Annotated in this window: 55 protein-coding genes (2 of these 55 only partly in view); 44 read left to right on the top strand and 11 right to left on the bottom strand. The window is 40.8% G+C overall.

Going from position 1 to position 57671, the window contains the following annotated elements; all coding sequences use genetic code 11:
- A protein-coding gene (locus Bovatus_RS05660; RefSeq protein ID WP_004300005.1) for a SanA/YdcF family protein crosses the window boundary here: on the bottom strand, positions 1 to 76 show its 5' portion. It extends 560 nt beyond the left edge of the window; the window shows 76 of its 636 coding nt (coding positions 1-76); its start codon is at positions 74 to 76; the stop codon falls past the left edge of the window.
- Between the two features lie 943 nt (positions 77 to 1019).
- Here Bovatus_RS05660 and Bovatus_RS05650 point away from each other — a divergent pair.
- Complete coding sequence (locus tag Bovatus_RS05650; RefSeq protein ID WP_004299998.1) at positions 1020 to 1724, top strand: SGNH/GDSL hydrolase family protein; 705 nt, start codon at positions 1020 to 1022, stop codon at positions 1722 to 1724.
- A 399-nt stretch (positions 1725 to 2123) separates the two neighbouring features.
- Here the strand turns inward: Bovatus_RS05650 and uvrB are convergent, their stop codons facing one another.
- Complete coding sequence (gene uvrB, locus Bovatus_RS05645) at positions 2124 to 4154, bottom strand: excinuclease ABC subunit UvrB (protein ID WP_004299995.1); 2031 nt, start codon at positions 4152 to 4154, stop codon at positions 2124 to 2126.
- Positions 4155 to 4289: 135 nt separating this feature from the next.
- On the opposite strand from uvrB, the gene Bovatus_RS05640 reads away from it, so the two are divergent.
- The 5 genes from Bovatus_RS05640 (at position 4290) to Bovatus_RS05620 (ending at position 8069) form a co-directional block, all read left to right on the top strand.
- Positions 4290 to 5588 carry a phenylacetate--CoA ligase family protein gene (locus Bovatus_RS05640; RefSeq protein ID WP_004299993.1) on the top strand — a complete coding sequence of 433 codons (1299 nt, stop codon included), beginning with the start codon at positions 4290 to 4292 and terminating at the stop codon, positions 5586 to 5588.
- Positions 5589 to 5607: 19 nt separating this feature from the next.
- Complete coding sequence (locus Bovatus_RS05635) at positions 5608 to 6033, top strand: amino acid-binding protein (protein ID WP_004299992.1); 426 nt, start codon at positions 5608 to 5610, stop codon at positions 6031 to 6033.
- Between the two features lie 330 nt (positions 6034 to 6363).
- Positions 6364 to 7167 (top strand): outer membrane protein assembly factor BamD, encoded by an 804-nt coding sequence (locus tag Bovatus_RS05630; RefSeq protein WP_004299990.1) that lies wholly within the window; start codon positions 6364 to 6366, stop codon positions 7165 to 7167.
- Between the two features lie 14 nt (positions 7168 to 7181).
- The gene (locus Bovatus_RS05625) at positions 7182 to 7517 is read left to right on the top strand and encodes a DNA-directed RNA polymerase subunit omega (RefSeq protein ID WP_004299989.1); all 336 of its coding nucleotides are present in this window, start codon (positions 7182 to 7184) and stop codon (positions 7515 to 7517) included.
- Between the two features lie 108 nt (positions 7518 to 7625).
- Positions 7626 to 8069, top strand: a complete 444-nt coding sequence (locus Bovatus_RS05620; protein WP_004299988.1) for a DUF4293 domain-containing protein — start codon at positions 7626 to 7628, stop codon at positions 8067 to 8069.
- 132 nt (positions 8070 to 8201) lie between these two features.
- Here the strand turns inward: Bovatus_RS05620 and Bovatus_RS05615 are convergent, their stop codons facing one another.
- The gene (locus tag Bovatus_RS05615; RefSeq protein ID WP_004299987.1) at positions 8202 to 8936 is read right to left on the bottom strand and encodes a porin family protein; all 735 of its coding nucleotides are present in this window, start codon (positions 8934 to 8936) and stop codon (positions 8202 to 8204) included.
- Between the two features lie 7 nt (positions 8937 to 8943).
- Complete coding sequence (locus tag Bovatus_RS05610; RefSeq protein WP_004325724.1) at positions 8944 to 10710, bottom strand: LysM peptidoglycan-binding domain-containing protein; 1767 nt, start codon at positions 10708 to 10710, stop codon at positions 8944 to 8946.
- Positions 10711 to 10868: 158 nt separating this feature from the next.
- Here Bovatus_RS05610 and uvrA point away from each other — a divergent pair, with 158 nt between their 5' ends.
- The 3 genes from uvrA to Bovatus_RS05595 all read left to right on the top strand — a co-directional run bounded on the left by uvrA (position 10869) and on the right by Bovatus_RS05595 (position 15891).
- Positions 10869 to 13694, top strand: coding sequence for an excinuclease ABC subunit UvrA (uvrA, locus tag Bovatus_RS05605; protein ID WP_004303626.1), 2826 nt, complete (start codon positions 10869 to 10871; stop codon positions 13692 to 13694).
- Between the two features lie 104 nt (positions 13695 to 13798).
- A complete protein-coding gene (gene ybaK, locus Bovatus_RS05600) occupies positions 13799 to 14278 on the top strand; it encodes a Cys-tRNA(Pro) deacylase (RefSeq protein WP_004309260.1) in 480 nt (159 codons plus the stop codon).
- Positions 14279 to 14376: 98 nt separating this feature from the next.
- Positions 14377 to 15891 (top strand): peptide MFS transporter, encoded by a 1515-nt coding sequence (locus tag Bovatus_RS05595; RefSeq protein WP_004299982.1) that lies wholly within the window; start codon positions 14377 to 14379, stop codon positions 15889 to 15891.
- A gap of 73 nt (positions 15892 to 15964) precedes the next feature.
- Here Bovatus_RS05595 and Bovatus_RS05590 read toward each other — a convergent pair whose 3' ends face one another.
- Positions 15965 to 16462, bottom strand: coding sequence for a GNAT family N-acetyltransferase (locus Bovatus_RS05590; protein ID WP_004299981.1), 498 nt, complete (start codon positions 16460 to 16462; stop codon positions 15965 to 15967).
- A 164-nt stretch (positions 16463 to 16626) separates the two neighbouring features.
- On the opposite strand from Bovatus_RS05590, the gene Bovatus_RS05585 reads away from it, so the two are divergent.
- The 4 genes from Bovatus_RS05585 (at position 16627) to Bovatus_RS05570 (ending at position 19891) form a co-directional block, all read left to right on the top strand.
- On the top strand, positions 16627 to 16953 hold the full coding sequence (locus Bovatus_RS05585; RefSeq protein ID WP_004299980.1) for a PadR family transcriptional regulator: 327 nt from the start codon (positions 16627 to 16629) through the stop codon (positions 16951 to 16953).
- Between the two features lie 21 nt (positions 16954 to 16974).
- Entirely contained in the window at positions 16975 to 18072 is a 1098-nt protein-coding gene (locus Bovatus_RS05580; protein ID WP_004299979.1) for a PspC domain-containing protein, read from the top strand.
- Between the two features lie 154 nt (positions 18073 to 18226).
- A complete protein-coding gene (locus tag Bovatus_RS05575) occupies positions 18227 to 19225 on the top strand; it encodes an MBL fold metallo-hydrolase (protein WP_052587989.1) in 999 nt (332 codons plus the stop codon).
- A 159-nt stretch (positions 19226 to 19384) separates the two neighbouring features.
- Positions 19385 to 19891, top strand: a complete 507-nt coding sequence (locus Bovatus_RS05570) for a flavin reductase family protein (RefSeq protein ID WP_004299977.1) — start codon at positions 19385 to 19387, stop codon at positions 19889 to 19891.
- Positions 19892 to 20024: 133 nt separating this feature from the next.
- Here the strand turns inward: Bovatus_RS05570 and Bovatus_RS05565 are convergent, their stop codons facing one another.
- The 4 genes from Bovatus_RS05565 to Bovatus_RS05550 all read right to left on the bottom strand — a co-directional run bounded on the left by Bovatus_RS05565 (position 20025) and on the right by Bovatus_RS05550 (position 27129).
- Positions 20025 to 22127: a S9 family peptidase gene (locus Bovatus_RS05565; protein ID WP_004299976.1), complete on the bottom strand. Its 2103-nt coding sequence runs from the start codon at positions 22125 to 22127 to the stop codon at positions 20025 to 20027.
- A 48-nt stretch (positions 22128 to 22175) separates the two neighbouring features.
- Positions 22176 to 23507 carry a multidrug efflux MATE transporter BexA gene (gene bexA, locus Bovatus_RS05560; protein ID WP_004299975.1) on the bottom strand — a complete coding sequence of 444 codons (1332 nt, stop codon included), beginning with the start codon at positions 23505 to 23507 and terminating at the stop codon, positions 22176 to 22178.
- An 84-nt stretch (positions 23508 to 23591) separates the two neighbouring features.
- Positions 23592 to 25445 carry a membrane protein insertase YidC gene (gene yidC / locus Bovatus_RS05555; protein WP_004299974.1) on the bottom strand — a complete coding sequence of 618 codons (1854 nt, stop codon included), beginning with the start codon at positions 25443 to 25445 and terminating at the stop codon, positions 23592 to 23594.
- Positions 25446 to 25503: 58 nt separating this feature from the next.
- Positions 25504 to 27129 (bottom strand): CTP synthase, encoded by a 1626-nt coding sequence (locus Bovatus_RS05550; protein ID WP_004299973.1) that lies wholly within the window; start codon positions 27127 to 27129, stop codon positions 25504 to 25506.
- Between the two features lie 189 nt (positions 27130 to 27318).
- Here Bovatus_RS05550 and Bovatus_RS05545 point away from each other — a divergent pair, with 189 nt between their 5' ends.
- The 6 genes from Bovatus_RS05545 to Bovatus_RS05520 all read left to right on the top strand — a co-directional run bounded on the left by Bovatus_RS05545 (position 27319) and on the right by Bovatus_RS05520 (position 36120).
- Positions 27319 to 28827, top strand: a complete 1509-nt coding sequence (locus Bovatus_RS05545; RefSeq protein ID WP_004299972.1) for a DUF3078 domain-containing protein — start codon at positions 27319 to 27321, stop codon at positions 28825 to 28827.
- A 259-nt stretch (positions 28828 to 29086) separates the two neighbouring features.
- Complete coding sequence (locus tag Bovatus_RS05540) at positions 29087 to 29677, top strand: UpxY family transcription antiterminator (RefSeq protein ID WP_004299971.1); 591 nt, start codon at positions 29087 to 29089, stop codon at positions 29675 to 29677.
- 326 nt (positions 29678 to 30003) lie between these two features.
- Positions 30004 to 31932 carry a polysaccharide biosynthesis protein gene (locus Bovatus_RS05535; RefSeq protein WP_004299969.1) on the top strand — a complete coding sequence of 643 codons (1929 nt, stop codon included), beginning with the start codon at positions 30004 to 30006 and terminating at the stop codon, positions 31930 to 31932.
- Between the two features lie 16 nt (positions 31933 to 31948).
- Positions 31949 to 32782, top strand: coding sequence for a polysaccharide biosynthesis/export family protein (locus tag Bovatus_RS05530; RefSeq protein ID WP_052587988.1), 834 nt, complete (start codon positions 31949 to 31951; stop codon positions 32780 to 32782).
- 9 nt (positions 32783 to 32791) lie between these two features.
- Positions 32792 to 35200 carry a GumC family protein gene (locus Bovatus_RS05525; protein ID WP_004299967.1) on the top strand — a complete coding sequence of 803 codons (2409 nt, stop codon included), beginning with the start codon at positions 32792 to 32794 and terminating at the stop codon, positions 35198 to 35200.
- A gap of 164 nt (positions 35201 to 35364) precedes the next feature.
- Positions 35365 to 36120 (top strand): Rossmann-fold NAD(P)-binding domain-containing protein, encoded by a 756-nt coding sequence (locus tag Bovatus_RS05520; protein ID WP_004299966.1) that lies wholly within the window; start codon positions 35365 to 35367, stop codon positions 36118 to 36120.
- A gap of 251 nt (positions 36121 to 36371) precedes the next feature.
- Here the strand turns inward: Bovatus_RS05520 and Bovatus_RS25465 are convergent, their stop codons facing one another.
- Both Bovatus_RS25465 and Bovatus_RS24595 read right to left on the bottom strand, forming a co-directional pair.
- Positions 36372 to 36548: a hypothetical protein gene (locus Bovatus_RS25465; RefSeq protein ID WP_004299965.1), complete on the bottom strand. Its 177-nt coding sequence runs from the start codon at positions 36546 to 36548 to the stop codon at positions 36372 to 36374.
- A gap of 49 nt (positions 36549 to 36597) precedes the next feature.
- Entirely contained in the window at positions 36598 to 36840 is a 243-nt protein-coding gene (locus Bovatus_RS24595) for a DUF4372 domain-containing protein (protein WP_230202240.1), read from the bottom strand.
- A 256-nt stretch (positions 36841 to 37096) separates the two neighbouring features.
- Between Bovatus_RS24595 and Bovatus_RS05510 the strand changes: the two genes are divergently transcribed.
- The 25 genes from Bovatus_RS05510 to Bovatus_RS05400 form a co-directional block, all read left to right on the top strand.
- Complete coding sequence (locus Bovatus_RS05510) at positions 37097 to 37813, top strand: acyltransferase (RefSeq protein ID WP_004299964.1); 717 nt, start codon at positions 37097 to 37099, stop codon at positions 37811 to 37813.
- Positions 37814 to 37829: 16 nt separating this feature from the next.
- Positions 37830 to 38969 (top strand): glycosyltransferase, encoded by a 1140-nt coding sequence (locus Bovatus_RS05505; RefSeq protein WP_004299963.1) that lies wholly within the window; start codon positions 37830 to 37832, stop codon positions 38967 to 38969.
- Between the two features lie 18 nt (positions 38970 to 38987).
- Positions 38988 to 39836 (top strand): aldolase/citrate lyase family protein, encoded by an 849-nt coding sequence (locus Bovatus_RS05500; protein ID WP_004299962.1) that lies wholly within the window; start codon positions 38988 to 38990, stop codon positions 39834 to 39836.
- Entirely contained in the window at positions 39823 to 41037 is a 1215-nt protein-coding gene (locus Bovatus_RS05495) for a type III PLP-dependent enzyme domain-containing protein (protein WP_052587986.1), read from the top strand. Before Bovatus_RS05500 ends, Bovatus_RS05495 begins: the two co-directional genes overlap by 14 nt.
- A 21-nt stretch (positions 41038 to 41058) precedes the next feature.
- Positions 41059 to 41988: a branched-chain amino acid transaminase gene (locus tag Bovatus_RS05490; protein WP_004299960.1), complete on the top strand. Its 930-nt coding sequence runs from the start codon at positions 41059 to 41061 to the stop codon at positions 41986 to 41988.
- Positions 41989 to 41992: 4 nt separating this feature from the next.
- Positions 41993 to 43447, top strand: a complete 1455-nt coding sequence (locus Bovatus_RS05485; protein WP_004299959.1) for an MOP flippase family protein — start codon at positions 41993 to 41995, stop codon at positions 43445 to 43447.
- Positions 43448 to 43456: 9 nt separating this feature from the next.
- Positions 43457 to 43981 (top strand): acyltransferase, encoded by a 525-nt coding sequence (locus Bovatus_RS05480; RefSeq protein ID WP_004299958.1) that lies wholly within the window; start codon positions 43457 to 43459, stop codon positions 43979 to 43981.
- Positions 43982 to 43984: 3 nt separating this feature from the next.
- Positions 43985 to 45094: an EpsG family protein gene (locus Bovatus_RS05475; protein WP_004299957.1), complete on the top strand. Its 1110-nt coding sequence runs from the start codon at positions 43985 to 43987 to the stop codon at positions 45092 to 45094.
- Positions 45095 to 45108: 14 nt separating this feature from the next.
- Positions 45109 to 46083 (top strand): glycosyltransferase family 2 protein, encoded by a 975-nt coding sequence (locus Bovatus_RS05470; protein ID WP_004299956.1) that lies wholly within the window; start codon positions 45109 to 45111, stop codon positions 46081 to 46083.
- Positions 46084 to 46085: 2 nt separating this feature from the next.
- Positions 46086 to 46868: a family 6 glucosyltransferase gene (locus tag Bovatus_RS05465; protein ID WP_004299955.1), complete on the top strand. Its 783-nt coding sequence runs from the start codon at positions 46086 to 46088 to the stop codon at positions 46866 to 46868.
- A gap of 128 nt (positions 46869 to 46996) precedes the next feature.
- Positions 46997 to 47260 (top strand): hypothetical protein, encoded by a 264-nt coding sequence (locus Bovatus_RS05460; protein WP_004299953.1) that lies wholly within the window; start codon positions 46997 to 46999, stop codon positions 47258 to 47260.
- 48 nt (positions 47261 to 47308) lie between these two features.
- Entirely contained in the window at positions 47309 to 47677 is a 369-nt protein-coding gene (locus Bovatus_RS05455; protein WP_170834904.1) for a hypothetical protein, read from the top strand.
- Position 47678: 1 nt separating this feature from the next.
- Positions 47679 to 48023 carry an IS66 family insertion sequence element accessory protein TnpB gene (gene tnpB / locus Bovatus_RS05450; protein WP_004297053.1) on the top strand — a complete coding sequence of 115 codons (345 nt, stop codon included), beginning with the start codon at positions 47679 to 47681 and terminating at the stop codon, positions 48021 to 48023.
- 88 nt (positions 48024 to 48111) lie between these two features.
- A complete protein-coding gene (gene tnpC, locus Bovatus_RS05445; protein ID WP_004300191.1) occupies positions 48112 to 49890 on the top strand; it encodes an IS66 family transposase in 1779 nt (592 codons plus the stop codon).
- A 125-nt stretch (positions 49891 to 50015) separates the two neighbouring features.
- Entirely contained in the window at positions 50016 to 50726 is a 711-nt protein-coding gene (locus tag Bovatus_RS05440; RefSeq protein ID WP_004295546.1) for a hypothetical protein, read from the top strand.
- A gap of 43 nt (positions 50727 to 50769) precedes the next feature.
- Positions 50770 to 51648, top strand: coding sequence for an alpha-1,2-fucosyltransferase (locus Bovatus_RS05435; RefSeq protein WP_004295547.1), 879 nt, complete (start codon positions 50770 to 50772; stop codon positions 51646 to 51648).
- Positions 51649 to 52728, top strand: a complete 1080-nt coding sequence (locus Bovatus_RS05430; protein ID WP_004295548.1) for a polysaccharide pyruvyl transferase family protein — start codon at positions 51649 to 51651, stop codon at positions 52726 to 52728.
- A complete protein-coding gene (locus tag Bovatus_RS05425) occupies positions 52725 to 53936 on the top strand; it encodes a Coenzyme F420 hydrogenase/dehydrogenase, beta subunit C-terminal domain (RefSeq protein ID WP_004295549.1) in 1212 nt (403 codons plus the stop codon). Before Bovatus_RS05430 ends, Bovatus_RS05425 begins: the two co-directional genes overlap by 4 nt.
- 101 nt (positions 53937 to 54037) lie before the next feature.
- The gene (locus tag Bovatus_RS25140; RefSeq protein WP_144426525.1) at positions 54038 to 54253 is read left to right on the top strand and encodes a hypothetical protein; all 216 of its coding nucleotides are present in this window, start codon (positions 54038 to 54040) and stop codon (positions 54251 to 54253) included.
- A 119-nt stretch (positions 54254 to 54372) separates the two neighbouring features.
- Entirely contained in the window at positions 54373 to 54528 is a 156-nt protein-coding gene (locus Bovatus_RS25460; RefSeq protein WP_004295551.1) for a hypothetical protein, read from the top strand.
- A 116-nt stretch (positions 54529 to 54644) separates the two neighbouring features.
- Entirely contained in the window at positions 54645 to 55466 is an 822-nt protein-coding gene (locus tag Bovatus_RS05420) for a glycosyltransferase (RefSeq protein WP_004295552.1), read from the top strand.
- Positions 55467 to 55471: 5 nt separating this feature from the next.
- The gene (locus tag Bovatus_RS25755; RefSeq protein ID WP_158570808.1) at positions 55472 to 55705 is read left to right on the top strand and encodes an acyltransferase family protein; all 234 of its coding nucleotides are present in this window, start codon (positions 55472 to 55474) and stop codon (positions 55703 to 55705) included.
- A complete protein-coding gene (locus Bovatus_RS05410; RefSeq protein WP_074726663.1) occupies positions 55666 to 56466 on the top strand; it encodes an acyltransferase family protein in 801 nt (266 codons plus the stop codon). Before Bovatus_RS25755 ends, Bovatus_RS05410 begins: the two co-directional genes overlap by 40 nt.
- 63 nt (positions 56467 to 56529) lie before the next feature.
- Entirely contained in the window at positions 56530 to 57642 is a 1113-nt protein-coding gene (locus tag Bovatus_RS05405; RefSeq protein ID WP_004295558.1) for an MraY family glycosyltransferase, read from the top strand.
- A gap of 4 nt (positions 57643 to 57646) precedes the next feature.
- Positions 57647 to 57671, top strand: the beginning of a protein-coding gene (locus Bovatus_RS05400; RefSeq protein ID WP_004295560.1) for a WbuC family cupin fold metalloprotein. 560 nt of this gene lie beyond the right edge of the window; only the first 25 of its 585 coding nucleotides appear in the window; the start codon lies at positions 57647 to 57649; its stop codon lies beyond the right edge, outside the window.

Genomic DNA, 57671 nt, shown 5'->3' with positions numbered 1-57671 from the left:
TCCTGTTACATACAACTATGCTGATTACACACAGGATAGCAATTATTAGAGTGGTATAAAGCAGTTTGCGTTTCATGTTTCGGATAATAATTGTGACTTCACAAAAATACCATTCTTTTTTAGGAAATCAAGCATATAGACATAAAAAAAGGAGCAACGCCTTGCTCCAACCTTTGTTAACCTTAAATCTAATACTATGAAAAACACAGTGCAAAGATACGGACTATCGTGAAATTAGCAAATAATCCAAGAAAAAACGTATGTTATATAACATTGATTAAGAAAAAGTACCTTCGCCTTAACGGTTATTCGATGTTTTGGGCGATAGACAAATGTGGATGCTCCATTCTTCTTTCTTCATCAACTTTTTTAATAATTACTATGAACTGATTTAACAGCTGAATTTATTCGAAAAAAGCAAAGCTACAAATAAATTTTAGCACATGCGATTTGCGTTATAAAGATTCAAAAAATAGAAAAATCGAACTATATATTTTAATATATAGTTTATTATTTATATATTTATAATAATACCGGTAAGTGTTCAAGGGGGACTTTTTTAGGTAGGTGTAACCGGCTGCCATATAGCGAGTTATCTGCCTTTGGAGAGCGTTCCACTATGCGTTCGGCAAAAAGGCGCTTTTTTATCCCCCAAATGGAGGCTCTAAACTCATGCGGCAGAGCCTCCGTTTGATACATTCAGAGGCTTTGTTTCAAGTAAATGGAGCCTCTAACTTTTGCTTCCCCAAAGAAAGGTTATTAATATGCGAACGTATATGACTATTTAGAACCGAAACCAACTGAAAAGAACCGATGAGTTTAGAAGCTCCCCGCGTATGGCGTATTTTTGCAGGAAAACTGAAAACAATAACAAATATGCAGAAAAAATCTCTCCCGTCTGACATTTATCAGCACATTATGGCATGGAAATGCACAAAAAATGGCCATACAAAGTATAGTGCATCGCTTTTCTTTTTATCTTTGCATGAAATATAATATTACTAATACTTAATATAAACATGAATAAAAGAAGATGGGGCCAATGGATATTATTGGCTGTTGTTTGCTTGAGTTTCTCGATAGGAGAAAGCTATGCGCAGAAAAATGATTTTGCTAATCTACGTCGTTATTCAAAAGAAAATGCTGCACTTCCACAAGCGACAAAGAAAGACAAACGGGTTATTTTTATGGGAAATTCCATTACGGAAGGATGGGTAAGGACTCATCCGGATTTTTTCAAATCAAATGGTTACATTGGCCGTGGAATCAGTGGGCAGACTTCCTATCAATTCTTGTTACGGTTCCGGGAAGATGTGATTAATCTTTCTCCTGCTTTAGTGGTGATTAATGCTGGAACAAATGATGTCGCTGAAAATACACAAGCGTATAATGAAGATTATACATTCGGAAACATTGTTTCTATGGCGGAACTGGCAAAAGCAAATAAAATAAAAGTAATTTTGACTTCCGTATTGCCTGCTGCTGCATTTAAGTGGAGAATGGAAATAAAAGATGTTCCGCAGAAAATTAAATCTTTAAATGACCGGATAGAGGCTTATGCAAGAGCAAATAAAATTCCGTTTGTTAATTATTACAAGGCAATGGTGGTTGACGAAAATCAGGCCTTGAATCCTCAATATACTAAAGATGGAGTTCACCCAACGAGCGAAGGGTATGATATTATGGAACCGTTGATTAAAAATGCCATAGAGAAGGCTCTTTGATTTATCATCGCTTGAAGTAGGAATAATCCAACTATAAGAAATGGGAGGATTGCATGAATAGATTCAGTCGTAATGAACGATCAGTCTATATCTGCAATCCTCCTTAATTTATGCTTTAGAGAGTGGTACATTATGTCTTTTCAATTTTATATTTTTCATTGAAGGTGACGTATAGACATAAAAAAAGGAGCAACGCCTTGCTCCAACCTTTGTTAACCTTAAATCTAATACTATGAAAAACACAGTGCAAAGATACGGGATTCCGGTAACTTTGCAAATTATCAGCCCTTAATTGGTGTTTTTATAACACTAATTAATAGACTAAATGCGAAGTTACAGGTTTGTTAAGAGTTTCAGCCCTTAACAATCAGGCTATAATAGGTGAACAATGGGGAAATTTTATCCCCATTTCTCTTTCATCAAGTCCTCCAGTTTCAATAATTCGTCACGATATTGTGCGGCTTCGATAAATTCAAGTTTCTTGGCTGCTTCCTGCATCAGTTTGCGGGTACGCTCGATACTCTTTTCCATCTGCGCTTTACTCATATACTGCACTATCGGATCTGCTGCGATATTCGGAGTAGAAGGTTCTACATAAGCATGTCTTTCTTTCAACAGCTCATCTGCCTCTTTTGCATTACCGAATACAGACAAGTTTCTGGCCTTTTTAATCTGTTGCGGGGTAATTCCGTTTGCCTCATTGTATGCCAACTGCTTTTCGCGGCGACGGTTCGTTTCATCAATCGTCAGTTTCATACTATCCGTCATCTTATCAGCATACATGATTACCTTACCGTTCACATTACGCGCGGCACGTCCCGCAGTTTGTGTCAACGAACGGTGGGAGCGGAGGAATCCTTCTTTGTCTGCATCGAGAATAGCGACGAGAGACACTTCCGGAAGGTCGAGACCCTCACGAAGCAGGTTGACCCCGATAAGTACGTCATAAACTCCTTGACGGAGATCATCCATAATCTTCACACGTTCCAGTGTGTCGACATCACTATGGATATAGGTACATCTCACATTATTATTAAGAAGATATTCTGCCAGTTCTTCTGCCATTCGTTTGGTTAGTGTAGTGACGAGTACGCGTTCTTCCTTTTCAATACGGAGCTGGATTTCTTCCATTAAATCGTCAATCTGATTGAGACTCGGACGTACTTCGATGATAGGATCAAGCAGACCGGTAGGACGAATCACCTGTTCCACGACAATTCCTTCCGACTGAATCAATTCATAATCCGCCGGTGTAGCACTGACGTAGATTACTTGTTTTGCCATCTCCTGAAACTCTTCAAATTTCAATGGACGGTTGTCCATAGCGGCAGGCAATCGAAAACCATATTCCACAAGATTGATTTTTCGCGCACGGTCTCCTCCATACATTGCACGGATTTGGGGTACGCTTACGTGGCTTTCGTCGATAACGATCAGGAAATCATCCGGAAAGAAATCGAGCAAACAATAGGGGCGGGTACCGGCAGCACGGCCGTCAAAATAACGGGAATAATTCTCAATTCCGGAACAATGTCCCAATTCCCGGATCATTTCCATATCGTAAGTTACTCGCTCATACAATCGTTTGGCCTCGTATTCTTTGCCGATAGATTCGAAGAAAGCTACTTGCTTGGTTAGATCATCCTCTATTTCATGAATAGCACGGAGAGTAGCCTCTTTGGTAGTCATGAACAGGTTGGCCGGATAAATCTTATAGGCGTCAAATGGTGCGATAGTGACTCCTGTGATAGGATCTACCTCTTCGATGCCGTCAATCTCATCCCCCCAAAAGGTGACACGGAGCAGGTTGTCGGTATAAGCCAGATAAATATCCACTGTGTCGCCCTTGACCCGGAAATTTCCACGGTTCAAGTCGATATCATTGCGGACATACAAACTGTCTACCAAACGACGTAGAAACACATTGCGGTCTATCATCCGTCCCCGTTCTATTTCGATGACATTTTTGTAGAAGTCCGAAGGATTTCCCATACCGTAGATACAAGATACGGAAGAAACCACTACCACGTCTTTTCTTCCGGAGAGTAGGGCGGAAGTGGCAGAGAGCCGGAGCTTGTCGATTTCGTCATTGATGGCGAGATCCTTCTCTATATATGTATCACTGTTCGGCAGATAAGCTTCCGGCTGGTAATAATCATAGTAAGAAACGTAATATTCTACCGCATTATTGGGGAAAAATCCTTTAAACTCACTATAGAGCTGGGCAGCCAGTGTTTTGTTATGGCTCAAAATCAACGTGGGTTTATTGATATTGGCGATCACATTGGCAATGGTAAATGTTTTTCCCGACCCGGTCACTCCCAATAAAGTCTGTGCGGGAACTCCCTGAAGTACCCCTTCAGTAAGTTGTGCTATAGCTTCCGGCTGATCTCCGGTAGGTTTATAAGCTGATGTTAGTTCATAATTCATAGTTAAATCCTAAAAAGTGGAGCAATATTCGGTAAAATAATCGAGATAACAAATCATTTTTCCAAATAAATCCTTTACTTTGCAACATATTAATATCAAAAAACAGATTCATACAACTAGTAATACCAGAAACACATGATTTGGAATGAGAGCATTGAGTGTATGGACCGCGAAAGTCTTCGCAAGATTCAAAGCATACGACTCAAGAAAATTGTAGATTACGTTTATCACAACACGCCTTTCTATCGAAAGAAGATGCAGGAAATGGGGATTACTCCCGATGACATCAATAGTATTGATGATATTGTAAAACTGCCGTTTACCACGAAACATGATTTAAGAGATAATTATCCGTTCGGACTTTGTGCCGTGCCGATGAGTCAAATTGTACGTATTCATGCTTCTTCCGGAACAACCGGAAAACCGACGGTTGTCGGATATACCCGTAAGGACTTGTCTACATGGGCGGAATGTATATCGCGTGCTTTTACCGCTTATGGAGCGGGGCGTTCTGATATTTTTCAGGTATCTTATGGATACGGACTGTTCACGGGCGGATTGGGAGCACATGCAGGAGCCGAAAATATCGGTGCTTCTGTTATTCCGATGTCCAGTGGTAACACGGAAAAACAGATAACCTTGATGCATGATTTCGGATCGACAGTGCTTTGTTGTACTCCTTCCTATGCGCTTTATCTGGCAGATGCAATCAAAGATTCCGGTTTGCCGCGTGAAGAATTCCAACTGAAAGTCGGTGCTTTCGGTGCAGAACCCTGGACGGAAAATATGCGTCATGAGATAGAAGAAAAGTTGGGAATCAAAGCATACGATATTTATGGCTTGAGTGAGATTGCCGGACCGGGTGTCGGGTACGAGTGCGAATGTCAGCACGGGACTCACTTGAATGAAGACCATTACTTTCCGGAAATCATCGATCCGAATACGTTGCAACCGGTTGAGCCCGGTCAAACGGGCGAACTGGTATTTACCCATCTGACCAAAGAGGGTATGCCGTTGCTCCGTTACCGTACGCGTGATTTGACGGCCTTGCATCATGATAAATGTTCCTGTGGCCGTACATTGGTACGTATGGATCGTATTTTGGGACGTAGTGATGATATGTTGATTATCCGCGGTGTGAATGTATTCCCGACGCAGATTGAATCAGTCATTCTTGAAATGGAAGAGTTTGAACCGCATTATTTGTTGATAGTAGGTCGTGAAAACAATACCGATACAATGGAACTCCAGGTTGAAGTACGTCCGGAATTCTATTCGGATGAGATCAACAAAATGCTGGCTTTGAAGAAGAAACTGGGAGGACGTTTGCAAAGCGTACTCGGACTGGGAGTCAACGTGAAACTGGTAGAGCCTCGCAGCATTGAACGCAGCGTAGGTAAAGCGAAACGTGTAATTGATAACAGAAAGATTTAATACTTAAAACTTTACGATAATGGTAGCAAAACAACTTTCTATTTTTTTGGAAAATAAGTCAGGCCGTTTGACGGAAGTGACCGAAGTGCTGGCGAAAGAAAATATCAATCTTTCTGCCTTGTGCATTGCCGAAAATGCTGATTTTGGTATTTTGCGTGGAATTGTATCCGATCCGGATAGAGCATACAAAGCTTTAAAAGATAATCATTTTGCAGTGAATGTGACTGATGTAGTAGGTATAAGCTGTCCCAATATACCAGGTGCTTTGGCAAAAGTGCTGGGATATTTATCAGAAGAGGGCGTATTTATTGAATATATGTATTCGTTTGCCAATAACCATATTGCAAACGTAGTGATTCGTCCCAGCAACCTGGATAAATGTATCGAGGTATTGAAAGAAAAGAAAGTCGATTTACTGGCTGCAAGTGACTTGTATAAACTGTAAATATAACAGTGAGCAATGAATAATGAACGGTAAACAGTTGTGTTATCCAATTCAAGGACAGCGCAATTGCTTACCGTTTTTACTATAAATATAGTGACGCTATCCGGTGAAGATAGCGACGGTATATGCCAACGATACCGTCACTATCCTGAACACATACCGTCACTATTGTGATTCGTTTATAATCTGCTGTTTATAGTTTGTCGTTTGTAATTCGACGTCATTTTCTCTCCTTTTGTCGATGTTTAACGCCTTTTATGTATTAAAAAACACAGATTAATTGCTAAATTCCCAGCGAATAAGTAACTTTGCGCATTATTTTTAAATAGGATGAAGAAAAATATCATTATAACTTTGCTTGCGGCGGCTACTCTTACATCATGTGGGGAGTATAATAAATTGCTGAAAAGCACCGATTACGAATACAAGTACGAAGCCGCCAAAAACTATTTTGCGAAGGGACAGTATAATCGTTCAGCTACGTTGCTGAATGAGTTGATAACCATTCTGAAAGGAACCGATAAAGCGGAAGAATCTTTGTATATGTTGGGAATGAGCTACTATAACCAGAAAGATTATCAGACAGCTGCCCAGACATTTATCACCTATTTCAATACATATCCTCGTGGTACTTTTACTGAACTGGCACGTTTCCATGCAGGTAAGGCTTTATTCCTGGATACTCCGGAACCACGTTTGGATCAGTCAAGCACTTATCAGGCTATCCAGCAGTTGCAGATGTTCATGGAGTATTTCCCGAACAGCACAAAAAAGCAGGAAGCACAGGATATGATTTTTGCTTTACAGGATAAGCTGGTTTTGAAAGAGCTTTATTCAGCAAGGCTATATTATAATCTGGGTAATTATTTAGGCAATAACTATGAGTCTTGTGTAATCACAGCTCAAAATGCATTGAAGGATTATCCTTATACTGATTATCGTGAAGAACTTTCCATTTTGGTTCTGCGTGCAAGACACGAAATGGCTATCTATAGCGTTGAAGACAAGAAGATGGATCGTTACCGCGAAACGATTGATGAATATTACGCTTTTAAGAATGAATTTCCTGAAAGTAAATATTTGAAAGAAGCCGAGAAGATATTCAATGAATCACAAAAAGTAATTAAAGACTAAATTTAAATAGATTTATGGACTACAAAAAAACGAATGCTCCTGCTACAACAGTAACCCGTGACATGATGGAACTCTGTGCTGATACAGGTAATGTTTATGAAACAGTTGCCATTATTGGTAAGCGTGCTAATCAGATCAGTGTAGAAATCAAAAACGATCTTTCTAAGAAACTGGCAGAGTTTGCTTCTTACAATGACAATTTGGAAGAAGTGTTTGAAAATAGAGAGCAAATCGAAATTTCTCGTTATTATGAGAAATTGCCGAAACCGGACTTGATTGCTACGCAAGAATACATCGAAGGGAAAATATATTATAGAAATCCGGCTAAGGAGAAAGAAAAACTTCAGTAATTTATTTTCTGACGAAGAATTTGATAGTCAAGTAGTAAGTGGGATGATGATCCCTGCTCCTTATTGCTTGGCTATTATTGTTTAACTCAACTACTATTTAGAATACTTATGATTCAACGAATTCAAACTGTTTATTTATTGATTGTTGTAGGATTGCTGATTACAGCCATGTGTTTGCCGATGGGCTACTTCATTGATGCAATGGGAGAACATCCTTTTAAGGCATTAGGATTGGAAGTAAACGGTGCTATTCAGTCTACATGGGGCTTGTTCGGAATTCTGATGGTTAGCACCATCGTGGCTGTGGCAACTATCTTTTTATATAAGAACCGTATGTTGCAGATTCGCATGACAATTTTCAATAGCTTATTATTAGTAGGTTATTACATTGCTGCCCTTGCTTTTTATTTTGCATTGAAGAATGATGAAAATATGTTCCGTATAGGCTGGGCATTGTGTTTGCCGCTTGTTTCCATCATCCTGAATATACTGGCTATCCGTGCTATCGGACGGGATGAGGTGATGGTAAAAGCTGCGGATAGATTGCGATAAAAAGGACTAAAGTCCCCAGAAATAGAAATCCCCGCTAATTCGTTTAGAGTTAGTGGGGATTTTTTAGTTCGTTATGAATGGGATTTTGTTTATAAATAAGAGGTTTTAATCTCTTCCTCCTTGAAAGAGGGGTTATTTCTTCAAATCAAATAAATATGTGAGCTTTATGGTAATGGTTCCATGCGCTGCACGGGCGAAATAATCTTTCTTAGTAGTGCTGTAGAAATCAGACAGGGCAAAGTAATAACGGCCTTCAACGATGAAGCTACCAGCTTTCTTTGTTCTAAGTTCTACACCACCGCCACCGGCAATACCATAGTCAAATTTATTTTGAATCTTAACTCCGTACAGGGCTTTCTGTGTATCAGATAAGCTATTCATATCAATACCTTTTATTGTTTCCGATTCACTGATTAGAAAGCTGATTTGAGGACCTGCATGGACAAAGAATTGCAATCCTCTGTCTCGTCCGAAAGCGAGGTGAGCGAGGAAAGGAATATCTATATAAGTCATTTTGCGGGTGTAAGTTTTAGTAGGGTCCTTCGAAGTGACTTCATATCCGTTGGCGTCCAGTGATATTGTTTCAAATAATTGGTCCCAGCCTCGTTGCGAGACATTCAACTCGACCTGTGCGCCACAAATCATGGCAAAATACTTCTCGGATATATAACGTGCTGTCAAACCTCCGGTAATTCCCATCAGGCTATTTTGCTTGATGGTGGGAGTAAAGGAAGCACTATTTAAATTGACACCTCCATTGATACCTACCGATAAATTGTTTCGTGCTTCTCCGATTTGAGCGACAGCAGGAAGGGCAAATCCTGTAAGTAGGAGTGTTGCGATCAAAAATGGTTTTATCTTTATCATTTTCGTATTATTCGAAGTCAAGTTTTACTAATTCAAAATTCTTAGTGAAACGTATGAAGAACACCTTTTTATTAATAAATCCTCCCCAGTTGTTTACACGCTCGAATTTGAATCCGGTCTGGATGGGAGTCAGGTTCATTTTAGGCAGATTGTTTTCCAGTTCCGAGCCATAAAGCGATAATCCTTTCAGGAAGAAGAAGCCGGTGTCAAAACCCAGCATTGCGTAATTAGGGTATTTGCTTGCCAAATCTTTGCTATACCATTTATGGTAAGCATTGGTAAACTGCACAGCTGCCGGGAACAACGTATTCGTATAGAATGAAGAATAGAAATATACATCCAATTCAAAGAAGTTTTCCAGATGATCTCTGGTATAGGTCTGCCATTCCGGATAGCCGAACAGATGAATATTCTCTGCAGGATTCTCTCTAACTAACAGCGTCAGTTGAGGAAGTATCTTAATTAGTAAGACGTTGTTGCCTGATGTCGGAATAAAGATGTTTTCTTTATCACTGCGGAGCGCTGCTTTCAACGTTTCTTTCGTTGCGCTTTCACTGACGGTTCTCATTGGAATTCCTTTACTTTTCAACTCTTGTTTCAAGCCGCTGATAAATTCCGCTTTCTCCTTATCAACGCTCGCCGGTTCTATGAAGATAACGTTTGCATTGGGGAATTGACGGGTGAAGTGCTCGTAAACTTCTGAATATAAGTAAGATTGAGGCGTGTTGATCTGATAAACTGCCGGATTATTGAATACCTCTTCTCCTTTTTGAGAGAAAGGAATCACCAGGCGTATGTCGTTCTTCTCTGCGAAGTCGGACAATGGCTTTATTTGATTCTGATGCATCGGACCGAAGATGATATTCATACTTTTCATCTCGTTCTTGGCAAGAATCGTATTTAATGTAGAAACCTCTTTTCCGCAATCATATACATATAGATCAAGAGAAATACCTGTACGTTTCAGACTGTCTACTGCCATCAGGAAACCTTCGTAATATTCCACCATGCGTTTGTCTTCCTGGAAAGGCAACAATAAAGCAGCTTTAATGGTAGACAGCTTTTGGGGAGTCTCTTTACTTTTGCGGAAAAGCTCGCTATTGCTGGGAGGAATAGCGTAAGGATCTTCCTTCTGTGTAGGTTGCACGGTCGTTGCTACCGGGTAAGGGATGCAAAGGAATTGTCCCTTTTTCATGCCTTTTTTCAGTTCCGGGTTAGCTGCAATTAACTCCTGCTCGCTGATTCCATATTCACGGCTCACGCTAAAAATAGTCTCTTTGCGTTTTACCTTATGCATATCCTTGCATTTCGGAACAACAGGGCCTTGAATGGTGGTCTGTTCGGTAGGCGTTTGAGTTGCAGTAGCAGTTTGCTCTTCTTTTTTCTGTGGAATCAGGATAACCTGTCCGATACGGAAATTTTCGGCACTCAAACCGGGGTTTGCTTCACAAATATCTTTGGCGGATACATTATACATGGTTGTCAGTTTGTATAGTGTTTCTCCGGCTTGAATCGTATGGAATGTTTCTCCCTTCTGACTCTCTTTTCCCGTAGGAATTTTGATTGTCTGTCCGGCATAGATCTTTTCGTCACAGCCCGGATTCAGACGTATGATGTCTGATGTAGTGACATTATACATCTTGGAGATGGAGTATAAACTTTGTCCTTTTTCGATGGTATGCAAGAAATATGATTGGTTTTCCTGTGCATAACTGATAGCATATGAAACGCTTATAAAAAGCAGAAATAAGAATATACGGTTTATCGGTTTCATCAAATTATAACTATTGGTTCTTGAAATCAAGGAACAAAGGTACAAATAATGCCCTATATCTTCATAAGATTTGAGTTAAGAAAATAATATTGTGCTTTTTTAGGAGCATATTTCGGGCGGAAACATTAATTTTGCAACATTTATGGAAGGATATGAATATGCAGGAAACAGAATATATTAATGTGTACGGTGCGCGCGTGCACAATTTAAAGGATATTGATGCCGAAATTCCCCGTAACAGTTTGACTGTTATCACCGGATTGAGCGGTAGTGGAAAATCTTCTTTAGCCTTCGATACGATTTTTGCCGAAGGGCAGCGTCGTTATATCGAAACTTTTTCAGCGTATGCCCGTAACTTCTTGGGCAATCTGGAACGTCCGGATGTCGATAAGATAACAGGTTTGAGTCCGGTTATCTCCATTGAACAGAAAACAACGAATAAAAATCCCCGTTCTACCGTAGGAACGACTACGGAGATATATGATTATCTCCGTTTGCTGTATGCCCGTGCTGGAGTGGCTTATTCGTATCTGTCGGGTGAGGAGATGGTGAAATATACCGAAGAGCAGATTCTGGACTTGATTCTGAAAGATTATAAAGGAAAGAAAATATATCTGCTGGCTCCGCTAGTTCGTTCACGTAAGGGACATTACAGGGAACTTTTCGAACAAATACGTAAAAAAGGATACCTGTATGTACGGGTGGACGGTGAAGTGCGTGAAATAACGCATGGCATGAAACTCGACCGCTATAAAAATCACGATGTAGAAGTGGTTATTGATAAATTAGTGGTAGCGGAGAAAGATGACCGGCGCTTGAAACAGAGTGTGGCAACCGCTATGCGCCAGGGAGATGGGTTGATGATGATTCTGGATGCCCAGTCTGAAAGTATCCGTCATTATAGTAAACGGCTCATGTGTCCTGTCACCGGATTGTCTTATCGTGAACCGGCTCCGCATAACTTCTCATTCAATTCACCGCAAGGGGCATGTCCGAAGTGTAAGGGATTGGGAGTAGTCAATCAGATTGATGTGGACAAAGTGATTCCCGATCGTGAACTTTCTATTTATGAAGGAGCGATAGCACCTTTGGGAAAATATAAGAATGCGATGATTTTCTGGCAAATCGGTGCTTTGCTCGAGAAGTACGACGCAACACTGAAAACTCCGATAAAGGAGTTGCCGGACGATGCGATTGATGAAGTATTGTACGGTTCTGACGAACGGATTAAAATCAAGAGTTCGCTGATCGGTACTTCCTCCGATTACTTTGTTACTTACGAAGGAGTGGTGAAGTATATTCAGATGTTGCAGGAAAAGGATGCTTCTGCAACAGCACAGAAATGGGCGGAACAATTTGCCAAAACAACGGTTTGTCCCGAATGTAAAGGGGCTCGTTTGAATAAAGAAGCTTTGCATTTTCGTATCCATGATAAGAATATCAATGAGTTGGCGAATATGGACATCAACGAGTTGTACGACTGGTTGATGAAGGTGGATGAGTTCCTGTCCGATAAGCAGAAGAAAATATCGGTGGAGATTCTGAAAGAGATTCGCACACGTTTGAAGTTCTTGCTGGACGTGGGTCTGGATTATCTGGCATTGAATCGTAGCTCTGTTAGTCTTTCCGGTGGTGAGAGTCAGCGTATCCGCTTGGCTACACAGATTGGTTCGCAATTAGTGAATGTACTTTATATTCTCGACGAGCCGAGTATCGGTCTGCATCAGCGTGATAATCTGCGTCTTATCAACTCGTTGAAAGAACTCCGCGACATGGGGAACTCCGTGATTGTAGTGGAACATGATAAGGATATGATGCTGGCTGCCGATTATGTCATCGATATGGGTCCGAAAGCCGGACGTCTCGGAGGCGAAGTCGTTTTCGCCGGAACCCCGCAGGAGATGCTGAATACAGATACAATGACTTCGCAATATCTGAATGGCAAGATGAAGATAGAAATCCCTGCCAAGCGTAGAAAAGGAAATGGGAAATCTATCTGGCTGAAAGGAGCGAAGGGGAATAACCTGAAGAATGTAGATGTTGAATTTCCGTTGGGTAAACTGATTTGCGTAACTGGTGTATCAGGAAGTGGAAAATCCACCTTGATTAATGAAACTTTGCAGCCGATTCTTTCACAGAAATTCTATCGTTCTTTACAAGATCCTTTGGAATACGATTCGATTGAAGGGTTGGAAAATATAGATAAGGTAGTAGATGTGGATCAATCACCTTTGGGACGTACGCCACGCTCCAATCCTGCGACTTATACCGGTGTGTTTTCTGATATCCGTAACCTGTTTGTGGGTCTGCCGGAAGCTAAGATTCGTGGTTATAAACCGGGACGTTTCTCCTTTAATGTTGCAGGTGGGCGTTGTGAAGCATGTACGGGAAATGGTTATAAGACGATTGAAATGAATTTCCTTCCTGACGTATATGTGCCTTGTGAGGTTTGTCATGGTAAACGTTATAACCGGGAAACACTAGAAGTGCGTTTCAAGGGAAAATCAATTGCCGATGTACTTGACATGACGATCAACCGTGCTGTGGAATTCTTTGAAAATGTGCCGCAAATCTTGAATAAGATTAAAGTCTTGCAGGATGTCGGACTTGGGTATATAAAACTGGGACAATCTTCTACCACTCTTTCCGGTGGAGAAAGCCAGCGTGTGAAACTGGCAACGGAGCTATCAAAAAGAGATACGGGCAAAACTCTTTATATCCTTGACGAACCGACTACCGGACTTCATTTTGAAGATATCCGTGTATTGATGGGAGTATTGAATAAGCTTGTAGATAAAGGTAATACTGTTATCGTCATCGAGCACAATCTGGATGTGATTAAAATGGCGGATTATATTATCGATATGGGCCCTGAAGGTGGTAAGGGCGGGGGAGAACTCCTTAGTTACGGAACACCGGAAGAAGTTGCGAAGAGCCCTAAAGGATATACACCTAAGTTTCTTCGCGAAGAGCTGGGTCTCTAATTTAAATCATAGAGTGCCAACTTATCGGACAATCTTCGATGAGTTGGCACTTATCATATCATATTCTTTATTTATCAGATATAGAACTTATAAATACAACGAAAATGAAAATCAATAAAACAAATGCCGCACGGCTGTTAGATAAAGCTAAGATAGCCTATGAATTAATTCCCTACGAAGTAGATGAAAACGACTTGAGTGCTGTTCATGTGGCAGCAAGTTTAGGAGAGAATATCGAGCAGGTCTTTAAAACGCTTGTTCTGCACGGCGATAAAAGCGGATATTTTGTCTGTGTCATTCCGGGAGAACATGAAGTTGATTTGAAACTGGCAGCTAAAGCTTCGGGTAACAAGAAGTGCGAGTTGATTCCCGTAAAAGAACTTCTGCCACTTACCGGATATATCCGGGGAGGTTGTTCGCCGATCGGTATGAAAAAGCATTTTCCTACTTATATTCATGAAACCAGCCAACAATTTCCGTATATTTATGTAAGTGCCGGTGTACGGGGACTTCAGATAAAAATAGCTCCGGAAGATTTGATTCGTGAATCCAGGGCGGAAATTTGTCGTTTATTTGAGGAGTAGTTTAACAAATCATTGTGCAAAAACTCGAGAAAAAGTATATATTTGCAAAATATATGTGGTATCGACCATTAAATCATTAATTTAATAATTTATATTCTATGTTTAACAAACACCCTAAAGGACTGATAGCAGCCGCTTTAGCCAATCTAGGTGAGCGTTTTGGCTTTTATACTATGATGGCTATCCTTGTGCTTTTCTTGCAAGCCAAGTTTGGAATGAATGGAAAAGAAGCAGGATTTATTTACTCAACTTTTTATTTTTCTATTTACATTTTGGCGTTGGTCGGAGGTATTATTGCCGATAAAACGAGGAACTACAAAGGAACTATTTTCACAGGAATTGTGTTAATGGCAGTTGGTTATTTATTATTGGCTATTCCATCTAAGACTCCGGTAGATAACAAGATGCTCTATCTGGTTATTACTTGTGCTAGTTTGTTTGTTATTGCATTTGGAAACGGATTATTTAAAGGAAATTTGCAGGCATTGGTAGGACAGATGTACGATAATCCTCAATATGCCAACATGCGTGACTCCGGTTTCTCTTTATTTTATATGTTTATTAATATCGGTGCTATTTTTGCTCCGTTTGCAGCTGTAGGCGTGCGTAACTGGTGGTTATCTACTTTCGGTTATAATTATGATGCTGACCTTCCTGCTTTGTGTCATGGTCAATTAGCAGGTACTTTGTCGCCTGAAGCTACTGAAACTTATCATACCTTAGTTACCAAAGCTTCTACTGCTCCTGTACAAGACTATACGGCTTTCGCTTCAGATTATTTGAATGTCTTTACTACTGGATTCCATTACGCATTCGGGGTAGCTATTATTGCTATGGCTATTTCTTTAACCATTTATTGGTTGAATAAGAAAAACTTCCCGGATCCCAGCAAAAAGACCGTTGCTTCTTCAGCATCTTCTACAGTTGTAGAAATGAGTGCACAGGAAGTAAAACAACGTATGTATGCTCTGTTTGCTGTATTTGGTGTTGTTATTTTCTTTTGGTTTTCATTCCATCAAAATGGTCTGACTTTGACTTATTTTGCGAAAGAATATACTGACTTGAATCTGTTTGGTATGCCTATTTCAGCAGAGCTCTTCCAATCGTTAAATCCATTTTTTGTAGTGTTCCTGACTCCGGTGATTATGGCTATTTTTGCAAGTCAGCGTAGACGTGGTAAAGAGCCTTCGACTCCTAAAAAGATTGCCATCGGTATGGGAATTGCTGCATTGGCATTTATTGTAATGGCAGTTGGATCTTATTTTGCTAATTTGCCGTTGCATGAGGATATTGTAGCTGTTGGAACTTCACCAGTGAAAGTTACTCCATTTTTATTGATGCTGACCTATCTGATCTTAACAGTAGCTGAACTGTATATCTCTCCTTTGGGAATTTCATTTGTGTCTAAGGTTGCTCCTCCTAAATATCAAGGTATTATGCAAGGAGGATGGTTGGGAGCGACAGCACTGGGTAATCAGTTGCTAGTGATTGGTGCTATCCTGTATGAATCAATTCCTATTTGGATGACATGGACTGTGTTTGTTGTAGCTTGTACGATTTCAATGTTTACAATGATTTTCATGTTAAAATGGTTGGAACGTGTAGCGAAATAAAATCCTGTCATTGACTAAATAACCAAAATGCCCCGGAACATTTATAATATTTGTTCCGGGGCATTTTGGTATATCAAATATCCAGTCCCATAATATAATCATTCATATAATACCCGTTACCAATCGGGAAATCACCTTCCCGCAACTTTCTCATTCCCATGTGCTCGTAAAACTGCAAAGCCTTATTATTACGATTTACGTTGAGCTCCATCAAACAAGGTTCCGGGTGTATTTCTTTGATACACTTGATTGCTTCCTTGAATAAAAAACTGCCGCAATGCGTGCCCTGAAAACGGGGGAGGACATATATCTTCTGAAGATGGAATACATCCTTTTCCTGTTGTTGAATGGAAACGTATCCGCATGGTTCATTCTCTTTATAAGCAATGGAGTACACATGTCCCTCTTCCTCCATTTGTTTGCGCACATTGGAAGGTGCATACATCCAGTCCATCATATAATCCAGTTGTTCGGGAGATAAAATTTCCTTGTAGGTGGCGGGGAATACCTCCTTTGCCATCTTATGAATAAGCTCGCAATCGGCTACCGTTGCTTTTCGAATTGTAAACATATGTATTTTCTATTTCTTGGTTTAACGGGCACAAATATAGCCATTATTTCTTTTTATAATAAGGTGGAGAGTCTCTAATGTTTTAATTATTATTAATTTATAGTACTTTGTAATGCAAGGTACTAAAGTAATGCATATATTTGTGCATCTAAAAGAAGTGAATAATGAAAGTAGACAATGTAAAATCACAGATGAGGAAAGGCATGCTTGAATATTGTATCATGCTTTTGTTGCACAAGGAGCCCGCTTATGCTTCTGATATTATTCAGAAATTGAAAGAAGCCCAACTGATTGTAGTGGAAGGCACCTTGTATCCATTGCTTACCCGTCTGAAAAATGATGACCTGTTAAGTTATGAGTGGGTAGAATCTACCCAGGGACCTCCCCGCAAATACTATAAACTCACTGAACAAGGAGAAGTCTTTTTGGGAGAGCTGGAAATTTCCTGGAAAGAACTTAACGATACAGTGAATCATATAGCCAATAGATAATCCGAAAAAGAAGAAATAAAAATGAAAAAGACATTGACCATAAATTTAGGAGGAATTGTCTATCATATAGATGACGATGCCTACCGACTGTTAGATAATTATCTGTCTAATTTGAAGCATTACTTTCGTAAACAGGAGGGTGCGGAAGAGATCGTAAACGATATTGAGATGCGTATTGCCGAACTGTTTGCAGAGAAAGTAACTGAAGGAAAACAGGTCATCACAGTTTCGGATGTAGAAGAAATTATCGCTCGTGTCGGCAAACCGGAAGACTTTGGAATTGCTGATGAGGATATGGACTCACAGAAAAGAACGGAACAAACATCGTCCGCTAATCAAGGCAGTACGCAAACCGCTGCTCAACGCCGCTGGTTTCGTGATCCGGATAATAAATTGTTGGGAGGCGTAGCGGCAGGGTTGGCAGCTTACTTCGGTTGGGATATCACATTAGTGCGTATATTGATGATTATCCTTGTATTTGTACCTTATTGCCCGATGATTATACTTTATATTATCGGATGGATCGTTATTCCGGAAGCCCGTACTGCCGCGGAAAAATTGAGTATGCGTGGAGAAGCAGTGACCATTGAGAATATTGGCAAAACAGTGACAGACGGTTTCGAACGTGTAGCGGACGGAGTTAACAACTATATGAACTCCGGCAAACCTCGTACCTTTCTTCAAAAGATAGGCGATGTATTTGTTTCCATTGCTGCTGTTCTCTTTAAAATATTTCTGGTAGCTCTTGTCATTCTCTGCTGCCCTGTCTTGTTCGTACTGGCCGTTGTACTGGTAGCACTGGTGTTTGCAGCAATTGCCGTGGCAGTTAGCGGAGGAGCACTGCTTTACGAGATGCTGCCTGCCATCGACTGGATGCCGGTTGCTTCCGTATCTCCAATGATGACACTGCTAGGTACGATTGCCGGAGTTGCCCTCATCGGCATTCCGTTAGGAGCTTTCTTGTATACTATCTTGCGGCAATTATTCCATTGGTCACCGATGGGAACGGGTTTGAAATGGTCGCTATTGATTCTATGGATATTGGGTGCAGTCATAATGATTATTAATCTTTCAGCTCTTGGCTGGCAACTGCCTTTGTATGGCTTGCACTGCTCTTAACGAAGTCTCATTCTATTAAAAAAGGATAATATTTATTCCTTTATAAGTAAATGTACCCCGATAGTGTGTCCGGGGTACATTTTTTGTTTACTCTAATTCATCGTAAATCGAGAAATTTTTAGTAAGTTTGTAAATACGTATTCAGGAAATAAAAATGGGTGAACATATATGCTTTAGGAGAAACGAACGTTTAGCGACAGTCAACCCTTATTGGAGAGGAAATCCGATGGTGCGCGGGCGTTTTTTTAATCGGCAGCATCGCTTCCGTCCGGGGATGGGGAGTGTACTGAAATGGCGTCTTTCGTCCAATCCCCAACGCAAAGAGAAGAAAACGGTGAAATGGGATCCAAAGGTTTGTTATCTCCGTTCATTGGATGCAGTGGTGGGAGATTCCCTGATATGGCTCGGACATAATTCTTTCTTTCTCCAGTTAGCAGGTAAACGAATCATGTTCGATCCTGTGTTCGGCAGTATTCCTTTTGTGAAGAGACAGAGCGAGTTTCCCGCTAATCCTGACATATTTACGGGGATTGATTATCTACTTGTCAGCCATGACCATTTCGATCATTTGGATAAACAGAGTATAGCCCGTTTACTGAAGAATAACCCGCAAATGAAACTCTTTTGCGGCTTGGGAACCGGTGAGCTGATTCAGGGATGGTTTCCCGAAATGAAAGTGATTGAAGCCGGATGGTATCAACAAATGGAAGATGAGGGATTGAAGATTACTTTTCTACCGGCACAACACTGGAGCAAACGTTCTGTACGTGATGGTGGCCAGCGACTGTGGGGAGCTTTCATGCTGCAAGGAAATGGAATTTCTCTTTATTATAGCGGTGATACAGGTTATTCCAGTCACTTCCGTGAGATTCCCGATCTGTTCGGAGCACCGGATTATGCTTTGTTAGGCATCGGGGCATACAAACCTCGCTGGTTTATGCGTCCCAATCATATATCGCCTTACGAATCATTGACTGCCGCCGGGGAAATGCATGCTGGGCTTACCATTCCCATGCATTATGGCACATTCGATTTGTCTGACGAGCCTTTGCATGATCCCCCGAAAGTCTTCGCAACAGAGGCTAAGAAACGGAAGATTCCGGTGAAGATTCCCTATTTGGGAGAGATTGTGAAATTGAATAAACAGAAATAATTAGATAAGTACCTGCTATGAATTAATCGTTATTTTTCTAGGTACGGATTTCACGGTTTTTAGTGTTGTTATTGTTGCAAAGTAACCGTGTTAATCTGTGTAATCCGTGCCTAAATTATTATATAAACTAATTATGAATACATATTTACGAATAAAGAGATGAAGAAATTAGAAGTAAAAGATTTGAAAGAAAACTTTTTCGAAGCGATTGGAAAAGAGTGGATGCTGGTTACAGCCGGAACAAAAGAGAAGTTTAACACGATGACAGCAAGTTGGGGTGGCATCGGCTGGTTGTGGAATAAACCGGTTGCTTTCGTTTTTATCCGTCCCGAACGGTATACATACGAGTTTGTAGAGAAGAACGATTACCTGACACTTTCTTTCTTAGGAGAAGAAAATAAGAAAATTCACGCTGTTTGTGGTTCCAAGTCGGGACGTAATATAGATAAAGTAAAAGAAACCGGATTGAAACCTGTATTTACAGAAAAAGGAAATGTCCTGTTCGAGCAGGCACGTTTGAGTCTGGAATGTAAGAAACTTTATGCTGACACTATCAAACCGGAATGTTTTCTGGATAAAGAATCAATAGAAAAGTGGTACGGTGGTGCTCATGGAGGTTTCCATAAGATGTATATTGTAGAAATTGAAAATATTTATTCGGAGTAAATTTAGCGAACTTTTTTATAATTTTAGCCGATTTTGATGAATGCAATGGAGAAGCCCCTGAACTCAAAAGATTGAGAACAGGGGCTTCTTTTAGTTTACTATGTTTATTCTACTATGTAATTAACGTAAAATTTTATTTAGACGGAGCTTTCTTCACCCATTTGTCCAACCATTCAAAGAATGTGCGCTGCCATAACACTCCATTCTGTGGCTTCAATACCCAGTGGTTTTCATCCGGATAAATCAGCAGCTCTGCAGGAACACCACGCATCACGGCAGCATCAAAAGCAGCCATAGCCTGATTAGCCAGGATACGGTAGTCTTTTTCTCCATGGATACAGAGAATAGGAGTATCCCATTTCTCTACGAATAGGTGAGGAGAGTTGGCAAACGTACGCTGTGCCACCGGATTCTGTTTTTCCCAGTATGCGCCTCCCATATCCCAGTTGGCAAACCATTTTTCTTCAGTTTCCAGATATTGCATTTCCATGTTGAAGATACCATCATGAGCAATGAACGCTTTGAACCGTTTGTCGTGATGTCCGGCCAACCAATATACGGAGAATCCTCCGAAGCTGGCACCTACGCATCCCAGACGATCTTTGTCCACATACGGCTCTTTTGCCATTTCATCGATAGCAGTGAAGTAATCCTTCATACACTGGCCACCGTAATCGCCACTGATTTGTTCATTCCATTCCACACCGAATCCCGGCAAACCGCGACGGTTCGGAGCAACGATGATATAATCATTAGCTGCCATAATCTGGAAGTTCCAGCGATAAGACCAGAACTGGCTTACCGGACTCTGCGGACCTCCTTCGCAGAACAGTAAAGTCGGATATTTCTTGTTCGGATCAAACTGTGGAGGATAAATCACCCATGTCAACATCTGTTTACCATCTGTTGTTTTCATCCAGCGACCTTCCACTTTACCCATTTCCAACTGGTCATAGATTTGTTTGTTCTCCTGTGTCAGTTGAGTGGTAGAACCATCCAGTGCCACAGAGTAAATCTCATCACCCATACTCATTGAATGACGTTTCGCAATCAGCTTATCTCCGAAAAGAGCTACCCCTTCGTAATCATACATTCCTGAAGTAATAGCCTTTACCGAATCATTTGCCAGGTCAAGCGCATAAATTTGTGATTCTCCATGCCATACACCTGTGAAATAGATCACTTTAGCATCTGCTCCCCAGACAAAAGCATCCACATTCGATTCGAATGCCTTACTCACAAAACGCTTCTCGCCAGTTTCTAGGTTCATGATGAACAGACGGTTCAAATCCGCTTCGTATCCGTCACGTTCCATGCTCTGCCAGGCAATATACTTGCCGTCCGGTGAGTATTGCGGGTTGGTATCGTATCCTTTGTTCTCTTCAGTAATATTTTCTGTTTTCTTGGTGTTCAGGTCATACACATAAATATCCGAGTTGGTAGAAATCGCATATTCCAGTCCTGTCTTTTTACGGCAAGTGTAAGCCACTTTGTCCGAAGTCATATTCCAGGCAAGTTGCTCAATGCCACCCCAAGGCTTCATCGGACTTTCATACGGTTCGTCGTTCAGAATATCCACGATATTGGAAATGCCGTTACCATCAAAGTCGGCAACAAAAGGATGCGGAGCGGTCGTCACCCATTCATCCCAATGTTTGTACATCAGGTCGGTAACGATGATACCGGTAGCTTTCGGCAGGTCCGGATACTTATCAGCAGTGCTTTCTTTCGTCTTTACTTGTGAAATAAACAGCAGTTTTTTGCCATCCGGTGAGATGGAATATCCTTCAATATCTCCGTCGTAGTTGGTCAGCTGCTTGCGCCCGCTACCATCCGGATTCATTTCATAAAGCTGGCTGCTTCCGTTGTCATTACTTAAGAATGCAAGTTTGGTGCCTCCTTTAATCCAAGTCACCTCATTTTCCTGATACGGGGTACGAGTGATTTGTTGGTTTTCGCTTCCGTCTGCGTTCATCACGAAAACTTCGCGGTTACTCTTGTTTTCCGGTACGCTGTAATACGCTACCGTATACGCAATTTTCTTTCCGTCGGGCGATACGGCGAATCCGCCGATACGTCCCATAGCCCAAAGTGCTTCGGGAGTCATGCGCTTCCCTTCGATCTTAATATCCGATTTCTCGATAAGCACCTGATCTGTCTTGCCTGCGTCTTTGGTTCCTCCGCAGGCAGCTAACAACATTGCCGCCGACATCATAATTAAATTAGCTTGTCTCATATATTTTATAAAATGTTTATTTTCTTGCGAAGATAGTGAAAAAAGGATTTAAATCTTCTTTTTCTGCCAGTTTCCTTTCTTCATATACCAGTAGCAGAACATCAGCGTGAAAATACCATATACGCATTCCGTTGTCCAGGCAAATGCGACGTCCATCCGCAGGTACATGATGAAATATGCAGAGTATGTGACGTAGATAGCCAATACACAAAGTTCCATAGCCAGTGCAGTCCGCGTATTCCCTGTACCTGATACCGATTGGAAATAAACATTGGCAGGCACCAGCACCAGATAGGCAGAACACAATACCCATAGTGAAGGCACGGATGCTGCTCTCAAATCCGGCATATCTGTATAAATACGTAGGATCAGATCCGGAAATAGACAGAAGAATATCAGAATTGGCAATACAAATATATATCCAATGCGAATGTGCTGCCTGATAGTACCCCGTACACAATCCTGTTCACCTGCACCGATCAGATTGCTGACCAATGAACCACAGGTGGATGCAAATGCCATTGCAATCATAAACGGGATTCCCGACACGTTTCGGATAATGTTCGCGATTGCCAAAGAGCGCTCTCCCAAATGTTCCACAAATAGAAAGAACATAAACCAAGTAGACAAAGAAACAAAGTTCTGAATCATTGTCCACACAGAAACATTCAGTATTCGTTTCAGTGTTTTCCCTTGGAACTTAGGCAGTATATTCAATGCATACTTCCTGCAGTCAATCCGCTTCCAGGTATAGATGATAAAGAAAATCACCGATACCATTTCAGCCAGCGAAGAGCCGATAGCAGCACCGGCAATTCCCAATTGCGGGAAACCGAATTTACCGAAAATCAGGATATAATTGAATACCACATTCGAAAGTACCATCACAATAGAGTTCAAAGTCAGCGTCTTGGTTTGTGTCGTACCTACAAAGAAGGCGCGGAACATGACCATGATAAAAGAGAAGAAGAACCCGTACACACGCCAGTGAATATAACTCTCGGCTGCATCGTAAATGTGAGGAGACGAAATGATATTCTTGAGGATATATGGTGAGAATACGATGGAGAACGTGAATAAAATCACTGCCATGGCAAGCAGGAAATATATGCCCTGATAAAAAATGGGTCCGATTTCCTTGTAGTTTCTTTCTCCATTGCGACGCGCAATTAATATCTGGGCACCGATGCTGAAACCGAATGCCATCATGAAAATGGCAAGGTAATATACACCTGCAATGGCGGAAGCACCTAATTCGATTTCTCCGACACGTCCCAGAAAAGCAGTGTCCGTCATACCAATCATCTGTTCCATAATCAGACTGATTAGGATAGGGTAGGAGATTGTCCAGATTTGTTTATAAGAATATTTAGTTTTCATCTTATTTTATTTTTTAGAGAAAGAAAGCCGGGCAACCAAAATAGGATGTCCGGCTTTCTTAGAATATGATTCAGGAATTACTCCTTATTTTTTATTCTGTCTTTGCTGCTGCAATTGCTCTTGTTGCTTTTGCATCGCCTCCAGGCGAGCAGCAAATCCGGTCTTTTTCATTTGTTTCGGGTCTTTCTTTTTCGCTTCAAGAATAGCCAACAATTTAGTTTCGTTAGTCGTTCTACGAAGCAGAATCATAGTACCCACACTAATCAGCGTTGACACGAAGTAGTAATAGTTCAAACCTGACGGATAATCGTTCAAGACGAACAAGAACATAATCGGCATCAGATACATCATCCATTTCATAGCCGCCATTTGTGGCTGCGCTCCGGTATCCTGCATAGACATTGTGTACTTTGTGTTCAAGATGTTTGTCAACGTCATCAGCAAGCAGAACAAGCTAAGGTGATTGCCAAGGAACGGGATATGGAACGGGAATGTGATGATAGCGTCATAAGTAGAAAGGTCGTCCGCCCACAAGAAACTCTGTTGACGCAGTTCGATAGCACTCGGCACGAACATAAACAAAGCCATCAGGATAGGGAACTGCAATAACATCGGCAGACAGCCACCCATCGGGCTTACCCCGTATTGGCTGTAAAGGCTCATCACCTCCTGCTGTTTCTTCATTGCATCTTCCTGCTTGGGATATTTCTTGTTGATTTCATCAATTTTCGGTTTCAATACACGCATCTTGGCAGAAGACATGTACGTTTTCCAGGTAGCCGGATAAACCAGCACTTTCACCATAATAGTCAGAATCAACAGAACGATACCCATGCTCAATCCCCAGCCGGACAACCAGTCGAATACGTTGATCGTGATAAACTGGTTAATCCAGCGAATCAGCGGCCAACCCAGGTAAACCAGTCGGTGAAGCTCCCATTTCTCGTCACGTCCTTTATCCAGCGCTTTCAGCGTCTTGAAGTGGTTCGGACCGAAGTAGAAGTACATCTCTGTCGGTTCTTTGCCTGACGGATCAAAGAAAGTATTCATTTCAGCAGAATAATCTTTGATATATCCGCTTCCCTGTTGTTCCATTTTTGACTTAACGGAAACCTTGTCGAAATCCTGTTCAGCGATAAATACAGACGAGAAGAACTGATTCTTGAAAGCTACCCAATCAATGCGTCCCGGCAAATCCTGACTGTCATCTTTGGCAGCAGACAAGTTGTCTACATTGTCACCTGTTACTTTATAAGTCAGTTCCGACAGACGATTCTCATAAGTGAATCCTTTTTCCAGTTGGCGGGCACGTTGTGACCAGTCGATGTCCACATACTTAGTACTAGCCAACTTGTCTTCCATGCCTGTCGCTTTGATTTCAAAGTTCATCAGGTAGCTATCCGGTTTCAGCGTATAGATGAAATCGATATAGCTTGCGCTATCCGCAGCCAGGCGCATTGTAACACTACTGTCCGTCTTGTTCACAGCTTCAAAGAAATAATCTTTGGTCTGGATGGCTCCTGCCTTGTTGTAAAAGTTGAAGTTCATCGAAGCATCGTCACCGTCGAACAACATGACCGGCGTCTTTTTGTCTTGTGCCATATAATCTTTCAGCATGGCTGAATAGACACGTCCGCCTTTGGTTGTGAAAGTGATTTCCGCTACATTATTCTGGATGCTGATTTTAGAGTCGGTTCCATGCAAGGCATTGAAAAACAAAGCAGAAGAATCGGCAGCCGATGCCACCTCTTTTTGACTGTTAGCCAGTGCAGCTTCCGTTTTAGCCTTCAACGCTTCCTCCTGCTGCTGTACCATGGCAATAGAATCGTAGTATTTCTTTTGCGCAGCTATCTGTTCCTCGCTTGGACGGCTCAAAAAACTGAATCCTACCAATAATATACCTATCAGAACGAGACCTGTGATGGTGTTTTTATCCATTCTTATTTTAATTACAAATTATATAAATTACAAACTACCGGTTGTTTACCACGTATCGTTAGCCGTTCACCGTTGCTTTTTCGTTTTCGATGGCAGCTTTCACAAATGCAACGAACAACGGATGAGGGTTCAGTACCGTACTACCATATTCCGGATGGAACTGTGTGCCGACAAACCATTTCAAAGTTGGGATCTCAACGATTTCTACCAGATCCGATTCCGGGTTGATACCTACACATTTCATGCCGGCAGCTTCATATCGGTCTTTATAATCATTGTTGAACTCATAGCGATGGCGGTGACGTTCCTGAATATGTTCCTGTCCGTAAGCCTGATATGCTTTCGAACCTTTCTGCAATACACATTCGTAAGCACCCAGACGCATCGTACCACCCATATTGGTGATTGCTTTCTGCTCTTCCATGATATCAATCACGTTGTGCGGAGTCTTTTCATCCATTTCACGTGAGTTGGCATCTGCGTATCCTAGTACGTTGCGGGCAAACTCAATAGCAATACATTGCATACCCAGACAAATACCGAAAGTCGGAATGTCATGTGTACGTGTATATTTGATAGCGACAAACTTGCCGTCGATACCCCGTTGACCGAATCCCGGACCAATCATTACGCCCGCCATACCTTTCAAAGCTTCAGCTACATTCTCATCTGTCAGTTTCTCGCTGTTTACGAAATGAACTTCCACTTTGCGGTCATTGTAAGTACCCGCTTGCGATAAAGCTTCACGGATAGATTTGTAAGCATCCTGCAAATCGTATTTTCCAACCAGTGCAATATTGATCGGTTCTTTAGTCTCTGCAGCGTGACGACGTTCCAGGAATTTACGCCATGGGCCGAGTCCCGGAGTTTCTCCTACCGGCAGTCCCATCTTTTCGAGGATAGTGCTGTCCAGCCCTTGCGCTTGCATCAGGATAGGTACTTCGTAGATTGTTTCCGCGTCGATAGACTGCACGACGGCTTTATCGTCTACATTACAGAATTGTGCCACTTTCTTACGCAATCCGTCACTTAGCGGATGCTCGGCACGCAGTACCAGTACATCCGGCTGAATACCCACACTTTGGAGTTCCTTTACAGAATGTTGCGTTGGTTTTGTTTTCAATTCTCCGGCAGCAGCAAGATAAGGAACATAGGTCAAGTGTACGCAAAGAGCGTTCTTACCGAGTTCCCATTTCAACTGACGGATACTTTCGAGGTAGGGGAGTGATTCGATGTCACCTACCGTACCACCGATTTCAGTAATCACAAAATCAAACTTGTATTTATTACCAAGCAGTTTTACATTCCGTTTGATCTCGTCTGTGATGTGAGGAATCACCTGGATCGTTTTACCCAGATAATCTCCACGACGTTCCTTGTCAATGACGCTCTTGTAGATACGTCCCGTAGTAATGTTGTTCGCCTTTGTCGTTTGTATACCCAGGAATCGCTCATAGTGTCCCAAGTCGAGGTCGGCTTCGTGTCCGTCTACGGTTACATAGCACTCTCCGTGCTCATAAGGATTCAATGTTCCCGGGTCGATGTTGATATACGGGTCAAACTTCTGGATGGTTACATTATAACCTCTTGCTTGCAGCAACTTACCGATGGATGATGAGATGATCCCTTTTCCTAAAGAAGAGGCAACACCACCGGTGACGAAAATATACTTTGTTTCTCCCACAGCTATAACTGTTTTAATAATTGTTTACTTAGTAGTATTCTTACGAACTTAAAAACCGCAAAATTATAAAAAAAAGAGGAAGATTACAGTCTTTCGTCTCCACAATTTTATTAAAAAATGCAATTTTAAAAGAATCCTATGATTTCTGAACAAAATAATGTAGCTTTGCACTCTAAACCATAGACAAATATGATGAGAATTACTACTTTATGTTCAGCGTTTATTCTGTCAATCTTATCGTTATCGCTTTTTGCACAGGAATCTGTCGATCCCTCTCCACTTCCGACTGACTCTCTGCAGCCTGCTCCTGAAGCGATTAAACCTGCCAAAACGGTTAAATCTTCAACAGTTGTGGCAAAAGCCAGAGTCGTGAAAGCAGATACGCTTTCGGCGGAGCTTCAGAAATATTTGATGCTCAAACTGAATATGTCGGGGCCGACTCCGAAACTGGATACCGTTTCTTATTTATATAATAAGTATGTCGCGCAATTAGATTATTTGAACGATCTGTCTGTGCCGCCACGTTATATTCCGTCTGATCCCGATTATTTTCGTCTGTTCACACCATTGGCATATTATTATGCTCCGATGGCACAATATTCGAAATTGGAATGGAAGCCTATGCAATGGGACACCACTCCTCAACTGACAGCGGAACTTCTGCCTTATGATACCCTGGCATTTACCAAAACCCAGCGTGCCGAGAAAATAGTGAACAGTGCATTGATGGATCTTTATTTGGAACGTCCGAACTTGGTTGTCACTACAGAAGACCGCATCATGAGTCGTGATGTATTCCGTCACGATGTGAAGCCGAAAATATCTCCCAAAGCAAACGTTATTCATCTGTTTCAACCGGAAAATATGGATGATAATGTAGGGAAAGCCAATATGAAGATTAGTCGGCCGAACTGGTGGGTGACCGGAGGTAACGGATCGTTGCAGATTAGCCAGAACCACCTTTCGGATAACTGGTATAAGGGAGGTGAAAGTAACTTCTCCGGATTAGCCACTTTTCAGATTTTTGCCAACTATAATGACAATGAAAAGGTGCTGTTTGAGAACCAGCTGGAAGCTAAAGTAGGTATGACTTCCACTCCGTCAGATGAATACCATAAATATCTGTTCAATACAGACCAATTTCGTTTGTATAATAAATTAGGTTTGAGAGCTTTCAAGAATTGGTATTATACCATTTCGTCCGAGTTTAAGACACAGTTTTTCAATGGATATAAAGCTAACAGCGAAGAATTGGTTTCATCTTTCATGTCTCCGGCAGATTTGGCGGTCAGTGTCGGTATGGATTATAAATTGAGTAAGAAGAAATTTAATCTTTCTGTGTTTATGGCGCCGTTGACTTATAATTTGCGTTATATCGGTAATTCTGAAGTAGACGAGACAAAGTTTGGCTTAGACAAAGGAAAATGCTCTAAAAACGACTTTGGTTCCCAGTTGCAATCCACATTGAACTGGACCATCATCTCTGCAGTAACTTTAGAGTCTCGTCTCAATTATCTGACCAACTATCATTGGGCACGTGTAGAATGGGAAAATACATTCAACTTCGTATTGAACCGTTATCTTTCTACTAAGCTCTATATACATACCCGTTTTGACGACAGCTCGAAACCGACTGAAGGAGACAGCTTCTTCCAGTTGAAAGAATTGCTTAGCTTCGGTATCAATTATAAGTGGTAAGTAAATCAAAGAAATAGAAATCAGGCGCGGAAATTCCGCGCCTGATTTGTTTAGGGATGTTGTATAAAATATGGGTGGTAAAATAGAACCAATGTGATAGCGGATTCTTCACGTCCAAGATAGTCTTAACTGTATATTTCTATTTGTGTGTAAAAAAAGAAAGCGTTTTTTCTTGTTTACTATTTATAATTTTATCTATCTTTGTCACCGAATTCAATCCATTGCCTAAGGGGTATGGAAAAATGAGGGGTAAAAATACATGATCATTAAGAAAAATGACGATCGAAATCTTCTGCCAACAGATGTGATTGGCAGCAGCGTAGCGCGCTCAAAACGTTGGTTGGTGGCAATCGTACGTATTTGTCACGAGAAAAAAACGGGTGAGCGGCTTACGAAAATGGGGATCGAAAATTTCCTTCCAATTCAACAAGAAGTTCATCAATGGAGCGACCGCCGTAAAATTGTCGACCGGGTACTGCTTCCGATGATGATTTTCGTTCACGTTGATCTGCAAGAACAAAAAGAAGTCCTGACTTTATCTTCTATCAGCCGTTACATGGTATTACGTGGGGAGAGTACTCCGGCTGTTATTCCTGATCAACAAATGTTGCGATTTAAGTTTATGCTCGACTACTCGGATGAGACGATTAGCATGAGTACATCGCCATTGGCTCCGGGAGAGAAAATACGGGTAATCAAGGGACCATTGGCAGGATTGGAAGGGGAATTAGTACATGTGAATGGGAAATCGAAAGTTGCTGTTCGATTGACAATGTTAGGGTGTGCATGTGTAGATATACCGGCTGGGTGTGTAGAGCCGGTATCTGAAAATGGGGATTTACGTGATTGAGTAATCAATCTATTTTATAGGGGTATGGGGATTTTACTGCAAAAATGTAATGAAAGTCTGTAAAATAGCAGGCAGTCTATCTGACATCGGTAACCAAACAGTGGATATATTTATCGATGACCTCTCTCAAAAATAAAAATCCATAAAGTATTATGAATTATATCTTTACAAAAGATATAGTGTAGAAATGTATGTCCGTATCGAAAGATGAAGGGATTTTCTGTTGGGCTACACCAACATGGAAATCGTAGTCATAGTCCTTGTACTGATCGTAATCAATTAGATAAATCAAATTTCGAAATATTATTTTATTCATTTATACTATAATGGAAAAGACATTGAAGGGCATAGTGCAATATGCCCGCAAAAATTATTTCAGTTATTGGGTTATTTTAGGTATTGACACGGCAATTTCTGTGTTATGTTCGTTGGTCGCTTATGCGGTAATTCATTATATGGCGCATGTTCCAATGACCGACTGGATGCTTTGTAAGTTTGCTTGCATCTCTTTGTTAGCAAGTGTTGCGGGCTCTTTATTATTCCATACTTATCGTAATACAATTCGTTTTTCACAGGCGCGTGAACTTTGGCGTATCATGTGTGCCGTTTTATTTAAAATTACCTGTTTGGCCATTATTTCTTTTGGGCTTATATATGAGACCCAATTGCCATATAACTATAAAATATCCTATCTTCTATTTGATGGCTTATTGACTTTAGTGATCTTGACAACTTTCCGTGTATCATTGATAATCGTCTATGATTTTTTATTGGATTGGGTGAATAAAAAGAACGCACGTATTCTTATTTATGGTACTAATGAAGAGAGTGTAGCCTTGAAGTTACGTCTTAGGGATAGTGCACATTATAAGGTAGCCGGTTTTTATGTATATGGTAAAAATAACAGCCGACGCCGATTGGCAGATCTTCCCGTTTATTACTTTGAAAATGAATCGGATGTTGATTATATCATGCGGAAGCGCGGAATTAAGGGGATTCTGTTTGCCCGTTATGAAGATACCCGTCTGGAAGAAAAACGACTTCTGGAATATTGTAAAAACAATGAACTTAAAACATTGATAGCTCCTACTATCAGTGAAGCGGATTCTGATGGAAACTTTCATCAGTGGGTACGTCCTATTAAGATTGAGGATTTGTTGGGCCGTGCCGAAATTAATATCAACCTTCGTCAGGTTGCAGAAGAATTCAGGGGAAAAGTGGTGTTGGTGACTGGTGCGGCTGGCAGTATTGGCAGTGAACTTTGCCGTCAATTGGTGCAGATGGGAATTCAGAAACTTATCATGTTCGACTCTGCAGAAACACCTTTGCATAATGTCCGTCTTGAGTTTGAGAAAAAATATCCAAATATAGATTTTGTTCCTGTGATCGGTGACGTGCGTGTGAAAGAGCGAGTACGTATGGTGTTTGATCTTTATCATCCTCAAATCGTCTTTCATGCCGCCGCTTATAAACATGTACCATTGATGGAAGAAAATCCTTGTGAGGCTGTACTTGTCAATGTGACCGGTTCTCGTCAGGTGGCTGACATGGCTGTGGAATATGGTGCTGAAAAAATGATTATGGTGTCTACGGATAAAGCTGTAAATCCTACTAATGTAATGGGTTGTTCCAAACGTTTGGCAGAAATCTATGTTCAAAGTCTGGGATGTGCTATCCGTGAAGGAAAAGTGGAAGGGCACACGAAATTCATCACTACTCGTTTTGGTAATGTGTTGGGTAGTAACGGTTCTGTTATTCCCCGTTTTAGAGAGCAGATAGAAAATGGTGGTCCTGTCACTGTTACTCATCCCGATATAATTCGTTTCTTCATGACCATTCCCGAAGCTTGTCGTCTGGTAATGGAGGCCGCCACAATGGGTGAGGGCAATGAAATTTTTGTCTTTGAGATGGGAAAAGCTGTGAAGATTGTTGATTTGGCGACTCGTATGATCGAATTGGCGGGGTATCGTCCGGATGAAGACATAAAAATAGAATTCACAGGATTACGTCCGGGTGAGAAGCTTTATGAAGAGGTATTGAGCGATAAAGAAAATACGATTCCGACAGAGAATAAGAAAATCATGATAGCCAAAGTTCGTCGGTATGAATATGCTGATATTCTTGATACTTATGCAGAATTTGAAAAGTTGTCGCGTGCGGTAAAGATTATGGATACCGTGCGGTTAATGAAGAAAATAGTTCCGGAGTTCAAATCAAAAAATTCTCCGCGGTTTGAAGTGTTGGATAAAGAATAATAAACTAGAAAATTTTATGAATAAACCATTTTACATGTATATGAGTGTACAAGGCATGGGACGCAATGTACTTGTTTGCTTGATTACAATACTTCTGTTTGTTTCTTGTCAGTCATACAAAAAGGTGCCTTACTTGCAGGATGCGGAAATTGTACAACAGACCGTTCAACATGAAAACTTGTATGATGCCAAGATAATGCCTAAAGACCTGCTTACTATTGTGGTATCATGTACCAGTCCCGAGTTGGCTGTTCCATTCAATTTGACTGTAGCGAGTCCTGGCAGTGTGGCTATCGGGAATACACAGTTGACAACTCAACCTGTCCTACAGCCCTATTTGGTGGATAATGAAGGAAAGATCAATTTTCCGGTATTAGGCGAATTAAAAGTGGGCGGTTTGACAAAGAAAGAGGCGGAACAATTAATTATAGAAAAGTTGAAACCTTATATCAAGGAGGCTCCGATAGTAACCGTCCGTATGGTTAATTACAAAATCTCCGTATTGGGTGAGGTTGCACGTCCTGGTACCTTTACCATCAATAATGAGAAGGTGAATCTGTTGGAAGCCTTGGCCATGGCGGGTGATATGACTGTCTGGGGGCTTCGTGACAATGTAAAACTGATTCGTGAAGGTGCTGACGGCAAACAGCAGATTATAACATTGGATCTTAACAGTGCGGAAACCATTCTTTCCCCTTATTATTGGTTGCAGCAGAATGATATTGTTTATGTGACTCCAAACAAGGCGAAAGCTCGTAACTCTGATATCGGTAACAGTACAAGCCTTTGGTTCTCAGCCACCTCTATCTTGGTGTCATTGGCAAGTTTATTAGTAACAATCTTCAAATAGTATTACTGTATGGTTGAGGAAAAGAAGGAAAAGAGTATGGAACAGCCTGAAGAACAGTTTAATATTCAGGAAATCCTTTTCCGTTGTCTGGTTCACTGGCCTTGGTTCGTGTTTTCAGTAATTGTATGTATTGCCTGTGCGTGGGGCTACCTGAGACTGACGACACCCGTTTATAATATTTCCGCCACAGTCTTGATTAAGGATGATAAGAAAGGTGGTGGTACAAGTGTGTCTTCCGAACTGGAAAGGATGGGTTTGGACGGTTTTGTCTCTTCATCCGGTAATGTTGATAATGAAATCGAAGTGCTCCGCTCGAAGTCTTTGTCAGGAGAGGTGGTAAACAATTTAGGACTGTTTGTTACCTATATAGATGAAGACGAGTTCCCGAAAAAGGAACTTTATCAGACCTCTCCCGTATTAGTGAGTCTTACTCCGCAGGAGGCAGACAAGCTTCCGGGCAGGATGGAAGTCGCCATGACTCTTCAACCGACAGGGGTGATGGATGTACAAATGAGAGTGGGTGATAAAGAATACCGGAGACAGTTTGAAAAATTACCTGCCGTATTCCCGACCGATGAGGGTACAGTCGCATTTTTTGCAAATAATGATACCTTGTCTGCTGTTCGTCCGGAAAGCGTGACGAAAGAACGTCATATTACGGCTTTCATTAACCGGCCTTTCTCTGTAGCAAAAGGATATGCCAATTCCTTGTCGATAGCCCCCACTTCGAAAACGACTTCTGTTGTTGTCATTTCATTGAAGAATACCAATCCCCGTCGTGGCAGGGATTTTATCAATAAGCTACTTGAGATGTACAACATCAATGCGAATAACGATAAGAATGAAGTGGCCCAGAAAACGGCAGAGTTTATAGATGAACGTATCGGTATTATTTCCAAGGAGTTGGGTAGTACTGAGCAAGATCTGGAAAATTTTAAACGTACAGCCGGTATTACGGATTTGAGCAGTGAGGCTCAGATCGCCTTGACTGGTAATGCGGAATATGAGAAGAAACGTGTGGAGAATCAGACCCAGATCAACCTTATTGTTGATTTGCAGAAATACCTTCAGGGTAATGAATATGAAGTGTTGCCTGCCAATGTGGGCTTGCAGGATGGTGGCTTGGTTGGAGCAATCTCGCGTTATAATGAGATGCTGATTGAACGTAACCGTCTGTTGCGTACTTCAACGGAAAGTAACCCGGCGATTGTCAACCTTAATACCAGTATCCGTGCCATGCGTAGCAATGTGCAGGCCACTTTGGATGCTACCTTGAAAGGATTACAGATTACGAAAGCCGATCTGGACCGTGAGGCGAGCCGTTATTCCCGCCGTATCAGTGACGCCCCGACCCAGGAGCGCCAGTTTGTAAGTATTGCCCGCCAGCAGGAAATCAAATCGGGACTGTATCTAATGCTGCTTCAGAAACGTGAGGAGAATGCTATCACTTTGGCAGCTACGGCCAATAATGCTCAGATAATTGATGCAGCGATTGCTGATGATAATCCCGTTTCCCCTAAAAGGATGATGGTCTACCTGGTTGCTTTGTTTTTGGGAATGGGAATTCCGGTAGGTATCATCTATCTGATAGGTTTGACCAAGTTCAAGATTGAAGGACGTGCCGATATCGAGAAATTGACTTCACTTCCGGTTGTAGGCGATATTCCATTGGCGGATGAGAAATCCGGTTCAATTGCGGTTTTTGAGAATCAGAACAACCTGATGAGTGAGACTTTTCGTAATGTTCGTACCAATCTTCAGTTTATGCTTGAAAGGGATAAGAACGTAATTTTAGTAACTTCTACTATCAGTGGTGAAGGTAAGTCTTTTATTTCTGCCAATTTAGCAGTTAGCCTTTCTTTGTTAGGGAAAACAGTAGTAATCGTTGGTCTTGACATTCGCAAACCCGGTCTGAACAAAGTGTTCAATATCCCAAAGAAAGAGCATGGTATTACTCAGTTCCTGACTAACCCGAGTATGAACTTGATGGATTTGGTTCAACCTTCGGATATCAACAGGAATCTTTTTATTCTTCCGGGTGGAGCAGTTCCTCCCAATCCAACGGAATTATTGGCCCGTGACGGATTGGAGAAGGCTATTGAAACATTGAAGACTAACTTTGATTATGTGATTCTGGATACCGCCCCTGTGGGTATGGTAACCGATACTTTGCTGATAGGTCGTATTGCTGATTTATCAGTCTATGTATGCCGTGCTGATTATACCCGTAAGGCAGAGTTTATTTTGGTTAATGAGCTTTCTGAAAACAATAAGTTACCTAATCTCTGTATTGTTATTAACGGTTTGGATTTTCAGAAAAAGAAGTACGGCTATTACCATGGTTATGGTAAATACGGCAAGTATTATGGCTATGGCAAGCGTTACGGTTATGGCTATGGATACGGTAAAGAAAAATAGGATATGATTTCAACTAATTATCGATATAACAAATAAAAAGTAGAGTATTATGAGCATTTAGAATTTAGATGAACTTGGCAGAGTACCTTGAAAAGGGGCCTGTTAAGTAATGTTCAATCATTCAGAATCGAATACAATAACAATATAGATAAAATCAAATAGATATGATCAACGTTGGAATTATCGGATGTGGCTTCGTAGGGGGGGCCCTGAAGGATTGGTTGGAGCACAACAATCCAGAGTGTAAACTGTTCATCAGTGACCCTGCCAAAGGTTACAATGATGACCTTAGTAATATCGAAATTGCGTTCCTACAGATCCACGTGCGCACTGAAGACGATGGCACACAGGACCTCACACTCATGAAGGAACTCATTAGTAATCTCCCAGATGTTCCTGTCTTCGTACGTACCACTATTCTTCCTGGCACAAGCGAGCTGCTCACCAAAGAGACCGGCCATCGCGTACACTACATGCCAGAGTTCCTCACAGAGCGTACTCACATCGAGGACTTCAAGAAGCAGACCATGGTCTTTACAGGAGCCCTCGAACTCCTCACTAAGATCTTTGTCAGCAAGAAGTTCACCGTCATGACCCCACTTGAGGCTGAGCTTACCAAGTATATGCACAACGTGTTTGGAGCCTATAAGGTGACCTATTTTAATGCTTGCCGTGAGTATTGCGAGAAGATGGGAGCTGACTGGCGCACAGTTCACACGGGTTGCCTTCTCTCTGGTTACATCAATGACACCCACACCTACGTCCCAGGACCTGATGGAAAGTTTGGTTACGGCGGTAAGTGCTTCCCTAAGGATGTTAACGCCTTCACTAAGATGACCCAGGGCACCCCCCTCGGCATCCTCCTTGCCCCTCTCCACGAGCTTAACGTACACTTCCGTGGCGAAGAGGAGATTATCTAAACATCCCCATAAGCAGGCAAACGGCGTGATGCTGCGGATCGAATCCGTTGTCTGCTTCAATCTCATGTGAGTAGTTAACAAGTTATAATCAGTATAAATCAACTAAATAATAATATGAAATTATTACGTAAGATTAGCAACTGGTACTTCTCTCGAGGAGCACTCCCTTATTGGTACATCCTTTCCATAGACTGTATAGCAGTCTATGGAAAGGACTCTTCGTTTATTACCTTTAACACGGAGGTATAGAATTAGAACAATACTTTTGGCAAGTAACATTTGGTTTTGGAGTCTGTCTTGTTGTTTACATTATTACGTTCTTCGCCTTCCACACTTACCATGGCGTGATGTGCTACTCCAGTTTTGTCGATTTTCGTCGCGTAGCCTACAGAACAGCCACCGTAGGCATTGGTATCTGCCTTCTCCATCAGGTATAGGTTTATGTCAATCTCTCACCATACATGCTCATCCCTCGTTTCAGCCATTATGCTCTTCATCGTAGCTACGATAATTCCTATTCCGGTTTGCTTTACCCGGATTGGTACGGATTACTATCGAACCGAGGTCCAAGTGGTAGAACTTGTTCTTGTGCGCCTCAAGACTGAGCATAAAGGCACGCATACTGTCTCGGGCAGTCAGTTGCTCAAAGATTATGCATAACATTTGATTCCAACAAGTGAATGTTTTGATTTTCTTATTCCCTGAGTACTTCTCTACCAATCGGTCAAAGACACGTCGGGGAAGAAAATCTGTAAGTTGAGCGAAGATATATTTTTGCCTTGTTTCATTGTTTTTAGCTTTTGGGCAAGCTAAAACAACTTTTCAATTCAAATCGTTACGCTCGAAAAAGATATATAACTATGCGATTGTCAAAGATTTCAAAGAACGATGTTTATTTTAAAGTGCCCAAGTAAGATAATTTATAAGATACAGTAAAAAACAACCTATTATATTGGTGGTTAAAATTTGAGTTAGTATGAAAGTATTGCAATTATTTAATAAAATGAGACATCGATTTGAAACATATAAGGCTTTTAGGTCGCCAAGTAATTTTGAAAAATATCTGCGTAAAAAAGGTTGTGTAATAGGTAAAGATATTTTTTGGTGTAATATAAAATCTTTAGATATTGATTTAACAAGACCTCAACTGATTCAGATCGGTGATAAGTGTAAAATAAACAATGATGTAACTTTGATGACTCATGATGGGGCATCTAATGTGTTTAGACATTTATATCATGACTTCTTGCCAAGTAGCGGTCCAATAATTATTGGTGAGAATGTGTATATCGGAAGAAAAACCACGATTCTCAAGAATGTTACTATTGGAGACAATGTTATCATTGGATATGGCTCTTTGGTTACAAAAGACATTCCTTCAAATTGCGTGGCTGCTGGAGTGCCTGCTAAAGTTATTTGTAGTATTGATGAGTATTATAAAAGACGGAAAGTAGCGTCAAGGCAAGAAGCGCTTGTGTATGCTAAGCGTTTTCAATTAGTTACGGGAAGAAAACCAACAGTTTTTGATATGTATGAGGAATTTCCTTTTTATTTAGATGGAAATGCGGAAGACCCTGGTTTTAAGCTGCCAATAGCATATCAAACTAGAGGATTTTATGAAGAGTGGAAAAATAATCATAGAGCGCCATATCATAGCTTTGATGAATTTCTCAAAGATGCAGGTGTGGAATAATTATTAGTAAGGTAATATGAAATCAATATTGATTATAGCAAATTTTGCAAGCATTCACATTTATAATTATATAAAGAATACCATAGATTTTAAATCTTGCAAAGTTTCTGGTTTGACAATGTCTCCAATAAGTTCTATACCTTCCGAATATAATGCTTATTATCAAGAAAATGGTATAATGATAACGGAAGAAAATACTCAACCGAATGATACAAATAGGATTAAGATAAAAAAAATATATAAGCAACTTAAAACATTAGGTACATTTGATGTTTTACATATTCATTATGTCAAACATCTCTATGCTCCTGGTATATATTTGTTGAGGAATAATTATAAAAAGATAATTTTAACTTTTTGGGGATCGGATTTATATAGATCAACAATCATATCTAGAGTCTGCATATTACCAATTCTTAGGATAGCCGATAAGATAACATTTATTACGGCAACAATGAAAAATGATTTTTTCAAGAAATCAATTTTTCATCGAGGCTTACGAAATAGAATATGTGTGATGGACTATGGTAATATGCTTTTTCCATACATCGATTCTGCTGAGAAAAAAATAAAAGAAGACACATTGAGTTCTTATTCTACATTTAACCTTTCAAAAGAAAGACTCACTATTACAATAGGCTATGTTGGAAGACCTCAAATGCAGCAGAAAGAAGCAATTGAATCTATTCTCAAGAATATTAGTAGTACTATCATTGACGGAGTTCAAATAGTGATTCCTGCATACGGAATGAAAGAAGGTAGACTTCAGTACTTAAGGCATATACTTGATGAAAAATCAGTTCAGTATAGCATTATTCCTGATTTCTTAGGACCAGAAAAAGTTGCACTTCTACGTTCTTTGACAGATATCTTTGTACATCCACAAACGACTGATGCATTCTCATCTTCTATGCAAGAGTGTTTTTACGCCAATGCAGTAATTATTAATGGTTCTTGGCTGCATTATAAAGATATTGAAAATGCAGGAGCATATTTTTTAAGTTTCAATAGTTTTGACCATTTACCAGATTTATTATTGAATGTAATAGAAAGCATTGACCTTCACAAGCAAATGTCTGCGATTAACAAACAGGTCATGTTGGAAATGTGTTCATGGGATAGATGGCGTCAAGATTGGCGAAGCTTATATAATTAAGCAATTATAAAAATAATTATGAATATAGGTTTTTTAGATTTCATGTTCATCACAAATAATCCTAATGTTGCGAAAGCAGCAGAGGAGTGTGGTGTAAGGCGAGTGTGGGTCGATCTTGAAATGATTGGTAAAGAAGCACGTCAGCTAGGCATGAATACAGTCAAGAGTGGACATACTCTTCAGGATATTTCTGTAGTAAAGGAAATTCTTACGACCTCTGAACTTTTGGTCCGTGTCAATCCAATATACAAAGGTTCGGAAGCAGAAATCAACGAGGTGATTGAAAGAGGAGCAGATATAATAATGTTACCTTTTTTTCACACTCTTGAGGAAGTTGATACATTTCTTCGTATCGTGAATGGCAGATGCAAGACAACTCTGCTTTTCGAGTCGAAGGAGTCTATCGAACACCTTGATGAGATTATTGCTCTTGGTGGATTTGACGAAGCGCATATTGGTTTGAATGATCTCCATCTTTCGTACGGAATGACATTTATGTTTGAACCTCTTTCAAATGGAATGGTAGAGCAGATTTGCGCCAAGTTCAAGGAGGCAGGCATTCCTTATGGTTTCGGAGGTGTTGCAAAGATTGGCGAAGGTCTTCTGCCTGCCGAATGTGTGATAGCAGAACACTATCGTCTTGGCTCTACTCGTGCCATTCTTTCTCGTAGTTTTTGCGATAATCAGTATGTGGATTACAATAAATGGAGGTACGAGTTCCAGTTGGGTATCAATCAGATTAGATTATATGAAAGTCTCCTCCCAATGTTACCAGAAACATATTTTGTTGAAAATATTAAAAAGGTAAAAGAGGGTGTAAACAAAGTTATAAAAATTATCAATGCAAAGAGAAATGCAAATAAATAAAACAAAGATAGCAGAGCTCCGAAAGGAATATGGTGATGCTTTCTATCTGTTGGATAGTGGGCAGTTTAGAAACAACTTCATAGAGTTGAAAGATACTTTCCGCAAAATATATCCCAACTTCAATATTGCATATTCATACAAGACCAACTATACGCCAAAGTTCTGCAAGATTGTGAACGAGTTGGGTGGTTATGCTGAGGTGGTATCAGAGATGGAGCTTGAGATTGCACTCCGAGTGGGCGTGGAGTCTAAGCGCATCATTTGGAATGGTCCGATCAAGAATGCAAAGAAGCTGGAGGAGTTTCTGGTGGCTGGCGGTACCGACAATATCGACTCTGTGGAGGAGCTGGCGGTAGTGAAGGCGATTGCAGAGCGTCATCCGGACAAGGTGCTGAACCTTGGTATCCGTTGTAATTATGATGTACAGGATGGTGTGGTGAGCCGTTTCGGACTTGATGTGGATAGCGAGGACTTCCAGCAGGTATTGGAGTTCGTGATCACCACGAAGAATGTTCACTTCATCAACTTCCAGTGTCACTTTGCAAAGCGACAGATAGAATACTGGTCTGCTCGTGCAAAGGGTATGGTAGAGCTGATTGACCGCATTGGAATTATCCCTGAGCGTCTCGACGTCGGAGGCGGCTTGTTCGGCAAGATGGCTGACTCGCTGAAGGCTCAGTTTAAGAATGACATTCCTGACTATCAAGCTTATGCAGAGGCTACTGCTACGATATTTGCAGATTATTTTGCTGACAAAAATGTGAAGCCGGAGCTTCTAATTGAACCGGGAAGTGCTGTAGTAGGCGACTGCATGAAGTTCGTTGGAACCGTTAAGACCATCAAGTGCGTTCGCGGAAAGTGGATGGCTACCGTATTGGGAAGCCAAAAGAACATCAGTATGAGTGGCATTAATCCGCCTATGGAGGTGATTACCATGGGAGGCGAGCAGAAGGAGTACAAAGATTTGGATTTTGTAGGTTTTACCTGCATTGAGGGCGATGTGCTCTATAACAACTACAACGGAAAACTGGCACATGAGGATGCTATCGTGATCAGCAACTGTGGTAGTTACTCATTAGTGATGAAACCGCCATTCATTTTGCCTAACTTCCCTGTGCTGGACATTTGCGGAGAGAAGACCGAGGTAATCAAGCGAGGAGAAGTGTTCGACGATTTGTTCCACACTTTTAATTTTGACTAATAATTCAGACAATATACGATTATGAAATACGATGTAGTTAATAGAAGAATCTGGTTTAAAGGAGAGATTCTGAATGTAAATGATGCAAAGGTCAATGTGCTGGCACCTACTTCACAGTTCGGACTAAACGTGTTTGAGGGCATTCCTTGTTATTGGAATGACGACGAGAAGCAGTTGTATGCTTTCCGTTTGGACGAGCACTATGAGCGACTGATTCGTTCGGCTAAACTGATTCAGTTTGACTTGAAATATACCAAGGAGGACTTTAAGAAGGCACTCATTGATGTAGTGAAGGCCAATGAGTATGATGAGAACCTGAGCGTGCGTCAGACCTTGTTTGTAGATGGCTTTGGCAGCTGGGGCTCTGAGGGTCCTGTGGAGATGTTTGTGGCACCTATTCCGCGTGGTCGCACCAGTGCTGAGTACAACAAGAAGGGACTGAACTGCTGTATCACCAGTTGGCGCAGAATCTCGGACGAGAACCTGAGCCCTCGCATCAAGTGTGGTGCTAACTATATCAACAGTCGTGTGGGGCAGCGTGAAGCTTTGCGTAATGGTTATGATACTTGTATCTTCTTGAATGAAGTGGGCAAGGTAGCAGAAGGACCTGGCAGTTGCTTCTTCATGGTGAAGGGAAACACCGTGATTACCCCTCGTCTGACCGATAGTGTACTGGAGTCTATCACTCGCGACACCATCATTAAACTTGCTACAGAAGAACTGAGACTGAAGTTCGAGGAGCGCACTATCGACCGCACAGAGGTGTATATGGCTGATGAGGCATTTCTTTGCGGTAGCGCTATGGAGGTAACACCTATCTTTACCGTGGATCGTTACCAGATTGGTACCGGCGAACAGGGTGAGGTGACCAAAAAGATTCATATGAAATATCTGGAGTGTGTACAGGGAAGACTGGAGAGTAGAAAGAATTGGATAACACCTGTATATTAACGAAATGAGTAAAAGCGCAGTCATATCAGGAGCGAAATGGATGACAATTTCCACAATAGTATCTTCTATTGTGGGAATTTTGCGCCTATCAATCCTTGCACGCTTCTTAGACAAGTCCGATTTTGGTATAGTTGCAGTTTTAACCCTAATTCTGGGTCTTACTTCAATGTTTTCAGATATGGGTTTTGCAACTGTAATAATGCACAAGCAAAATTTAGATCGGCGTCAGTTTTCCAGTCTATTTTGGATTCAAATGGCCGTCTATTTTATTTTGTATATTATAATTATTTGCTTTACACACCCCATATCATTATTCTATAAAGAGCCTATTCTGCATTATTTAATTCCACTATCTTTGTTGGATTTGCTGTTCATAGGTATTGGGAAACTATATGAAACTGTACTACAAAAGAATTTTCAGTTCAAAATTTTGGCTATAAGAAATATCATTTCATGCATATTGTCATTAGTGTTAGCTGTGATAATGGCAATAATGGGGTGTGGTGTTTATACTTTGGTATTATCAACTTTATTTGCAACAGCCTTTTTGAGTGTGTGGAATTTTGTTTTGGGACAAAAGCATATCCGGCTTCAATTCTACTGTTCAGTAAAAGAAATTTTGCCATTGATAAAAATTGGATTGTATCAAACTGGCACACAGATTGTTGATTATTTATGTACAAAGCTAGATGTACTTATTATTGGAAAACTATTAGGAATGGAAGTCTTGGGCTTATATAATTTGTCCAAGGAATTCGTCTTTAGACTGATACAAATAATTAATACAATTGTAAATAGGGTGCTGACACCTGCATTTGCAAAAATCCAACATGAAAAAGCACGTATGAGTAAAACTTATTGCTATGTTTTGCAAAGCTTAACAAGTCTTACTTTCCCAATATTAACAATTATTTCCATATTAAGCGTTCAAATAATTGAGGTTCTTTATGGAAGTAACTATAAGGAAGCGGGGCTGCTAACTGCTATTTTGTCTCTTGCTGCTGTTGGAACTGCTGTTGGTAATCCAGTGAGAAATATTATTGTTGCCACAGGAAGAACAGATTTGACTTTCAAATACGTTTGGGTTCGGTCGATATTTACCATACCTTGTGTATATGTTTGTTCTTTGTATTCTATTGAAATGGTAGCATGGGGACAGGTTTTGTTGTCAATAATTGATTATTATTTGCAGTGGAAAATGGAGATAAAGCCCTCAATAGGGTTATCATTTCTTGATCTTACAAAGTCCTTCTTAAAACAAGGGTGTATATCACTTTTGTTGGGATTTGTAGGTTTTATAATATTTTCGACAAACCCATTGTTGTTTGATACTGTAATTATTCAAGCTGTTGTCTACGGTGTAATAGCCTGTTTTGTTTATTTCGCATCCATATATATATTCATGAACAGTGAATTAATTAATTTCTTGGGATTAATAAAAAGAATTATACGTAATTGAAAACATATTATGAAGAGAATTTGGCTGAAGATATATTATAGTATAGTGATAAAACTGCCTATAAATCATTCAAGATTAGGGAAATTAATCCATTCTCAATCCATTAGATATATTGTGTGTAGAAAGATTTTTAAATCAATTGGAAGGGGAGTTAATATAGAAAAAGGAGCAAGATTTGGAAATGGTTTTGATGTTGTGATTGGCGATAATAGCGGAATTGGAGTAGATTGTGTTGTTCCGCATAATATAATAATTGGTGAAAATGTAATGATGGGGCCAGGCTGTCATATTTTATTGCGTAATCATGACTTTTCAAGAACTGATATTCCTATGATTTCCCAAGGATATTCTGAACCAAAGCAAACAATAATTGAGGATGATGTATGGATTGGAAGAAATGTAACGTTTACACCTGGACGTCATGTTGCAAAAGGGAGTATAGTTGCAGCGTGTACCGTATTGTGCAAAGATTTTCCTGCGTATTCCATTATAGGTGGTAATCCATCAAAACTGATTAAAAACCGAAAGGATTAAAACATGTGGTACCAACTTCTTTTGTGCCTTTTCATCATTGGGATGTTGTGGTATGTTAAAGATGATGGCAAAAAAACAAAATTCGTGTTGCCATTCAGCTTCATACTTATAACTTTGTTTTTTGCATTAAGATATGAGTATGGTAATGATTATTGGCATTACTACCTTAGATGGGATTCTGGCCGCCTTGTAGAGGGTGATAATCGTGGTACTGGTGAAACTCTATTTTATGGTTTCATGCAGTTGTTCGATAAATACTATAAGTTTGTTATTGTACATACTTTGCTGTTTTGTTCCGTACTATATTATCTGGTCAAACGGCATGTTGCTCCACAATATTATGCGCTGTTCTTTTTTATGTTTATGTCAATGGCTACAATGTCATATAACATGATGTCGGCTATGCGAAGTACAATGGCAGCTTGCGTTTTATGGTTAAATATTGATCTGTTTTATATAAGAAAGAGGATGTGGCTTCCATATTCTTTATTGGTGATTATATCTGGATTTTTCCATACGTCTGCATTAGTGTTCATCATACTTCCTTTCGTTGATAGGGGACTTAGTATAATTAAGCCTAAACCCTTATTTGCATTACTTGTTATCGGAATGATCGTGAATGTTTTTTATGCTAGACAAGTATATGCTATTGTGCTGAATTTTTCTGATACAATGATGGAAACGTATGGTGGATATTTGGATATTGATAAAACTGGAGGCGCTACATTTTTCGGTATGTTGAATCGTTCTTTTATGCTTTTCCCTTACTATTATATATGTATGAATAAAGAAATATTTAAGCAAGAGAACAAAAAAGAAATATGGATATTGGCTATGTTTATTATTACAATAATATGTTTTGGCCTTGATCTTGACGGACGATTCTCAATCGTTCTCTATTTATTTGTCATAATTGCTTTAGGTGACACAATTCCAACCCTTAATTCTAATCAGAAAATTTATTGTCTAGCACCTCTATTCGTTTATATTGTGTATAATCACATTTATCTATTCTATAAGATGCAATTACTCTACAATTATACTGATTTAAATAATTTTGATGGTTGTTTCTTGTTTTACAAGACTATTTTTGACGCTCAATATTTACCGTAACAAAAGTATACAATATGAAATTGATTTCAATCATTATCCCTACATATAATTGTGGAGAGTATCTTCCTGAGACTATAAAGAGTTTGCAAAAACAAACGTATGCAAACTGGGAAGCAATCTGTGTGGACGATGGTTCTACAGATAATACACTACAAGTTATAAAAAGTCTTCAATTAGAAGATTCTCGACTAAGTGTTTATACGCGTACTGTCTTGCCTAAAGGGGGGTCTCATTGTCGAAATATTGGTCTGCAACACGCAAAGGGAGATTATGTGATTTTCCTTGATGGCGATGATCTTCTTACTCCTACTTGCCTTGAAGAGCGTTTACAGAAAATCGATAATACAGGATTTGATTTTGCCGTATTCTCGATGGAAACCATTCGCAAAGGAGTAGTTGGGAAAGTGATAACAGATTCAAAAATCAAGGACCATTTGTCAGCTTTCGCAAGTAATCATGCAGTCTGGCAAGTTACTTCTCCTATTTATAAAAGATCATTTTTACAGGAAATAGGAGGGTTTGATATCAGTTTTCAAAGAATGCAGGATTTGGAGCTGGGAGTGCGTGCCATTGCCAAGTCTAACAATAATTACTTGTCTTGTATAGACGATACTCATCCGGACTGTTACTACCGATTAAGTGATAGTGTAGTTACGGCTAAGAAATATATTCTCGGTCTTCAGCAGTTTGATAAATTTATTTGCCTACTTCATAGATTAGAAGATGACGGTGTTTTTCCAGATAAGAAGAAATTGTCTCATATTTATTTATGTTTGTTGTTGAGTTCTTATATAGTTTACTTGCGCAAAGGTGTATATGAGAATATATCAATGAAGGAGGTGTATAAAACATACACAATAACTGAAAAAATGCAATTGTTGGACAGATGTCTTTATTATTCAATAAATCTTTTTTCTTTTTGCAAAAGCATCCAATTCAAATATGTCCGTGCTTTAAGAAGATTTCTGATGACAATATATTTTAATTAATTATGACTATTGCAATCCTATACATCTGTACAGGTTGTTACAATCAGTTCTTTAAGGGCTTTTACGAGTCTTGCGAGAAGAACTTCCTGATTCAAACAGATAAGACATATTTCGTATGGACTGATGATGACCATTTGGCTGATGGACGTTCAAATGTGAGAATCTATCATAAGGAATGTGCAGGATTTCCTGCTGATTCTCTATTTCGATTCGAGATGTTCTTACAGGCTGAGCAGGAGATAATGAAGTATGATTATGTTTACTTCTTTAATGCAAACGCAATGTGTATTGAGCCTATAGGAAACGAAATTCTTCCTGATGAATCGGGACTTTCCATGGGAATCTGGGGTGGAAAACGACTGCATCAACATCCAATGTTCTATCCATACGAACGCAATAGAAAGTCTTGGGCATATGTTGCTCCTTATGGCAAAGACTATACGTATTTTATGGGTGGACTTAATGGTGGTCGCCCTAAAGAATATCTTGAAATGGTACGTACGCTGAGTGTAAATATTCGTGATGATTACGATAGAGGTATCATTGCATTGGTTCATGATGAATCACATATAAACGCCTATATGAGGTCGCATCCTTGTAAGATACTCCCCGTAGAATTGAATCGTCCTGAAGAATGGGCTGATGAGCATACTAAGCTTATATTCCGAGAAAAAACACACATTGACCCGTATTTCAATAAAGGGCGAAAGACTTCTCTTTGTGCAAGATTTAAGAAAGGTACTACAATTCTTTTTAATGCAATCAGATGGTATGTTAAACTGTAAAAAATATTTAAGATGCAGTATCTCTATGACCTTTTCAAAATTCCGGATTGGCGATATTAGCCTCAAGCGTGTGCCTGGAGATGAAGTGAACGATAGGGTGAGAAAGGTTACAAATAGCGAGTATTCCCATGCTATATGGTAGCGATAATGCAGGTATCGTCAATATAGACGATGGCGTTGCCAACGCACAGAACTCAACTAATGTTGTAGATGGACGAAGTATCAGCAGATATCAAGAACGAGTTAGCGTAGACGGAACTTTCAAAGAACTATCTGAAAAGGTGTTTTCAATTGGTGTCAGGATTCTTGGTGAATTTAAGTACAGGCGTGCTTGCCAACGAAATAACTCCATTGGAAGAAGAGTAACCATTCTATTTTCCGCCTTGACATAAGTTGTTAGCCGCCATATCTTTGCGCCGTAACCTTTAACAAGAATGATTATGGCAAAAGAAAAAGTAAACTATCAGGAGGTATATGACCTCTACCAGTTATGCAGCGAGACCAAAGATCTTCGAGAGTTCTGTGCTGATTATGGTGTAAATTACGACAAGTTCATGAACTGGCAGCGTCACCAGTTGTGGAGTGAGAAGTTAGGCAAGACAGTCCAGGTTGAGCAGCCCAAGGTTGCCAAAGTCCAGATAACCGGGAAACCATGCAATAGTCCAACTGTGAAGTTGGACGTGAAACATCCTGAAGGTGAACCACCAATAAAATGGATCAAGTTACAGCTGGCGTCTGGCGCAACACTGTTCCTGAGAAACACCACCGTTCTTGATTTGAGCCTGTTGCTTAATAAAATGATAGGATGATATGCTTGGACTGAGTGCTAACCTTAACTATTACCTGTTTAACGGTAATGTTGATTTGCGGAAAGGCATTTTCCGTCTGTGTGAGAGTATAAGGGAAGAAATGTCCCTTGACCCGAGCGATGCGTCCAATGTATATATGTTCATGTCCCGGAACCGAAAGGTTGTGAAGATACTTCATTACGAACGCGGTTTTTATGTGCTTTACGAAAAACGTCCTGTTATGGGCAAATTCAAGAAACCTGTATTTGATGAAGTCTCCAGGTGCTACCGGATACAGTGGTCGGACATGGCTTATCTTACGGAAAGCATTGTAGTTGACAAGATGTACGTTAGTCCGAAAGGCTAATATTAACATACTGATTATCAACAGGATAGTATAAAAAATAAACGGTAAAAAGTTTGCGTAAGTGCCTGATTTTTCGTACCTTTATATCATGATTGATGAAAGAGCATACGAGTTACTTTGCTGCCAGCTGGGTCTGGCGAATGAGGAAAAGGCAGGTCTTCGCAAACAGAATAAAGAATTGATTGCGAGGCTTGAGTCTATTGAAGAATCCAACAGGGAGAACTCTAAAAATCTGATAGATACCATCAATGATCTCAAAGATACCATCGAAAAGCAGTCAACCACGGTTGAACATTACAGGAAAGAAATGGAACTTATGAGAAAGCAGCTTGAAGCAAAGGATGAGGTGAACAGGATGCTGGCAAACGAGATCTCCAATCTCAGACTTCAGCTTGAGGACAGCAGGAAACACCGTTTCGGCCGTACTTCCGAGCAAAGAAGGCTGTTGAACAACCGTAATCTCGACAAGTCCGCTCTGGAACAATCCGAGTATGACGGTTCTGACAGGAAGGATGATAATAATAAGACCGATGATAACGAAACCGGCAGCAATACCTCTTCCGGCAACATACCTGCCCAGAACAGCAAACCTTCAAGGAGAAAGGAAACCGCACCACGTGCCGGGAAAACAAAATTGAAAGTTGACAAGGTGGTAGTACATGAAGTGGACGAGTATTACACGCTTCCAGAAGGGGGACGGTTTATGAACCGCAACGGTATGCCTGATGTGTGGGAATACAGGGTCATAGAACATGTAAGGGCTTATAACGTGGAGCATGTTTACAAGGTGGCAAGGGTAAAGCTTGCGGACGGCACTTTCACAAGCACCATGGAACATCCGCTGAAAAACCTTGGAGGTATCTTCTCTCCTGAACTGCTTGCCCGTCTGCTTTGTCTGAAATATGACTTCAGCATGCCTGAGAACAGACAGATAAGACTGCTTGCAAGAGAGGGTATCCACATAAGCAATACCACGCTGAACAGCTATATCCATAACGGAATCGCCAAACTAAGGGAGTTCATGGAAGATGTCTTCAAGGAGTTTGTACAGAGAGCTAATTACCTTATGGTTGATGAGACTACTGAGCTTGTTGGAGTGGAAACAAAGGAAGGTAAGGCTTACAGGAGAAAGTACTTATGGGCTTTCTTTGCCAAGCATATTAAGATGGTCTATTATCACTATAATAACGGCAGCAGGTCGTCCGATGCGGCAAAATCATTCCTGGAATATTTTATGGGAACCATATCCACTGACGGATATACGGTTTACAGGATGTTTGACGGAGACGACTCAAAGGTGCTTCATATAGGATGCTGGACGCATTGTAGAAGGTTGTGGGTTGATGCCCTGCCTTCAGACAGAACAGCGATGGACATAATAGATCCTATCGGTGAGATGTTCAGAAATGAAGACCTGTTCCGTATGATGAAACTCAGCGGTGAGCAGATTAAGGAAAGAAGGCTTAAGCTAACAGGACCGATTCTTGAACGTATCCATCATAAGGTGGTCATTATGATGCAGGATGCGAAGATTATGGCTAACGAACTGATGAGAAAGGCCGTGAACTATACGATAAACCAGTGGAAATCCTTGAGAAATATCCTCAAGGACGGTTCAGCAGAAATCTCGAACAACCTCTGTGAGCAAAGGATGAAACCTGTAAAGCTGCTGCTCAAGAACTGTATGAACGTTGGCAGTGAGGATGCGGCAGAAAACTCTGCATTCACCTTCTCTCTGATAGAAAGCTGTAAGTTGAACGGCATAGACCCTCAGAATTACCTGAAACACTTGTTTGAATGTATTCTTCATGGTAAGGACTGCGACAAGAAGGCTCTTCTGCCATGTTTCTATAAACCGGAATGTTAAAACAAAAATATTTTCTTACGGGCATTTTTATTTTATCGGCTGAAAGACAGCCGATAAAATTGGCGTGGCGGAAAATAGTATGGTTACGGAAGAAGATGTATTAATTTTATTTAGTGTAGAAACTTATGTACAAAACGGTTTATAATTTAGCAGGAGGTTGTTTCTCTCCTACAGATATTGAGCAAATATTGGATTTTGCGATTAATTTTCAAAAGGGAGTTCCAAGCATTTCGGATATCAACCTTTACGTTCCAACACAAGGTTGTATTGGCAGCATACTGGCAGGTGTCAATTGTCTGAAATATGGTATCCATTCATTTTCATACAAAGGTGTTTCGGGTAACATTTATACTCCTCGATCCTACGAAAGCGGTGGTGTGAGTCAGTCTGAGATTCTGATAGCATTGTGTGTAGACAATAATATACTGAGAAAAGTGGAAAGTAGTCCCAGCATTGCTATGATGCTTGTTGTGCCGGAGATGATGAGTGCCTGTGAATATTGGCTGCAAGTGCATTCAGCTACCAACCTTGTCACTGGGAAGGAAATACCAAATAATCTGTCTGTTTCACCTTTAGCCAACAGAGTCATTGGATGGCTGAAAGACCAGAGCGTGATGGAGGCTCCACTTTCGCATATCACAATGAGATCGTATATCAAGGATGGATTTAATGTCTTGTATAAGAATGGTGTGAAGGTTTCTTACGACTCTATATTGAAGCAATGTCTTTTGAGAGGACTGTCTCATAGCGACTCTGATGCTGTTGCTAAGTTTATGAACGCAACAGCACCATACAAGCCGGTGGGAAAGCCTGACTATGACTATATGCTGAAGTAGATTGACGATGCCAAATGGGATAGTAATTAAAATTATATAGACTGTGAAAATAGTAAATATATTAGGAGGTCTGGGCAACCAGATGTTTGTGTATGCTATGTACCTTGCTCTGAAGGAGGCACATCCTGAGGAGGAGATTCTTCTTTGTAGGAGGAGCTACAAAGGATACCCTCTTCACAACGGCTATGAGTTGGAGCGAATTTTTGGAGTAGAAGCCCCAGAAGCAGCCCTTTCTCAACTTGCCAGAGTTGCTTATCCTTTCTTTAACTACAAGAGCTGGCAGTTGATGCGTCACTTTCTTCCTTTGCGAAAGAGTATGGCCTCTGGCACAACACAGATACCTTTTGACTATAGTGAGGTGACCCGAAATGACAATGTCTATTATGATGGGTATTGGCAGAATGAAAAGAATTTTCTGTCAATTCGAGACAAGGTTATAAAAGCATTTACTTTCCCTGAGTTTCGTGATGAGAAAAACAAAGCATTGTCAGATAAACTAAAATCTGTCAAGACTGCATCATGCCATATAAGAAGAGGTGACTATCTGAAAGATCCTATTTATGGAGTATGTAATAGCGATTACTACACAAGAGCCATTACAGAATTGAACCAATCTGTCAATCCTGATATGTATTGCATATTCAGTGATGATATTGGATGGTGTAAGGAAAACTTTAAATTTTTGATTGGAGACAAAGAAGTTGTCTTTGTAGATTGGAACAAGGGGCAAGAAAGCTTTTACGATATGCAATTAATGTCTCTTTGCCATTACAATATTATAGCCAATAGCAGCTTCTCATGGTGGGGGGCATGGCTTAACAACAATGACGATAAGGTTGTGGTTGCCCCTGAAAGATGGATGAACAAGACACTGGAGAACGACCCAATCTGTGACAATTGGAAACGAATAAAAGTAGAATAAATGAAATACGGAATAATCACACACTATGATGTGCACAATCATGGAGCTTTGCTTCAGTTGAATGGTTTGAAACAGGTGCTGAAATCGCTTGGAATTGAGGCAAGCGCACTCCAGTTCGACAAAAACTATGATTTCATGGGTAGAGCCATGAAGGCAAAGTACGAAATCTCGTTCAAATCAGTTGGGATTTACATGAAGTTCATTGCTGAGAGAGGTCTCAAAAGCACATTCTTCAACTACAAGAAGAGTAAGTTGCTTAATGGCTTCCGCAAGGAAATGCAGCTCGTTGGGCATTATTATACAGAGTGTGGTGAACTGAATGGTGTGGTGGTAGGTAGCGATGAGGTATTTGCTCTCCATACCGGTCCTACTCCAGCTTTTTTTGGACACGCTTTGCCTTCCAAGAAAGTCTTTGCATACGGTGGCTGTTTTGGTCCTACTACTATTGAGGAAGTCGACAAATGGCATTGCAGAGCCTTTGTTGCAAGCGGTCTTGGTAGTATGTGCGGTCTTGGTATGCGCGACCAGAACTCTATCTGTATTGCCAACGAACTGACTGGTAAACAGGCTGAATTGGTTTGTGATCCTGTTATCCTCTATGGTTACAAGAAAGAAATAGAGGGTAAAAAGAGGCCTATGCGAGAGCCTTATTTGGTAGTTTATGCCTATGATAATAAGTTTGACGATCAATCAGAGGTCATCAAGGACTATGCTCACAGAAACGGACTTAAGATAGTTTCTCCAGGATTTATCCAAAAATGGGTTGATGTGAACGCCAATGTAGATCCTGTTGATTTGCTAAACTGGTTTCAGCACGCAGAGTGTGTAGTTACTAACACCTTCCATGGTTGTGTGATGAGTATCATTACAGGCAGGGAGATGGCTGTAAAGATGAGAGGTAATGCTAACAAACTTTTCAACCTGATGCGGGAGTATAAGATAGAAGAAAGAGTTTTTGGAGAAGAGAAGAGCCTTGATGATGTATTTGCTCAGAAGGTAGATTGGAGTGTTGTGGATGAGCAGATAAAGGAGAGACGGGCTGCATCTATGGATTACTTGAAACGGATGATTGAAAAATGAATATAACTGACGTATCAGCAAAAAGGAATTGCACTAGTTGCCAAATGTGTGCTGCAATCTGCCCAAAGAATGCAATCAGTATAGCTTTGGATCTAAATGGTTTTTACCGCCCTCGTGTAGATGATAGTCTATGTGTAGATTGTGGTATCTGCATGAAAGTATGCTATAGGTTTGAACAGCAAATAGAACAATTTGGTAAAGATAGACTTTCGAACACTATTCTCTATGGTGCATCTGCTAAAGATGCTGATGTGGTAAAGAACACTACATCTGGCGGAATTGCAGATCTGTTGGCTCACCAGCTTATACAAGAGGGGTACAAGTGTGTGGGTGTCGTGTATGACCCAGAGCGAGATGCTGCAGTAGATAGAGTTGCTACTACAGAAGACGAACTTGTAGGATTCAGAGGTTCAAAGTACATTCAGTCTTACGCGTTAGATGCCTTTAAAGAAGTGGTTGAAAACTGCAGGACAGAAAAATATGCAGTCTTTGGCACCCCTTGTCATATTTATGCTCTTGACAAGTATTTTCGCCAGCGTAAGGTGAGAGATCAACACATGCTGATAGACCTCTATTGTCATGGCTGTCCTTCGATGAATATTTGGAAGAAATATGTTAAGGACGTTAAAGTAAAGATCTCACAGGAGAAGATTGATAACGCAAACTTCAGAAGTAAGGTTAAGGGTTGGGGAAACTTCTATATAGTAGTAGATGGAAAAACTATCTATTACAGCAACAATCGACATAATGAATTCTTCGATTTGTTTTTCTCTGATCAGGTGTTGAATGAAGCTTGCAACGATTGTGCACTCAGAGGTACTCTGGCTTATACCGACATCCGATTGGGGGATTTTTGGGGTAAGCAATATGTGATGAATAACAAAGGTGTATCTGCGGTAAGCCTTGTGACAAATAATGCAAAAACCTTGTTCGGAAGGATTGCGGACAAGGTGAACTATAAGGAAGAACGATATGAGGACTTCTTACCATGGCAGAGTTGGGGTAAGGCTCATCATCCAAAATCAGAACTCAGAGAAAAACTGCTTATGCAATTGCGGGATGAGAATGTGACACTCAGGGAGAGCATTGACGCAATACATCACCAACAAAGCCTGAAACGTAAGTTGTCGCGTTACGGTAAGAATTTTGTTCATGCTTTACCGATACAAGTAGAGAAGTGTATTCGATGGCTATTTTATAAACTATAAGGGAGGATAGACTTTTGAAAAATCTATTTTCGTTAGTTCGTTTTGTTCTGAGGGATTAAGACCATATTGAAGGCAAAGTTGTTTCTAATGTTTGGAATCTAGTGAGACTTCAATCAGAAAACTATTCTATTTCTGGCATTATCTTCTCTGCCATCGAGCGAATGCCGAAAGAACAAGCTTCAGCACTAGCTCTGTTTTTTGATTGGTATGGTCAGACGGAATGTATCAAGGTCTGCAATAGTGAGGTAAACAATCAATGGTTGAACTTCAGAAACGATGGGCGAAGGCGGGGGGATTCCTACATTCTGAAAGGATAGGAAGTTCGCTCTCTATAACCTTGTCGTTATTCAGGAAGAAGTGCAGAACTGCAAGGATTTCAGTTTGTAATGTTCCTCTCGCTCTGTGATGTGGGTATTGCAGGAGGTGTTCGGATTGGATGATAGGAGGGCTGACGGAATTTGACGAGAAGGGCGGACGTGAGCTGTTCGCGGAAATCATGGAGGGTGTCAACTTCGGCCATGCTTCGGCAGAAAACTCTGTCAGGGGGAGAATCGGCTTTACATCATTGGCTTCGTCTGGAAAGAGGGAGTAGCGACTGGTGAAATACAACCTCATAAGGGCGTTGTGCAATTCTATCTACAAGGAGTGTATGCTATTATGGAAACGTAAAGTTTTCAAAATGTATAATCTGTAAAAACAAGAGATACTATGGAGAAATTCTCGGTATTGATGTCGGTTTACTGCAAAGAGAAACCGGAATACTTTGATCTTTCGCTGGGGAGTAATTTGATAAAACAGACATTGCGGCCAAACGAGTTTGTGCTGGTGTGCGATGGCGAGCTGACTCCAGAATTGGAGGCAGTAATTGATAAATATCAGAAGCTATGCTTGGATGTGCTGAAGGTATATCGCAAAGAGAATGGCGGTTTGGGTAGGGCGTTGAACTTTGGTCTGCCTAAGTGTAGTTATTCGCTTGTGGCCCGTGCTGATAGCGATGACATCTGTGCCCCCGACCGTTTTGAAAAGCAGGTGCGTTACTTTGAGGAGCATCCTGAAGTGGGTATCATCAGCTCATATATTGATGAGTTCAATGAGGATTGGAAAAAGCCTACGCATTTGAAGACTTTGCCATTGACCCACGATGAACTCTATGAGATGGCTAAGTTCCGCAATCCGCTCAATCACATGTCGATCATGATGCGCAAGGATGACGTGTTGCGTATCGGTTCGTACCGTCATATCCCTTATATAGAAGATTATGAACTTTGGGTACGTGCTATGATCAATGGTATCAGGATTGGTAATATCGGTGAGGTGCTTGTTCATGCACGCATCGGTAATGGTATGGTACAGAGACGAGGTACGAAGAAGTACATTAAGAGTTGGCATTTGATGAACAAGGATATGATCAAGGCTGGTATGATTGGATATGCTACCTACGCGCGCAACATGATTTCCATTATTGCTTTCGTCTTCATGCCTGTAAGATTGAAGGGGTTCTTGTATAAGAAAGTGCTGAGGAAGGGGTGATGACAATGAAAAAGAAACGTATTGTTTGGGCAGACTCATTGAAGGGCTTACTGATGGTGTTGGTAATACTCGGACATGCCATTCAGACGGTACTGGCTGAGGGGTGTTTTAACGACCATGTGTTTAACCTGATTTATTCTTTCCACATGCCTGCCTTTATGGCTGTAAGCGGATATTTTGCTTACAAGGCAAATAATTTTTGGGGAATGCTTGTAAAAGAAGAAGCAAGCAGTTATTAATTCCATACTTACTATGGTCGCTTATTTCCTGTTTGATAGGTTGGAATCTCTCATGGGATAAGATTGCAAATTTGCTTCTCTACCCTGACCGTTCATTCTGGTTTCTATGGATATTGTTCTTGATTTCTGTTATCTTTGTGGGATGCCAGTGGGTAGCTGATAAGTTGAAGATAGACGAACTGTTGTCAATTGGATTGTCTGCCATTGCCCTCTTTGGATTGATGGTGGTGTTTGAGATCCGTCTGTTTGGATTTCAATTCCTTTCATACTACTTTCTGTTCTATACCTTAGGGTACTGCATTCATCGTTTCTCTTGGTTGCAGATTAAGAACAACGTGTTGGTACTTGGTCTTTTCATCCTTTGGTCTTTCATGGCTTGGTTTTGGAATATGCACGAGTTGCCATTGTGGATGCCAGCAATTCCGTACGTGCCAACCTCGTTACTACAGTATGCTTACAGAGGTTTGACTGCTGTGGTGGCGCTATTGGTTATCTTCGGAGTTTCTCCTAAGTGGTTGAATGGTGAGAGTAATGTGAATGGGTGTTTCAAAGAGTTAGGATCGATATCTTTGGGCTTGTATGTGGTGCATTTGCTGCTGTTAGGCTATGTTAGAGAAACTGTTGTGTCAGTCATGCCAAATAACCCTATATGGTTGCAGATGGGCACAATCTTCATCATTCTCCTTGTGCTGTCGGTAGGGATTGTGGAGATGCTAAAACGGAACAAGTGGACAGCAAAGCTGCTACTAGGGAAGGTATAGGGTTAATGCAAGATACTTTATCCTTTTGCCATTAGCCTTTAGAGTTAAAATTATACTATAAATATGAATACGTACTTAATCTACGGAATCATTTTTGTGATTCTATTGACTTTGGAGTGGGCTTACTTCAAGGTTGCTGACAGATTTAATATCATTGACAAGCCGAATGAGAGGTCATCGCATAGCACGATTGTGCTCCGTGGTGGTGGCGTGATATTTGCACTTTCGGTGCTGCTGTGGACAGGCGCGCAAATGGTTGAGGGTTTAGGGTTGAGAGTTGAAGGACAGAAGGTCGCTCAGTATCTGCCTTTCATAATTGGTCTGCTGTTAGTGGCGGGCGTGAGTTTTGTGGATGACATCCACTCGTTGCCGGACTCGGTGCGACTAGTGGCGCAGTTTGCATCGTATGGTTTGATGTTCTGGAGTCTGGGTGTGTTCGGTCTCTTTGGAGAATACGGCTGGCTCGTTGGTCTTAGTGTGATGCTAATTGCTCTTATTGTGGTGGTTGGCGCGACAAACGTGATTAACTTTATGGATGGTGTGAACGGCATCACGGGGGCGTATGCGATGGCGGTGTTCGTGCCACTAGCGCTGATTAATGGAGGGTTCCCTTCGACAGACTCAGGGCAGGCATTGGTTTCAGAAGGTTCCATAGCTTCAGGTGGCTTTGTGGATCAGAGCTTGATCTATGTAGTGATGCTGGCCGATGTGGTGTTCTGCCTGTTCAATTTCTGTCCGAAGGGTAAGGCGAAGTGCTTTGCGGGTGATGTGGGCTCGATCGGGGTGGCGTACATTTTGTTGTTTATGATCGGCTCGTTGGTACTGGCTACTCAGGATGTGACATGGCTCATCCTCCTGCTCGTCTATGGCGTGGACGGTGTGATGACTATCTGCCACCGCATCCTGCTTCACGAAAATTTGGGTAAGGCACATCGCAAGCACGTATACCAGCTGATGGCGAACGAGCTCAAGATAGGTCACGTTAAGGTGGCATCGTTCTACGCCCTTTTACAGCTGGCGATCTCTCTTGGCTTTATCTCCCTCTGCCCGAGCACTGTGGCGGCCCACTGGATTTACCTCGTGTGCTCCATTGTGGTGCTCGCCGTGGCGTATGTGCTCTTTAAGAGAAAGTATTATCATTTACATGAAGAATATCTTGCTTCATTAGCGAAATAGCATTATGATTGAAATTAACAAGAATTTAA

This window comes from Bacteroides ovatus (genome assembly GCF_001314995.1).
Taxonomy (GTDB): domain Bacteria; phylum Bacteroidota; class Bacteroidia; order Bacteroidales; family Bacteroidaceae; genus Bacteroides; species Bacteroides ovatus.
Note: the sequence above shows the minus strand (reverse complement) of the source record. Positions and strands in the feature narration are given on the sequence as shown.

Excerpts from the sequence above, each read along its gene's own strand:
- Bovatus_RS05510 (WP_004299964.1), top strand. The coding sequence starts at position 37,097 with ATGAAAGTATTGCAATTATTTAATAAAATGAGACATCGATTTGAAACA.
- Bovatus_RS05640 (WP_004299993.1), top strand. The coding sequence starts at position 4,290 with ATGATTTGGAATGAGAGCATTGAGTGTATGGACCGCGAAAGTCTTCGC.
- Bovatus_RS25465 (WP_004299965.1), bottom strand. The coding sequence starts at position 36,548 with ATGGAGAAGGCAGATACCAATGCCTACGGTGGCTGTTCTGTAGGCTAC.
- Bovatus_RS05585 (WP_004299980.1), top strand. The coding sequence starts at position 16,627 with ATGAAAGTAGACAATGTAAAATCACAGATGAGGAAAGGCATGCTTGAA.
- Bovatus_RS05540 (WP_004299971.1), top strand. The coding sequence starts at position 29,087 with ATGATCATTAAGAAAAATGACGATCGAAATCTTCTGCCAACAGATGTG.
- Bovatus_RS05625 (WP_004299989.1), top strand. The coding sequence starts at position 7,182 with ATGGACTACAAAAAAACGAATGCTCCTGCTACAACAGTAACCCGTGAC.
- Bovatus_RS05470 (WP_004299956.1), top strand. The coding sequence starts at position 45,109 with ATGAAATTGATTTCAATCATTATCCCTACATATAATTGTGGAGAGTAT.
- Bovatus_RS05545 (WP_004299972.1), top strand. The coding sequence starts at position 27,319 with ATGATGAGAATTACTACTTTATGTTCAGCGTTTATTCTGTCAATCTTA.
- ybaK (WP_004309260.1), top strand. The coding sequence starts at position 13,799 with ATGAAAATCAATAAAACAAATGCCGCACGGCTGTTAGATAAAGCTAAG.
- Bovatus_RS05425 (WP_004295549.1), top strand. The coding sequence starts at position 52,725 with ATGAATATAACTGACGTATCAGCAAAAAGGAATTGCACTAGTTGCCAA.
- Bovatus_RS05420 (WP_004295552.1), top strand. The coding sequence starts at position 54,645 with ATGGAGAAATTCTCGGTATTGATGTCGGTTTACTGCAAAGAGAAACCG.
- Bovatus_RS05440 (WP_004295546.1), top strand. The coding sequence starts at position 50,016 with ATGTACAAAACGGTTTATAATTTAGCAGGAGGTTGTTTCTCTCCTACA.
- Bovatus_RS05405 (WP_004295558.1), top strand. The coding sequence starts at position 56,530 with ATGAATACGTACTTAATCTACGGAATCATTTTTGTGATTCTATTGACT.
- Bovatus_RS05465 (WP_004299955.1), top strand. The coding sequence starts at position 46,086 with ATGACTATTGCAATCCTATACATCTGTACAGGTTGTTACAATCAGTTC.
- Bovatus_RS05590 (WP_004299981.1), bottom strand. The coding sequence starts at position 16,462 with ATGTTTACAATTCGAAAAGCAACGGTAGCCGATTGCGAGCTTATTCAT.
- Bovatus_RS05460 (WP_004299953.1), top strand. The coding sequence starts at position 46,997 with ATGCTATATGGTAGCGATAATGCAGGTATCGTCAATATAGACGATGGC.
- Bovatus_RS25755 (WP_158570808.1), top strand. The coding sequence starts at position 55,472 with ATGAAAAAGAAACGTATTGTTTGGGCAGACTCATTGAAGGGCTTACTG.
- Bovatus_RS05480 (WP_004299958.1), top strand. The coding sequence starts at position 43,457 with ATGAAGAGAATTTGGCTGAAGATATATTATAGTATAGTGATAAAACTG.
- Bovatus_RS05620 (WP_004299988.1), top strand. The coding sequence starts at position 7,626 with ATGATTCAACGAATTCAAACTGTTTATTTATTGATTGTTGTAGGATTG.
- yidC (WP_004299974.1), bottom strand. The coding sequence starts at position 25,445 with ATGGATAAAAACACCATCACAGGTCTCGTTCTGATAGGTATATTATTG.
- Bovatus_RS05490 (WP_004299960.1), top strand. The coding sequence starts at position 41,059 with ATGAAATACGATGTAGTTAATAGAAGAATCTGGTTTAAAGGAGAGATT.
- Bovatus_RS05505 (WP_004299963.1), top strand. The coding sequence starts at position 37,830 with ATGAAATCAATATTGATTATAGCAAATTTTGCAAGCATTCACATTTAT.
- uvrA (WP_004303626.1), top strand. The coding sequence starts at position 10,869 with ATGCAGGAAACAGAATATATTAATGTGTACGGTGCGCGCGTGCACAAT.
- Bovatus_RS05630 (WP_004299990.1), top strand. The coding sequence starts at position 6,364 with ATGAAGAAAAATATCATTATAACTTTGCTTGCGGCGGCTACTCTTACA.
- Bovatus_RS05520 (WP_004299966.1), top strand. The coding sequence starts at position 35,365 with ATGATCAACGTTGGAATTATCGGATGTGGCTTCGTAGGGGGGGCCCTG.
- Bovatus_RS05565 (WP_004299976.1), bottom strand. The coding sequence starts at position 22,127 with ATGAGACAAGCTAATTTAATTATGATGTCGGCGGCAATGTTGTTAGCT.
- tnpC (WP_004300191.1), top strand. The coding sequence starts at position 48,112 with ATGATTGATGAAAGAGCATACGAGTTACTTTGCTGCCAGCTGGGTCTG.
- Bovatus_RS05635 (WP_004299992.1), top strand. The coding sequence starts at position 5,608 with ATGGTAGCAAAACAACTTTCTATTTTTTTGGAAAATAAGTCAGGCCGT.
- Bovatus_RS25460 (WP_004295551.1), top strand. The coding sequence starts at position 54,373 with ATGATAGGAGGGCTGACGGAATTTGACGAGAAGGGCGGACGTGAGCTG.
- uvrB (WP_004299995.1), bottom strand. The coding sequence starts at position 4,154 with ATGAATTATGAACTAACATCAGCTTATAAACCTACCGGAGATCAGCCG.
- Bovatus_RS05430 (WP_004295548.1), top strand. The coding sequence starts at position 51,649 with ATGAAATACGGAATAATCACACACTATGATGTGCACAATCATGGAGCT.
- Bovatus_RS05595 (WP_004299982.1), top strand. The coding sequence starts at position 14,377 with ATGTTTAACAAACACCCTAAAGGACTGATAGCAGCCGCTTTAGCCAAT.
- Bovatus_RS05610 (WP_004325724.1), bottom strand. The coding sequence starts at position 10,710 with ATGAAACCGATAAACCGTATATTCTTATTTCTGCTTTTTATAAGCGTT.
- Bovatus_RS05525 (WP_004299967.1), top strand. The coding sequence starts at position 32,792 with ATGGTTGAGGAAAAGAAGGAAAAGAGTATGGAACAGCCTGAAGAACAG.
- tnpB (WP_004297053.1), top strand. The coding sequence starts at position 47,679 with ATGCTTGGACTGAGTGCTAACCTTAACTATTACCTGTTTAACGGTAAT.
- Bovatus_RS05530 (WP_052587988.1), top strand. The coding sequence starts at position 31,949 with ATGAATAAACCATTTTACATGTATATGAGTGTACAAGGCATGGGACGC.
- Bovatus_RS05580 (WP_004299979.1), top strand. The coding sequence starts at position 16,975 with ATGAAAAAGACATTGACCATAAATTTAGGAGGAATTGTCTATCATATA.
- Bovatus_RS05535 (WP_004299969.1), top strand. The coding sequence starts at position 30,004 with ATGGAAAAGACATTGAAGGGCATAGTGCAATATGCCCGCAAAAATTAT.
- Bovatus_RS05615 (WP_004299987.1), bottom strand. The coding sequence starts at position 8,936 with ATGATAAAGATAAAACCATTTTTGATCGCAACACTCCTACTTACAGGA.
- Bovatus_RS05570 (WP_004299977.1), top strand. The coding sequence starts at position 19,385 with ATGAAGAAATTAGAAGTAAAAGATTTGAAAGAAAACTTTTTCGAAGCG.
- Bovatus_RS05455 (WP_170834904.1), top strand. The coding sequence starts at position 47,309 with ATGGCAAAAGAAAAAGTAAACTATCAGGAGGTATATGACCTCTACCAG.
- Bovatus_RS05475 (WP_004299957.1), top strand. The coding sequence starts at position 43,985 with ATGTGGTACCAACTTCTTTTGTGCCTTTTCATCATTGGGATGTTGTGG.
- Bovatus_RS05485 (WP_004299959.1), top strand. The coding sequence starts at position 41,993 with ATGAGTAAAAGCGCAGTCATATCAGGAGCGAAATGGATGACAATTTCC.
- Bovatus_RS05500 (WP_004299962.1), top strand. The coding sequence starts at position 38,988 with ATGAATATAGGTTTTTTAGATTTCATGTTCATCACAAATAATCCTAAT.
- bexA (WP_004299975.1), bottom strand. The coding sequence starts at position 23,507 with ATGAAAACTAAATATTCTTATAAACAAATCTGGACAATCTCCTACCCT.
- Bovatus_RS05575 (WP_052587989.1), top strand. The coding sequence starts at position 18,227 with ATGGGTGAACATATATGCTTTAGGAGAAACGAACGTTTAGCGACAGTC.
- Bovatus_RS05650 (WP_004299998.1), top strand. The coding sequence starts at position 1,020 with ATGAATAAAAGAAGATGGGGCCAATGGATATTATTGGCTGTTGTTTGC.
- Bovatus_RS05495 (WP_052587986.1), top strand. The coding sequence starts at position 39,823 with ATGCAAATAAATAAAACAAAGATAGCAGAGCTCCGAAAGGAATATGGT.